Below are 50,182 nucleotides of genomic sequence, written 5' to 3' on the forward strand. Positions count from 1 at the left end.
CAACGGTTCCAGCTTCGGACCACGACGCGGTGCGGGCACACCCGCAGAAACACTCATACAGGAACTAACGACGGATCTCCGGCGCAGGACACTAGATGGGTCACAACACTGAAGCGCTCCCGCTTCGGTGCCGCGGAATCAGGAGCGGTCAGAGTTCGTCGACGCGTCACGTCGGGAACCGCGACGCAAGATGGGGCACGGTCGGCGTGCGTGATGTCGCAGCCGCCGTGCCTTCTGCCGGCCGGCCTCCGGGCCGGGGAACACGGCCCGGAGGCCGGCCGGAGTGAAGAAGACGCCGAAACAGCACGTCAGGAGAAGGGCGACGACGAGCGGGTTGAGAGGTCCTGCCTCACCGAGGCCTCGGCGCAGAGCCGAACGCTGAGGGGAACCGCCGGCGAGACGCTGGTGGTGAACAGCGCGCCCCGGCCAACGAGAAGTTCGTGCTGGATCACGTATGCCGGGCCGCACGCCCCACAGCCGACCAGCACAACCTGCCCCGATTGAGCTGCGGTGAGATGACCGGATCGAGCTGACCAGCCGCCTGTCGTGCGGCGGACTCGTCGAGGTCGGCCCCCGCGGTGATACGAGGGCCGTGGCCGGGTCTGTGCGCAGTCGCGGCGAGGGTGTGGCGCTTCCCGCACCCGATCGCGCCGATCCGCGGATCACCCACAGTTGCACACTCCCGTCGTCGCCATGGGCCTGCGGGCCAACACCTCCAGCGGATGAGTGGTCCGTGGATGAGGTCGACTCGTCGCGCGCAAATTGAAGCGCGAATCTGCACTGATCTCAATACTTTCCAACAGATTCGCCCATGGAGCGCGACTCCTTTCGGTCGCCGCAACGCTTCTTGACGCAATGAAGGCGTCTGTCCAACCTCAAGCGCCTGCCGCAGGATTGACGCTGTGACACTGCCGCGCTCGTGGGGGTGAGGCGGGCTTGTCGGCGTGCGAGGGCGTCGGGTGAGAACACGGGTGCGGAGAGCCTGGCCCGTGAGGCTCGGAAAGTCGTCGCCACTGGTCAGGCCCCTGCCCGCCTACGACCGGGAAGACCTCGGAGCACCCGGCCACAGGCCGAGACCTCGGCATGCCGACAGCTCAAGCCGACCAGACAGCGGCCGGAGCGACAGCAAACCACACCTCGCCGGCAGCAAGTGAACGCCGAGGCCAAGCACCCGATATGTAAGTCCAACGGTTCTCGCAGGCAGTCCATGGTTGGCCACCGTGCCGCTCTCTATAACAGGAGACCTGTCCTGCTGAACGGTTGGGTTCACGGAGTTGCACGGGGGACAAAGCCTCATGGAGGAGCCAATGGAAGAGTTAGACAGACCGACGCGCGTGGATTCGCTGAGCGCACCGACAGGGGTGCCGCGTCGTGCCGTGCTGCAAGGGGGTACGGCGGCGGCGGTTGCCGTCGTCGCGGCCGGGTTCGGAGCGGTGGCGGCGGTTCCGGCGTCGGCGGCCGCTGGCCGGACGGTGGCGCTGCGGTCACCGCGCCTGGAAGTGACACTCGACGCCGGTTTTCCGCGGGTGGCCGGATACCGCTGGACGGCGACGGGGGACACACTCGGTGGCTCGGTAGACACCGCGACAACGGTCAGGATCAACGGCCGGGACTACGTACCCAAGGTGGCCGTTCTCACCAAGCGCGAGTCGGCGCGGTACCGGCTCACGGTCGCCGAACTGTCCGTGACGGTGGATATCTGGTTCCGGCTGACCGAGGACGTCCTGCGGATCAAGGCCGACACCATCGTGGAGAACGGCGCGGTCAGGGTTTCCACGTTCGGGTTGCCCGGGCTCGGGCTCGTCTCCGTCTCGGCGGCGCAGGATGGCAGGTTGTCGCACTGTGCCCTGGAATACGAGCTGGGCAAGCCGGCGCCCGCCGATGTCTTCACGACCGTTGCCGACGCCCCCGGCGACGGCAACTGGCACCGTACTTCGTACGCCCTTCTTGACACCGGCCGGCTGGCTGCTGCCGTGGAGTCCTGGACCTGCGCCGACGACCGGCTGCTGCATCGCACCAGCACCGGCCAGGACGGTGTGAAACGCACCGAACTGGCGAGCGGCGAGTGGGTGTACCGGGGTGCCGACGGCAAGGTGTTCGCGTTGCCCGAGGCGGCAGTGGTGGTCACTGCCGATCGCAACGGTGACGGGGTGGCGGACTGGCAGGACGCGGCGATTGCCTTCCGCGGCATCATGCGCGCCCCGCATGCCCCCGACTGGGCCCGGACCAAGGTCGTCCAGGGCATCGCCATCAATCTGGCGAGCCACGGGCACCAGCCCTTCCTGACCGTGCTCGACGAGATCCGCCGGACCTCGCTGTACACCGACGGCCTGCCGCAGGCGATCCTGCTCAAGGGGTACCGGTCCGAAGGGCACGACAGCGGGCACATGGAATACGCGGCCCCGTACAACGCCCGGGCCGGCGGTCGCGCGGACCTCCGTACGCTCACCGAGCGGGCCAAGGAGTGGAATGCCGAGATCGGGGTCCACATCAACGCCTGGGAGGCCTACCCGGAGTCAGCGAGCTTCCGCTGGGACCGCAGCAACGGCCCGGGCGACCCGGGCTGGCGATGGATGGACCAGGCCTGGCACACCGATGTCGTGAAGGACCAGGCGACCGGGGCCTTCGCCGCGCGTTTCAAGAAACTGGTCAAGGACCTGCCCGAGCTGGGCTTCGTGTACTCCGACACGTACTGGACCGGGGGCTGGCACGCGGCGCGGCAAGCCGCCGTCATCACCGGACACGGACTGCCGCTGGGCGCCGAAGGGGACGCTGGGCTCGAGCGCGACAGTGTCTTCACCTACGCCGGCCAGAACGGCCATGGACTCGGCTCCCGGATCATCCGCTTCATCCGGCATACCCAGCGTGATGCCTGGGTGCGCCATCCGCTGTTGCACGGTGCCGACAACACCCACTACCTGGGCTGGCAGCAGCAGAAGAACCTCAAGGCGTGGCTGAAGTCGACGTTCGTCACGAACCTGCCGACCAAGTTCCTCCAACACTTCGAGATCCTGCGGTGGACCGACAAGGAACTCGACCTCACCGACGGCGTACACGTCAGCACCGCCACCGGTGTCACCCGCATCACCTGGCACGGCCGGCTCCTCGGCGACGGTGACACCCTCTTCATCCCATGGGACTTCTCGAAGGAGTCCGACCCGCGGAAGATCTACCACTGGAACCCGACCGGTGGCGCCACCACCTGGGAGCTGCCCGCGCACTGGGCCAAGGCAAGCAGCCTCCTGCTGTACCGGCTCACCGAGCAGGGCCGTGGCACTGCCAGCCGCGTCCCGGTCAAGGACGGCAAGGTCACGGTCGAAGCCGAGGCTCAGACCCCCTACGTCCTCTACCGATCCGAACCGGAGCCCCAGCCGGCTCCGCGCTACGGTTCGGGCGGCCTGCTCGCTCATCCCGCCTTCACGGGCCGGACCCTGGAAGGCTGGACGGCACGAGGCACCGCGCGCGTCACCGACGACGGCGACGGCCTGCCGTACCTGCGGATCGAAGCGCCGGAAGAAGCCTCGGTGAGCCAGCGAGTGGAGGCCCTGCCTGCGGGTACATACGCAGCCGCGGTCTGGGTACGGGTCTCCGGCTCCCGCAAGGCGGTGCTGTCCGTCACGGGCACGGGCGTCAAGGGCCGAGATGGTGACGAACGTTCGGGTCCGGTGGCCGCCAACTGGACGGATTCCTCGCCACTGCGCTGTGTTCTGGGTAACGGCCGCCGCAGGGGTACGCTGTTCCAGCGCATGCGCGTGCTGTTCACCGTCACCGGCACTGTGCCCGCTGCGGTGACACTCACCCTGCGCGCCGACCCGGCCGCCGCCGGCAACACGGTGGACTTCGCGGACGTGCGGCTCGTACCCCTGCCAGGTGCTGACCCCGAGTTCGGAGGGCACTGGTACACAGAGGACTTCGAGCATGTCGACGAGGGCCTTGGCCCCTTCGTGCCCGCCTCCGGCGACGGTGAACGCAGCCACCTCTCGGAGACGCACAAGGGCTACACACGCGACACGATCAGCGGTCGCCACTCGCTCAAGACACTCAGCGAGACCGCGGGCATCGTCTACCGGACCCTGCCGCAGACTCTCCGCTTCCTGCCGAACCGCAACTACCGCGTCACGTTCGACTACCAGGCTGACCCCGGCTCGGACTACCGTGTTGTGCTCGGCCGGGACGGGGGCGCTCAGATCGACGAGGAGAAGCTGCTGCCGACGACGGACCGCAAACTCGACACACCACCCCCGGCGGGGGATCCCACGCCTCCTGGATGGGACGACAGTCTGCCGCCCCAGAACCCCGCGCCGCACCGGACCTATGTACGCACCTTCCGCTCGGGCCCGGCTTCTGAGGGGGCCGTATGGCTAGGCGTCAAGAGGGTCGCCGGCGACGCATTTGTCCTGGACAACCTCATAGTCGACGATCTCGGTGCGAGCGGGGCCTGAAGTGCGGCGCGATCTCCGGCGGCTGGACGTAGCGGCTGGCCGCTTCGTGGATCCGGCTGTCCGACCAGTCCCGGTGGCCGGCGCGCAGTTCCGCGGCGTACTCCTCGAAATAGGCGCGCTGCAGGCTCGGGGGACGGTATCCCTCGACGATCAGCAGGCGAAGCCCTGTGGGCAGAAGGCTTTGGGCGTGCTGCAAGCGATCAAGGGCTCCTTGCCGCAGGTGAGCTTGGTGAAGGCCATGGTGCCGATGGCGTACGCGGCGTCGAAGGGTTCGGTGGTGCGGAGGTAGTCGACCACCCTGCACGAACTGGAGACCGGAAACGCCCGCATGCATGGCCAGGGCGCGTTGGTGCTGGGTGGGCGATGGTTCGTTCGCGGCAATGTGCGCGCCGTGGGCTTGGGCCAGGTGGACGGCGTGGTTGTCGGCCAAGGAGTCGTTGTCCACGATGCTTTGGGTGCCAGCAGCGGTGAATGGTTCAAATCTATTTCGTAGCCGGTGCTCAGTGAATCACATCTAGGGTCTTGACGTGAGAGGGTCTCGCACGCAGACTCGTGCCACCTCAAGGCGACCGGCACTTGCAGCTCGCAGCGGCGCGATCGTCGGTGATCGGTCGTGACGGGAGTCTGATCTGGTGCGCTGTGGTGCGCGCGTAGATGGCGCGGCTGCCTGGTAGCGAAGACCGAAGAATCAGATTTATCTGTCCTAGCCTCCCGTGAGCCTAGGAGAGGGGGTATGTACATGCTTACTCGGCCGGGGTGGAAGGAGGGGACCTGCGTGGAGCAGAGCCTCCTGGGGAGCCGCGCTTGCGGCCGCCGGACTGTTCCTCGGTATCGCTGCCTGCGGCGGGAACGGCTCGTGGCGGGGTCCCTCATGGCGTCTGCGCCGTTGATCGTCGCCTTCCTCTTCCTCCAGCGGCAGTTCATCCAGGGCATCGCCTTCACCGGCAGCAAGGGCTGACGGGCTCCTCATCTCATCGAGCGAACCAGACACCCGCTGTCGGCGGCCCGATGTACGGAAACACAACGTTCTAGTCACTCATCCGAGATGGGATGGACATGAGAAAGAGGAATCACGACATGTACGGGGAGAGGAGGCGAGGGACATTGGCACCCCGATGGCTGACGCGCGTCAGTGCCGCGCTGCTCGCGATCGCGGCGCTCACGACAACGACGTCCTGCAGTTCGGATGGCCCGGGCGGCGAGGACTCGGGCCGGGACAAGAAGGTGAGTCTGGAATTCTGGGGCTGGGCTCCGGGCTACGAGAAATCGGTTGCTCTGTGGAACCGGAGCCATCCGAACATCAAGGTCACGTTCCAGAAGGTGCAGGCCGGGGCGGGCGGCGGCTACGCGAAGATGCAGAACGCCGTGAAGGCCGGCAACGCGCCCTGCCTGGCGCAGGTCGGCAACGAGACGCTGCCCACCTTCATCGTGACCGGCGCGTTGCAGGACATCTCCAAGTACGCCGACGCGAGCAAGGGCCAGTTTGTCGACTGGACTTGGAGGCAGTCGAGTTTCGGCGACCAGGTTTTCGGTATCCCCGTGGACACCGGCCCGACGGCGCTGTTCTACCGCAAGGACTTGTTCGCCAAGTACGGCATCGCGGTGCCGAAGACCTGGGACGCATTCGCGGCCGCGGCGCAGAAGGTCCATGAGGCGGACCCGTCCGTCCACCTGATCAACTCGGTGACCGACTCCTACGACACAGCCGGGTACGTCTGGCAGGCCGGCGGGCGTTGGTTCGATACGTCGAAGGACAAGTGGCAGGTGACGATCGGCAGTCCGCAGACGCAGAAGGTCACGCAGTACTGGCAGCGCCTGCTCGACAAGAAGCTGCTCTACACTGCCGACGGTCCGCTCGGGCAGGCGTGGTTCAACGACGCGGGGAAGGGGAAGGTCCTGTCGCTGATTACGGCGGCATGGGCGGCTCCCTTGCTGCAGACCAACCTGCCGGACCTGGCGGGCAAGTGGGCGGTCGCGCCGATGCCGCAGTGGTCGGCCCGCGCGCAGGCGGCGGGGAACAACGGCGGCTCCACCACAGCCGTCCTCAAGGGCTGCGAGCACCCCGAGGAAGCCACCGAGTTCGCCCGCTGGTTCAGCACCGACCGAGACAGCGTGACGAACCTGATCAAGAACACGGGCATCTACCCCGCTGCCACGTCGGGACTCGATCTGCCCGCGTTCGACGAGCCGTCGTCGTACTACGGCGGCCAGAACATCTATGAGGTGTTCAAGGCGGCCGCACAGCACACCAGTCCCGACTGGGCGTGGGGCCCGACGATGAACCAGGTGGAGTCCGACTTCGTGGACGGGCTCAAGAAGGCGAAGGACGGCCGGAGCACGGTGCCGGACGTGGCCAGGACCGTGCAGGACAAGACCGTTTCGGCAATGAGGAACCAGGGGCTGTCCGTCTCAGATTGACCTGGCTGTTCCGGCTGCCCCTCGGCCCGCGACTCAACTCCTGTGCCGGGGGCGCCGACCCGTCATCGAGACGCTGAGGTGTGGAGGACGGCAATGATGACAACCGTGTCCAGGCGGCCCACCGGGTCACCGCGACATTCCCGGGCCAGGCCGAGCGAGCCGAACAGACCGGTCGGGCGCAGGCGGCGCACCCTCTCGGCGGCCTTGTTCCTGATGCCGTTCGGTGTGCTCTTCACCGCCATGATGCTCGCCCCGATCGCCTACGCGGTCTACGAGAGCCTCTTCAAGATCCACCGCAGCGGCCTGGGCCTGGGACCGTCGAAAACCGTATTCGCAGGACTGTCCAACTACACCAAGGCGCTGCAGGATCCGGACTTCCTGTCGTCCCTGCTCCGTGTATTTCTACTCGGCTTGGTTCAAGTTCCGGTCATGCTCGGCCTCGCGCTGTTTCTCGCCCTGCTGATCGATTCGCGCGCGGCTCGGTTCAAGCGTGCCTTCCAATTGATCTACTTCCTGCCGTTCGCGCTTCCCGGTGCCATCGCGGCGATCATGTGGTCCTACCTGTACATGTCCGGCATCAGCCCGTTCACGGCCGTACTGAAACAATTCGGGATCACCGTGGACTTCCTGTCGAACGGCCTGGCGCCGGTATCGATCGCGAACATGCTCACTTGGGCCTGGACCGGCTACAACATGCTCATCATCCACTCGGCGCTTCAAGCGATTCCGGCCGAACTCGCCGAGGCGGCAACGATCGACGGATGCTCCGGCTGGCGCATCGCCTGGCACATAAAGATCCCGCTGATCCGCCCCGCGCTCATGCTCACCACAGTGTTCTCGATCATCGGCACGGCACAGCTGTACACCGAACCAGAGGTCCTTCGGAGAGTGGCGAGCAGCATCACGGGAACGTACACACCCATTCTCGCCACCCAGTACTCGGCGAACCTCAACAACTACAATTTCGCCGCCGCGGAATCGGTCGTCCTCGCACTGCTCACCTTCGTCCTCTCCTTCAGCTTCCTCAAATTCGCCCAGCGCAAGGGATGGAGCGCATGACGGCCATCGAACGCCAAGCAGCGCGTGGTGCCGCACGCGGAGGACTGGGCACGGGACTCACGAGCCGCGCCGGCGTGAACGCCGTACTCGTTCTCTTCGCGCTCTACACACTGATACCGCCATGGTGGCTGCTGGTCACCGCCACCAAGAACAAGGGGTATCTGTTCACCACGAACGGCTTGTGGTTCTCGCATTTCGACCTGTGGGCGAACATACGTGACGTGTTCCGCCAGGACGGCGGCATCTTCCTTCGGTGGATCGGGAACAGCTTCCTCTACGCCGCCGCAGGCGCCACGGTCAGCACCGCGCTCTCGGCGATGGCCGGATACGCCCTGGCGAAATACGCGTTCCGCGGACGGGACCTCGTCTTCAACGTGATATTGGGTGCGGTGCTCGTCCCGGCGTCGATGTTCGCGCTGCCGCTGTACCTCATGTTCAGCGCGGTCGGCCTGGTCAACACCTATTGGGCGGTTCTGCTGCCGAGCGTCGTCAGCCCGTTCGGCGTCTATCTGTCCCGCATCTACGCCGCCGCGTCGGTGTCCGACGAACTCATCGAGGCCGGACGTGTCGACGGCGCCACCGAGGCCCGGATCTTCTGGCGGCTGGCGGCCCCCGTGATGTCGCCCGCGCTGGTCACGGTCTTCCTGTTCCAGTTCGTCAGCAGCTGGAACAACTACCTGCTGCCGGTGCTGATGCTCAGTGATGACAAGCTGCAGCCGGTGACGGTGGGATTGGCCAACTGGCGCGCCGAGTTCAACAACGGCGTCCCCTACAACGTCACGATCACGGGTGCCGCCCTGTCTCTCATCCCGCTCCTGGTGGCCTTTCTCTCCTTGCAACGCTTTTGGCGTTCCGGGCTGACCGCCGGGAGCGTGAAATGAGGGTGCGGTCGAGGAGGGTACGCACTGATGCCGCAGGTGGTAACAGCCCTGCTGGTGCGGCTCGTTGGAGGCAGACGTTCACGGTGACCGGTCTCCCACGGCGGTGGGATGTGTCCGCGGGCTCGGTGCGTGGCAGGCGGTTGGCATCGTTCACAACTGCCGAAGAGCTGCACGTGACGGGGAAGTCAGGGCGCGCGCTTCCTGGCTCCGCCGTCGAGACCGACCCTTTTACGCGAACGCCCCGCACGAGGACGCAGCGGACTTCGTCCACTTCATCCACCGCATCGGCGTGGACTGCATCTTGTGCTCGCCGTACCGGATCCCGGTGGCCCGACTCGAAGCGGGCCACGCTGCCCTGACCACCGCGCCCGAAAGCAGGTGATCACCGTGCTCTAGCCGATCGTCGTCGGCCTCGACGGCTCACGCGAGCGCGCCGTGGCGGCCGACTTGGACATGACGCACCTCTCCACCCACCCAGGAGTAGCCGTGAGCGCGACTCGCCCCGCCGTCCAGCTGACAGTCACCGACTCCGGCTTCTTGCGTGCCGGCCGCCCCCACCAGATCATCTCCGCCGCCATTCACTACTTCCGCGTTCACCCCGACTCGTGGGAAGACCGGCTGCGCAGATTACGCGCCATGGGCGTGAATACCGTAGAAACCTACATCGCGTGGAACCTCCACGAGCCGGTCCCGGGGCAGCACGACTTCACAGGCCCGGCCGATGTCGCCCGCTTCATCACCACTGCCGACGGCCTCGGGCTGGACGTGATCGTCCGGCCGGGCCCCTACATCTGCGCGGAATGGGAGTTCGGCGGCCTGCCCGCCTGGCTGCTCGCGGATCCCGACCTGCGGCTGCGCTGCACCGACGAGCGCTACCTCACCGCCGCGGACGCCTGGTTCGACGTGCTGCTGCCCGTCCTCGTCCCGCTGCTGTCCAGCAACGGCGGTCCCGTGGTGGCCATGCAGATCGAGAACGAATACGGAAGCTATGGCACCGACACCGCATATCTGCAACACCTTCGGGACGGCCTGATCCGCCGCGGCGCCGACTGCCTGCTGTTCACAGCCGACGGCGCCACCGACCCATGCCAGCGCGGCGGGCACATCCCCGGCATCCTGGCCACGGCAACCTTCGGCTCCTGCCCTGAGAATTCCCTGACCGTGCTGCGCCACCATCAGCCGACCGGCCCGCTGGTGAGCATGGAGTACTGGCACGGCTGGTTCGACCACTGGGGCGAGCACCACCACGTCCGTGACGCACAGGAAGCTGCGGACGACCTGGACCGGATGCTCGCCCAAGGAGCCTCGGTCAACATCTATATGGGACACGGCGGCACCAACTTCGGCTGGTGGAACGGCGCCAACCACGACGGAACCACCTACCAGCCCACCTGCACCAGCTACGACTACGACGCACCCGTCGGCGAAGCAGGAGAACTGACGGAGAAGTTCCACGCCTTCCGCAACGTGATCGCACGGCACTTCGGTCCGATCAGGCACGAGCCGCCAACCCTGCCCGCCAGGCTCACCCCCCGAGTGCTGAAGCCGAGTGGCACGGCCTCGCTGCGAGCATCCCTGGACTCCCTGTCCGAGCCGCTCCAGCGGGTGGCACCCGAGCCCATGGAGGCCCTGGGCCAGGCGTACGGACTGATCCACTACCGCACCCGGGTGCGTGGCTCCTTCCCGGACGCTACGCTGCGTATCTCCGGCCTTGCCGACCGCGCACAGGTCTTCCTGGACGGTGCACCGCTCGGAGTCCTTGAGCGCGACCGTCCGATGGACGGACTGCCGCTCAGTATCGGCGCCGGCGGCGCCGAACTGGAGGTGCTGGTGGAGAACATGGGGCGGATCAACTATGGCCCCTGGCTGGAGGACCGCAAGGGAATCAGGGGTGGAGTGCGCCTGGACACCCAGTACCAGTTCGGCTGGGAGATCCGTCCGCTGCCCCTCAGCGACCTGACGAAGCTTCAGTTCGAGCGGCTCGCGACCGATGGCCCCGCGTTCCACCTCGCGGAGGTGGAACTCGCAACCCCTGCCGACGGCTTCATCGCTCTGCCCGGCTGGACCAAGGGCCTGGTGTGGCTCAACGGGTTCGCGCTCGGCAGGTACTGGGACCGCGGTCCCCAGCGCACCCTCTACGCGCCAGCCCCCGTGTGGCGCACCGGGCGCAACGAGATCGTAGTCCTGGAACTGCACCAGGCCGGGGAGACCGTCGAGATCCGGGATCGCCCGGATCTGGGCCTCACGGGCTGAAGGGCCCGCGGACCCGACTCTGCAGCCGCGCCGGGCCGCTGACTGATCGACCGGCGGGGCAGCACCGACGGCCAGCTGCGTGGGCTGGCGGTCGACGGCAAGAGCCTGCACAGCAAGGAGGTTGCTCCGGCCAGGACCGTGCAGATCCCGGGAGCCCGTTCCCGTCACGTTCCCGGAACCCACCGAGCCGGCAGATCATCACGAACCGAGCGTGAAGCGACTGCGCCGAGGTCCAACATCACCACCCGCAACGGTGCGAGCGTTCCGGACGTGTTGATCACCTGCGAGCTGACGGTCACTCCTGTAATAGCGAAGCATCGGATAGTCACTGATGAAAGAAGGGTCCTCGACAGTGAGCAAACGATATAAAGAGATTATGTCTCTCCTAGGAGTGATGGTAGTCGCATCACTCCTGCTAGGTGTACCCGCAGCGAAGCAGGCATACGCGCAGCAGGTGGCGGGGAGCGCTCCGTTCATCAACTCGTGGTTGGTGTCGGGTCCGTTTGATTCTCCGGTCGTCGACAAGCAGTATGAATGCGAAGCCGGGCCGCTACCGGTCGATGGGAAGAAGGAGATCGCCCCGAAGACCGGTGAGTCGTTGAGCTTCGGCGACGAAGACAGAAAGTGGGAGTACTTCGACGACCGTATCTATAACCGGAACTACGACGACTACCAGGATCTCTACGGGTACTACGCCGTCAAGAAGGGTGTCGATACGAGGAACAAGTACGTGTACGCGCACACGTACGTCTACAGTCCGGTCGAGCAGCAGGCATATTTCAACGTCGGGGCGAGCGGTTCGTATCGACTGTATGTGAACGACAGGTGTCTGACGGGCCCAAGCACTCCGGTGGAGGTGCAGAAGGATCTGACGAAGCAAGCAGTCCAGTTGCAGGCGGGCTGGAACAAGCTGATGATTCAGATCAAGCACACCTACACGGAGGACGTGAATTCAAACGGCGTGCCGATTGCCAAGGACCAGAACGTAGCCTATCTCGGGTTCTACGGCCGGGTAGCGGATCAGGCCGGCAACGAGATCAACGGTCTGGTCAATTCCGTGACAGGGCCGTCGGGAAACCTGCAGATCGTGTCGCAAGGGCTCTCGACTGACGATGCGATCGGCACTCCGCTCCCGAAGAGCAACATGCCGATCGGCTACAAGGAATGGCCTTACGTCTGGAACAAGTCGGTGGCCGGCAACAAGTACGGCGTCGCCGCTTCGGCTTTCCAGTTCATGGCTGCCGGTGGCGCGCCGGGCTATACGTGGAAGATTGTCGAGGGGGAGTTGCCTGATGGTCTGGAGTTGAACCCTGACGGATCCATCGCGGATGGATTGGTCGACGGGAAAGTCGATCTGAACAGCACCAAGGGCATCATCAGCGTCAACACCGAACCAGGCGACTATCACTTCACTGTCCAGGTGGCTGACAGGGAAGGGAACGTTGCTTCAAAAGACTTCACCATCGCGGTGAAGGAACGTCCCAACAAGTGGTTCGAAGAAGGCAGGGTCGGCGCATTGACCCATGCCGCTCCGACTTACAACTACTACGTGGATCCAAACTACTCCGTTGATCGATGGGCGGCGAGAGCGAAGCGTCAAGGACACTCGCTGGTGTCGGTCGAAGCGCTACAGCAGAACTATAACTGGCCGTCCAAATTCGCAGATCCGAAGCATATCAGGGCGGAATACGTTCCAAAGGATGAAAACGGCAAAGTAGTAGACGGACTGAAGCCGTTCGAACAAGCAGTAAAACGTCACGGCATGAAGTTCGGCTTGTATTACGCAACCGAGGGTGGCGGTTTGCAGCATTACTCCACTGATGTGTTCATGCAGAATGTGGAGGATCTCATTCACCGTTACGATCCGGAATACCTGTACTTCGACGGTCCGCAGGCAATGCCCAATGCCAATTATGACGTGATGTACAGCGTGGTACGCGATTACAGCGATGGCATCATCGTGAACTCGAACGCGTGGGGGGCAGAGTACGGCGATCCGGATCTGAGAACCGGCGAGGCGTCTGGTATCTATGCCAATACGGGGGCGAATCATCTTCTGAAGCGGGCGCCCATGGAACCGTGGAAGATGATCCACACCAAGAACCAGATGTCGCCGTACTACGGTAAGCGCGACGACTTCAGGCAGGTCTCGAAAGAGATGCTGAGTAATGCCGGTCGGGGCTATATCGATGACAACGATCAATCGGTTATCGACAGCCGGGGACCGAACTGGGACTCTCCCCAAGAGATCGCCACGAGGTACCCGAAGGGTGTCCAGGAGTTCATCGATGTAAGAGAAAACCTCGCCAACTGGTTCGGGCCGGAGCATGGGCCGGAGAGGCACGAGTCCACGACGGGCACGACGCCGTACTTCCTGGCGGGCTACGGTTACGAAGACGATGGACGAGGAAATTATGAGAAGTTCGCTCTCCCCAACAGCACGACTGGTCCGCAATGGGGATACGCGACCGCCAGGGACAACAACATCTATCTTCACATCATGAAGGGGCCGGACGGCAAGAAGGGCTTCGACGCGATTACCGACAAGTCCTTGACCATCCGTCCGATCAACGATCGGGTGAAGACCGTGAGATGGTTGAACAGCGACATCCCGGTCACGTCGTTCAGTCAGGAGGGCGACAGCCTGACCATCAACCTGGCCGATGTGCAGGAAGATCCGATCGATACGATCATCAAGATCGTAACCGATAGTCCTGAGCGTAAGTACAAGCTGACCAACGTCGACGTGACTGGTGAGCAGCTGGCGCCGAGGGTACTGAAGGTCAAGGCCGAGGGCTACATGAGGTACCCCGCGCTGAAGGCCGAGCTTTCGGACGTGACCTACAGCAGCGCAAATCCTGAGGTAGCGGCGGTCAAGCCTAGTGGAATCGTTCATCCTGTGTCGGAGGGCACGACGAGCATCACGGTACGAGGCACTCATGAGGGCGTGACCAAACAAGGCGCGTTGAAGGTGACGGTCAAGGACGGCCTCGTCCATGTCTCCGACGTGATCAGCGCATCGTTGCTGGTGGAAGGGAAAGAGGCCTACGGTGAGTTCGGCCTGAACGACGGGCTCAAGTACAAGATAGAAGGCAGGTCGGCCACAGGCGGGCCCATCGGCTTGGATGCGGCACAGATCAGATGGCATGGCGGCATCGCCGATCTGGCCGGCGGTGACAAATACAAGCCTGTCGCCATCAAGGAAGTAGACACCTTCGCATTCATGAAGGACAAGATCGTCACCCCGCAGGTCGAGGCGCCCACGAGGGGAGTCGTCTGGGCAGACGTGACACTGGACGGTAAAACCTTCACGACAAACAGGGTCTTCCTGGACCTGCTGCAGTACCGGAACCTTGCGAAGGGCGCCGAAATCACTGCCAGTCAGCAGCAGGATGCGGTGTCGAACCTCACCGACGGCAAGCTCATCGACGCTGACCACTACGATCAGTCGAAGTGGTCAGTGTCAGGAAACGAGCAGGCTTGGATTCAATTCAAGCTTCCAGCGAAGTCCGAGACCTCGAACATCGACATCAACTTCAACACGCTGGATCAGCGGTACATCAACACGCCCAAGACAATGAGAATCCAAACCAGTGTCGACGGCGTGACCTGGAATGATGCCGGCACCGTCAACGGCCCCACGGGCAGCGCCTATTTCGGGTTCCACAACCAGTACCCCCTCAGCGCGCAGGCCCAGTACGTGAAGTTGGCGTTCGACGGCGGCTCGAACGGGCCCATGACCGACCTGCTCGAGGTAGCCATCAACGGAGGCCCCCCGCGGCCCAGGGCGATTGCAAAGTCGGGTTGATCTTGTAGGTGTCCTGGTCACGGCGCTGTGACGCTGTCCGCTCGGCGCGTGACGTGCGCAACGAAGCTCCGGTTGGGGGGGTGACCTCTCAAGTCGCCCTACCGCACCGGAGCTTCGATGTGCCGCCAGTCGGCCACCGTCTCTCTGGTCAAGTCGCCCACACGTCAGCATCGTTCGACGGGGCCGCTGGTGTTGAGGCTGTCCACGCTGGCCGATCCGCGGTGCCGGCGCGGGAAGCGGCACCCGTCGGTGGCCGTGCTGCTGATCGCTTGCGCGGCCGTGGTGGCCGGAGCGACGTCGCCGTGATCGGGCACTGGGCCAAGGAGGCACCGCAGGACACCCTCGCCCGGCTCGCAGTCCGTACCTCTACGGCATTCGCGGTCCGCATCGCGCCCGGTGCCGCGACGGTCCGGCGGGTCATCCAGCGCGCCTGCCCGGGCGGTCCGGCCGATCTGCGCGGCTGTGATCCGGCCGGGGCCGGGATCCTGGCCGTGGACGGCAAGAGGCGCCTGCGACCGCCTGACCGGGTGGTTCACCAGCGAGCGCGCTGGTAGGCCCCTTCGACAGCGCTGGCACCCTCGGCTCGACGTGCTGGGCTACCGCCGGCTACGGCCTGGTCCTTCTGGACCGCCTACCTCAAGGCGAATTTCCCCGCCGAATACGTGGCTGCCCTGATCGCCTCGGTCGGCGACGACAAGGACAAGGTCGGCCTCTACCTCGCCGACGCCCGCAAGGCCGGCGTGAACGTGCTCCAACCGGACGTGAACGAGTCCGTCGCGTCTTTCACTGCCGATGGTTCGGGGGTGGTCGGTCATACCGGGGCACGGTTGCTGGCCGATCTCGCCGATGCCACTGGGCTGAGTGCCGCGTACTCCGCCGCTCTCGTCCCGCTTTCGGCCGCGCGGGACCGGACATGATCCGGGCGGCCTCGGCAACGCACACCACTTCGCCCAGGTCATGACAGCCGTCGCTCAGGTGTACCGCCACCGGCCAGGCCGCTACCTCGTCGCCCGGCCGTGCCGGCTCCTGCATCAGGACCATGGCCCGGACGGACCGGCCATCCAGGTGTCCTCGACGCATCCCTTGCCCACAGGCCAGCCGCCGACGCGGCTCGGCACGTCATGCTCGACGGTCACCGGACTGTCGTGCCTCCCGATGGAAGAGGACCCCATGGTTGACTCGACCTCGACGGTGATGCGAGGCACCCCGCCCACCTCCCGTAATGCCGGACGGCTGCATCACGCAGAGACCATCAGCGCCGCATCGGCGCGGTTACGGCGACCCTCATCGCCCGATGTGTCCAGCGTCCCGCGCGGGGCCAGGCGGTACAACCGCCGGTCCCGGCCGGACGAAGCCGAGCTGACGCGGCTGACGGCCCAGCGGATCCGCCAGCTCGCCGAGATCGACCCGGACCGACCCCTCCCCTTGGACCAGGCCCCGAAGGCTGGACGCACCCGTCTCTTCGACTGGCGCGTGCTGGAGTCGTACTTCCGCAATCGGAAGTCACGGCAGGGCCGGCGGACGGAAAGAATGAGGCCGCCGCAGGAAGGCTGAGAGAAGACCCGACCCGTGCTCGTCGGCTGGCTGGGAGTGCGCCATCGATGGAGCATAAGGGGTATATGGGTGTGCGACGTTCGTGGGATCAGTTCCTGGAGCCGCCATCAGGTCGTGGTCTGGTGGCGATCCCGTTCGTGCTGATTTTGACGATCACCGTGCTGGATATCTACACCGGGCGCGATGTCCAGCTGGGCCCACTGCTGGTCATCGCGCCCGCTCTGACCGCCTCCCTCGCCGGGCCACGGCTCACCGCTCTCGCCGGGGTCCTGGCCGTGGCGGCCCAGGTGGTCATCGCCGTGTTCCTCGGCAGGCTGACCACGTCCAACCGCATGGCGCAGATCATCGCGCTGACCGCGCTCTCCGCTTTGGTGGTTTTCCTGCGGTTTGTGCAGGAGCGGCGCGACCGAGCGCTGAGCCTGGCACGCTCTGTGGCGGAGACGGCTCAGCGGGTTCTGCTGCGGCCTCCGCCACGCCGGATCGGGCCGTTGCAGGTGGCATGGCTGTACATGTCCGCGCAGGACGAGGCCGAGATCGGGGGGGATCTGTTCGCGGTCGCCCGCGCCGCGCATGCCGCGACCCGGGTGGTCATCGGCGATGTCCGGGGCAACGGGCTGGCCGCCATCGGTGAGGCCTCGCTGGTACTGGGGGCATTCCGTGAGGGCGCTCACCGGTATGCCACCCTTCCCGAGCTGGTAGCTGCCCTCGGAGACAGCGTCTCCCGGAACGTGGAGGACGTGGCGGACACCGAGCACGACGCCGGCGAGCACTTCATCACCTGCCTCGTCCTGGAGATGCCCGACGACGCCCTGTCGACCGAGATGATCAACTGCGGGCATCCCCCGCCTCTGCTGGTGCACGATCAGCAGGTCACGGTCCTGCACGCACGGCAGCCCCTGCCTCCGCTGGGCGTGTGCGAACCATTCGTCGAGGACGATCGCACCGACCCGTTCACCTTCGAATGGGGCGACATGCTCGTCCTCTACACCGACGGTGTCATCGAAGCCCGCTCGCCGTCCGGAGCGTTCTACCCGCTGGCCGAACGGGTCGCCTCCTTCCCCGCCAACAACCCCGATACTCTGCTGCACCACATCCACCGCGATCTGCTCGCCCACATCGGCGGCCACCCCGCCGACGACGCCGCCCTCCTGGTCATCGAACGCACCCCTTCCCATCGCCCGCACCTCACACCCCATCCCATTGGTCACCACCGGCACCACCTCGGTGGATCGCCCCTGCCCCCAGGTCGCTGAACCCAAGAACCGGGCGACCCGGCGTGAGGTGACCCCTCACTCACAGTCGGTCGGTCCACGTGCTTCCGCGAAGCCGGGTGGTCGTTTCGTCCCCGGGTGCTGCCACCAGCGGCGGATCGATTCCACCGCGAACTCGGCGGTGTCGTGCTCGGTTCCGACGTTGACCCAGCCGGTGTTGTGGGCGATGTCGTAGATCCCGTAGGGGATGATCACCGGCTGGGCGCTGGTGGTGAACGTGTGGCAGTCCACGTGGATGGGGTTCTTGCCCGGCCGCCAGGTGCGGCCGGGCCGGTAGCGGTTGCCGAGCCATTCCTTGACCCTGGTGTCGACGCTGATCACCGGCTGGTTGTCGTCGAGGAAGGCCGTGGCGGTTGCGTTTATGTGGGTGAACTGGGCGTCTCTCAGGTTGTGCATTTGCTCAAGTCGAACCACCTCACTTGTGGCGGATGAACTGGTGTCGTCGGGGGTGGGCCGAAGCATTCTGGGTGCGGGTCATTCGATCCCCTGTCCGGCAGGCACCTGAGGGCCGACCGGACCGGAAAAGTCCACCGATGTGGGTGCGAACGTGTCCGCAGCGGACTGAGCGAGCGGGAGAGCTACAGGTGAACACGCAGCATGATCATGGGGATGCGGATGTGCTCATCGTAGGTGCCGGCGCCTCCGGTGGGGTGGCGGCCCTGGAGTTGGCCGGCCGTGGGTTTCGTGTGGTCTGTCTGGAGCAGGGCGACTGGGCTCTTCCCGATGACTTCACGGGCGGCAAGCCCGAGTGGGAGCTGACCCGCCTCAAGCAGTGGCACCCCAGTCCGAATGTGCGCGGGCGGAAGAGCGACTACCCGGTCGACACGAAGGAGAGCCCGATCGAGCCGTTGATGTTCAACGGCGTGGGTGGCAGCACTATCCTGTTCTCCGGACATTGGGTCCGGGCACTGCCCTCCGACTTCCGGGTCCGGACCCTCGACGGGGTCGCGGATGACTGGCCGTTCACCTACGAGGACCTGCGGCCGTTCTACGACGAGGTCACCCACCACATCGGCGCGTCCGGACTCGACGGCGACCCGGCTTACCCGGACCCGCACACTTTCCCGCTGCCGCCTATGCCGATCGGCAAGTACGGCCTCGCCGCGGCGAAGGGCATGGACAAGCTCGGCTGGCACTGGTGGCCCGCCCCGAACGCCATCGCGTCGCGTAAGTTCAAGAACCGGCCCGCGTGCCTGCGGTACGGCGCCTGCGAGTCGGGATGCCCGACCGGAGCGAAGGCGAGCACCGACTTCACGCACTGGCGCGACGCGATCGCCGCCGGTGCTGTGTTGGTGACCGGGGCCCGGGTGCGACAGCTCACGGTCGACAACCGGGGTCTGGTGACCGGCGCCGAGTACGTCGACCGCATGGGAGTCGTGCGCCACCAAGCCGCAGGCGTGACCGTGCTGGCCGCCAACGGGATAGGCACGCCGCGACTGTTGCTCAACTCGGCCTCTGCGCAGTTCCCCGACGGTCTGGCGAACTCCTCGGGCCTGGTCGGCAAGCGGCTCATGGTGCATCCCTACGCCTCGGTGTACGGGACCTACGAGGACGAGCTCGAGACCTGGCTCGGCCCGACCGGGCAGGCACTGCAGTCGATGCAGTTCTACGAGACCGACACCAGCCGCGGGTTCGTGCGCGGGGCGAAATGGAACCTGATGCCCACCGGCGGTCCACTCACCCACACCTTGTGGGAGCCGGGCCAGGACTGGCGCGACGCCTTCGGGCCCGCCTTCCACACCCGGTTGCGCACAACCTTCGGCCGGTACACCGAGTGGGGGATCACCACCGAGGACCTGCCTGAGGACCACAACGAGGTCGTGCTCGACCCGGACGCGACAGACTCCGACGGCATCCCGGTGCCCAGGATTCGCTACACCATCAGCGAGAACACCGAACGCATGCTCAAGTTCCATGTCGACCGGGCGGCCGAGGCCCACCTGGCCGCGGGCGCGACTTCGGTGCTCCCCATCCCCGTCGTTCGGGAAAGCGGCTGGCACCTCCTGGGCACCACGCGCATGGGTACCGATCCCGCCACCTCCGTCGTCGACGAGTACGGCCGCGCGCACGATGTGCCGAACCTTTTCATCATCGACGGGAGCGTGTTCGTCACCTCGACCGGGGTCAACCCGACCGCGACCATCATGGCGGTCGCGCTGCGGTCGATGCGCCACCTCGCCGACAACCGCCACAACCAGCCCGCCACCGACTGAGGACCCCGTGATGCTCGATCCCGACCAGCGACGTACCTTCGCCGCACTCGCCGACGTACTGATTCCCGCGTCCGATCCGATGCCCTCGGCCACCGCCGCAGGTGTGCCGGCTGCCCTGCTCGACCAGGTGCTCGGCTACCGGCCGGACCTGGCCGAACCGTTCGCCGAGGCGGTTGCCTGGTGCAAGGGCAAGGACCCGGAAGCTGCTCTGGACGCGCTTTGTGTGCAGCAGCCCGAGCAGTTCCAGGCCCTCACTGCGCTGACCGCCGGCGCCTATTTCCTGAGCCCCCGGACGAAGGGCGCGCTCGCCTACGACCCTCCGCCGCGCACGGCCCTCGACGACGTCGATTCCTACATCGACATGTTGGCCACCGTCGTCGATCGCGGCTTCGCGATCCGTTGAGCTCGCGGACTGAGCATCTGCACAACCAGGTCGGCGTGCTTCTGAGCAGTTGGGCCGGTGCACCCGAGGTGGGCGCACCGGTCGTGAACCCAGGCAACACGAACGAAGGATTCCAAGATGATCGAGGCGCAAACGCAGATCGCCGTGGCTCACCTGGGAGGCGACCTGGCGGCGGTGGGTGCGGAGGCCGCGGTGTTGACGCACTTCGTCAACGGTGCCGGCTGGGAGGGCACCGGGACGCAGACGCAACTGGTGTTCAACCCCGCGACGGGACAGCCGATTGCACAGGCCCTGTGCGGCACGCCGGCCGATGTCGACAAGGCTGTGGCCGCCGCCAAGGCGGCGTTGCCCGGCTGGCGGCAGCGGACGCCGAAGGACCGCGCCGACGTGCTGCTCAGGGCCGCGGCGGTGCTGGAAGCCAACGCCGAGGAGCTGGCGCACCTGGAGTCCGTCAACACCGGCAAGCCGATGCCGCTGGCCCGCGACGATGTCGCCGGGACGATCGACACGCTGCAGTTCATGGCTGGTGCGGTCCGGACGCAGCTGAGTCTGAGCGCCGGAGAGTACGTCACCGGCCGCACGTCAATGATCGTGCGGGAGCCGGTCGGGGTAGTGGCCGCGATCACGCCGTGGAACTACCCCCTGCTCACGGCGGCATGGAAGATCGCGCCGATCCTGGCGGTCGGCAACACTTGCGTATTGAAGCCGTCGGATCAGACACCGCTGACCGCCCTGCGCATGGCCGAGCTTCTCGCCGAGGTGCTTCCCGCAGGGGTGCTCAACGTCGTCACTGGTGCCGGATCGGTGGTCGGCGAGGCGCTCGCGACTCACCCGGATGTTGCGCTGGTGTCGGTGACGGGCAGCGTGCGGAGCGGACAGGCGGTGGCCAGCGCGGCCGCAACCACGCTCAAGCGCGTGCACCTCGAGCTCGGCGGTAAGGCACCGGTCATTGTGTTCGCGGACGCCGACCTGGACGCGGTCGCCGAAGGCGTCCGGTTCGCCGGCTTCGGCAACTCGGGCCAGGACTGCGGCGCGGCCTGCCGGATCCTCGTGGAGCAGTCCGTCCACGAGGAGCTGCTGAAGCGTCTCGTGCCCCGGGTGGAGTCGCTGGTCGTAGGCGACCCGGCGGCCGGGGACCACATCGAGATGGGGCCGCTTGTCTCGAAGACCCACCGCGACAGCGTGCTCGGCTTCCTCAACCGGGCCTTCGCGGAAGGAGCGCGGGCGGCGACGGGCGGGAAGGCTCCGGAAGGCGACGGCTACTACGTGCTTCCGACGGTTCTGGTGGACCTCCCGGACGGTGCCGAGTCCACTCGTGAGGAGATCTTCGGGCCCGTGGTCACGGTGGAGACCTTCACCGATGAGGATGCCGCAGTCGAGGCGGCCAATCGCACCGCCTACGGGCTGTCCGCCTCGGTCTGGACCGAGGACGCCCGTCGCGCCGCGGATCTGCCCGGGCGGCTGGACTTCGGCACCGTGTGGGTCAACGACCACCTCGCATTCGCCACCGAAATGCCGTGGGGCGGGTTCAAGTCCTCCGGCTACGGGCGCGACCTGTCGGCGTATGCGCTCGATGACTACTCGCGTACCAAGCACGTCATGTTCAACCGGGCTCGATGCTCTGACGAGACGGAGCAGTCATGAGTGAGCAACCGGCTGGGCGGCGCGAGTCCGTCTCCAGCATCGAGTCGGCAACGATCCAGCCGGTCCCGCTCGACCAGCGGCACGGCACGAACCGGGACATGTTCACGATCTGGTTCGGCACGAACATCATGATCCTTTCCATTGTCACCGGAGGTCTTGCCACCACGCTGTTCGGCCAACCGGCCTGGTCGGCCGCGCTGGGGATCGTCGTCGGGAACCTCTTCGGTGCGATCTTCATGGCACTGCACTCCGCCCAGGGGCCGCGGCTCGGGGTCCCTCAGATGGTCCAAACCAAGGGGCAGTTCGGCTCCTGGGGTGCGCTGCTGATCGTCCTGATCGTGGTGGTCATGTACCTCGGATTCTTCATCTCGATCCTGGTCTTCGGAGGACAGTCGCTGGCGTCGGTGATTCCGCACCTGAGCAGCAAGGCCGGCATTGTGCTGCTCGCGGCGGCCAGCATCGCGGCCACGATCTGGGGCTACAAGCTGATCCACGCCTATGCGCGGATCATGACCTACGCCTCGGGTGCCGTCCTGCTACTGGCGTTCGTCTGGGCGTTCGTCGTCCACCCCGTGCCGCACACCTTCTTCGGCACCGGTGAGGCCACCCTGTCCGGGTTCGTGAGCACCGTGTCGGTGGCCGCGGTCTGGCAGATCGCCTACGCACCGTACGTCTCTGACTACTCCCGTTATATGCCGGCCAGGACCGGCTCCAGGCCGGCGTTCTGGATGAGCTACTGGGGCACCAGCATCGGCTCGATCCTGCCCATGTTCCTGGGCGCGGGCATCGGGCTGCTCCTGCCCGGCGCGGACCCCATCGCCGCCTTGACCAAGGCAACCGCCGGGATCAGCCTGCTGGTCGTGGCCGTGTTCAGCATCGGGGTCGCCGCGACGAACGCGATGAACCTGTACTGCGGAACCCTGTGCACGATCACGATCGCGCAGACCTTCCTGCCGCGCTTCACGGCTCGCAGCCGCGAGCGCGCGGTGGTCGCGACCGGACTGTGCACGATCGCGCTCGCCGTAGCCCTCACCTCCGGGAGCGGCTTCGTCGCCACCTACAACAACTTCCTCACCCTGCTGCTCGGCTCCCTGGTCCCGTGGACCGCGGTCAACCTGGTCGACTTCTACCTGGTGCGCCACGGTGACTACGCCGTCGAGGACTTCTTCAAGCGCGACGGCGGTCGCTACGGCCGAGTGAACTGGCCCGCGGTGCTCTGCTACCTGATCGGTGTCGCTGTGCAGATCCCGTTCATGATCATCGGGACCGCCTACACCGGCCCGATCGCCAAGGCGCTCGGCCACACCGACATCTCCTTCATCGCCGGCCTGCTCGTCGTCTCGCCGTTGTACTACTTCACGGTGAAGGCTGTGGCCCGGCTGCGTACGGCCGTGGCTGTCGAGGAGGTTCCCACGCTCGTCCAGGGCGGGACCGGAGCCTGAGCACACCGGTGCGCCGGGCACCTGGCCCGGCTCCCCATCGCAGCTTGCCCCCAATCTTGATCGGAGTCACCCCATGAGCGACCACCAGCCGATCGGTGCCCTCGAAGCCACCGTGGTCCCGCGCTTCGCCGGCCTCGGCACCTTCGCCCGGATCCCTTCCATCGACGCCGTGCCCGACTACGACATCGCGGTGCTCGGCGTCCCGTTCGACGGCGGTACGTCGTACCGGCCGGGCGCCCGGTTCGGGCCGATGGGCATCCGGCAAGCGTCCCGACACCTGCGGCCGCGGTTCCACGTCGAGCTCGATACGGCGCCGTTGGAGGCGGTCCAGGTCGTAGACGCAGGTGACGTGCCGTGCACTCCGTACTCCATCGACGAGGCGATGGGCCAGATCGAGGGGTTCGCCCGCGAGGTCGTCGGCCAGCGTGACCGGCGCCTGGTGACGCTCGGCGGTGACCACACCGTCGCGCTGCCGATGCTGCGCGCGGCACGGGACAAGCACGGCCCGATCGCTCTGATCCACTTCGACGCCCACCTCGACACGTGGGACACCTACTTCAAGGCTCCGATCACCCATGGCACCGTGTTCCGCCGCGCGTTCGAGGAGGGCCTGCTCGTCGAGGACAAGTCGATCCACGTCGGCATCCGCGGTCCCATCTACGACCAGCTCGACCTGGTCGACGACGCGTCGTTCGGCTTCAGGGTCATCCGGGCCGGGGACCTCGACGTTCTGGGCATCGACGGAGCCGTCGATGTCGTGCGGCGGCGGGTCGGTGACGCCCCGGTCTACCTCTCGATCGACATCGACGTGCTCGACCCTGCCTTCGCACCGGGGACGGGTACGCCGGAGATGGGCGGGTTCACCAGCCGTGAGCTGCTGCACCTGCTTCGTCGGCTCGACGGTCTCAACCTCATCGGGGCCGACGTCGTCGAGACCGCACCGGCGTACGACCATGCCGAGATCACCTGTGTTGCGGCCGCCACGGTGGCCTTCGACCTCATCACTTTGATGAGCAAGGCCGATATGCGCACTCCTGACCGCCCGGCTGCCGCCACGGCCTGACGTCGGCGGCGCAGTGCAGGAAGCGTTACGGCGAGCGACACCGGGCGCGGCACGCACGTGAAGTACCAGGAGACGGCCCGTGGCAGGCCGGTCAGCGAACGTGACCGAGCGCTGACCGCGCCTGCCACTTCTGCATGAATAGGTGATATCGACCGCTGCGTGGACTATTCACCTATGGTGATTGGATGATTTGTGTTGCGGAACTGCTGGAGATGCCGCACCTGCGACTTCGCCTTTTGTCTGGCCGAGACGGGCTGCAACGGGAGGTCAGCTGGACGCACACCTGCGACCTGCCTGAGCCGTGGCAGTGGCTGACCGGCGGAGAGCTGCTGATGACCAACGGCATGTCCTTTCCGAAGGCGGCTCGCGAGCAGGAGGAGCTTGTGAGACGGCTCGTGGACGCCGGTGCCAGCGCTCTCGCGATCGGCGAACAAATGTACTGCCCGCCGCTCACCGCGCGGTTCACCAGTGCCAGCGATTCGCTCGCCCTCCCGGTGCTCTCGGTGGAGTACCCGATGCCGTTCGTCGCGATTTCGCGCGAGGTGGCGGCGGCCAACCTGCCGCAGCAGTCGGACCGGCTGATTCGAACCGAGCGGATATATCACGCCCTGCAACGCTCGGTCACCGAAAAGCGCAAGCCGTCTCAGCTGACCACCGCATTGTCGCAGCAGCTGGGCTGTGAGCTGCACGTGTGCCATCGCGAGTCCGCCGAACCGTGGTTTCCCGGCAGCCCTGAACCCGACGCGAGACTTCGCAAGGCCCTGTCGCAGGCCGAACCCGGATCCCGACAGGTCAGCGCCGGCGCGTTCGTCACGCGTCTGAGTGACGGCCGGGAGCTGCGTCTGGCAGACATTCCCACCCAGACCGGTGCCGTGCTCGTCCTGGTGTCTGACGGGCGGAACGTGCTCGATGCCATCCTCATGCAGCACGCTGCGACCGTGATCGCCCTTGAGATGTCCCAAGCGCTGGTGGACCTGGAGCACTGCCGCCGCCAGGGTGCCGAGTTGCTGGCCCGGCTCATGGACGGCGGTGCCGAACCCAGGGGCGGACACAGCCAGCTCCTCGAGGCCGGGATCGACTCGACCTCCGCGATCCTGTACGCCGTATCCTCCGACGACAGCGCCCGGTTGCGTCAGTTGCATGTCGCCTTGTGGCGCAATGGGGTTCCGCATCTGGTCGTGCACCGCTCTGGTGCTCTCTACCTACTGGCGCCAGACGAGGAGCGGGTGCTGCGCGTCGTCCGTTCAAACGTCGGTCCCTCCGCATCGGTGGGTGTGAGCGCCGCGATCAAGACCGTGGATCGCATCCCCGAGGCGGCGCGGGAAGCACGCTGGGCGAGCCGGTCAGCCGAGCGTGTCGAGACGCGTACCTTCCGTTACGGGGAGGCGACGCCGTTCCTCGGCGTTGCCGGCATCGAAGACGCGATCGCACTCGTCGACCGAGTGCTCGGGCGGCTTCTGGAGTACGAGTCCAGCCACCGAGGCGAGCTCCTGCCCACCCTCGAGAGCTTCTTCGACAATCAGCGCTCCTGGCAGAAGACGGCGGACGCCTTGCACGTGCATCGGCAGACAGTGCTCTACCGCATCCGCAAGGTCGAAGACATCACCGGGCTCAACCTCGACCGCACGCGGGACATCGCCGAGCTATGGCTTGCCCTACAAGCGCGTTCGATGCTGCCGAGCGCCGATGAGCCGAAAGCGCTCATCGGGGATGTTTCCTGAGAAGTGGTGTACCGGCTCCCACCTGATCCGGGCGTCAAGGCGTACCACGTGCGCGCCGCCGCGGGACGACATCGGCGGTCGCAGGCGAGGTGGGTACGCCCCCGGTGCCAGAGGGGAGCGTCGGGGACAACTGGTGGCGATGCGCGCGAACCTCGATCGAGCGGACCGTGTAACCGGTTCAAGCGGCTGATCACCGCGCATGAGCTGCCTCTGTCCTTCTCGCCGACTCGCTGAGCGCTGTGGCGATCGACGATCGGCCGAAGTCGGTGCGCCAGACGTCGATCACATCACCGTGGACGTTGGTGATGAGGTACTCGGGCCACCGGTCAAATGCCGAGCACGGGTGCGAGATCCCGAACTCGACGACATCCGTCACCTCAAGATTCCATGCGTCGGAGAGCACGGTGTGGTGGTCGTACAGCGCGCGCACACGTCCGCGGACATCGGACTTGTCCTGTCCGGCCGCCGTGGTGGCGGACAGAAGGATCGGCGTCTCGGTGTCGTAGGGAAGGTCGCGCTTCCCGGCTCCGACCACGGCGGTGCCGTCCTCGGCGGCGGACACGACGACCGCGCGCACGGCCAGGGCTGGGACGAGGCCGGGAATCGGGCTCACGCGGGCATAGACGCCGTGATCGTGCGTGACATAGCAACCGGACCTGAGCAACCGGATTGTGCCCGGAACGTCGTCGTCCGTCGGGAGGCAGTCGACGACGCGGTCAGGGAAGGCCGATCCGCCCATCGAGTACACCGGGCGGTCGGTCTCGAAGAGTCCGGCGACATCGAGGTAGACGTCGCGGACCCGACGGCAGTGTTCGTCCACGGCCGCAAGCGTTTCGTCGGTCCTTGTGTTCGGGGCGACGCCTTCGTACCCGGCGACTCCCACGAGCCGGAGTCCGGGAGCCGCTCGGACGAGCTCCGCTGTGCGGCGGGCCTGCTCCGGGTCGCGGATACCGGTGCGGCCACCCGGGGTGCCGATGTCCAAAAGCACCTCGAGAGCGGGGCCGTGCGCGCCGAACACCTGATTCGCTGCGGCGATCCCGGCCGCGGAGTCGACGAAGCACCGGATCTTCCGTTCCGGCTCGGCGGCTAGCCAGGCCCGAAGTCGCGCCAGTCCGAATGGATCGACGATCTGGTTCGCGACGAGGACGGTGTTGTGTCCCCAGCCGAGCACGGTCGCGACCTGATCGACGGTGGCAACGGTGACGCCGACGGCGCCGGCCGCGATCTGTCGTTCGATGATGGGAGCGGACATCGTAGTCTTGACGTGGGGAGCAAGCGCGACGTCATGGGTCTTGCACCAGTCGGCCATGACGCGGATGTTGTGATCGAGGGCGGCGGCGTCGAGACGCAGTTGGGGGTATGCGGCGGGAATCACGGCTGTTCCTTCAGGTGGCTGCTCGGCAGGGCGTCAGCGCAAGTGGATGGACTCACGGCTCACAGCGCGCTCGGTGCCCGGGCCGGGACGTGCTCCTTGCGGGCGGCGTTTCGCGACGACATCCGATAGCCGCCGATGAGAACCGCTGCCCAGACCGGCAGGGCGTACAAGGCGATGCGCTGGCCCTCGTCGAACGCGAGGAGAATCGTCAGAGCTGCGAGGAAGGCGAGGGTGGCCCAGCACAGGGCCTTGGCATAAGGGAGCCGGAACGTACTCGCGGGTGCTTCACCGCGTTCGACGCGACGCCGGTAGACGAGGTGGCAGACGACGATGACACCCCAGCTCCAGATTCCTCCGAGGGTGGCGACCGACGAGATGTACGAGAACGCCTTCTCCGGGACGGTCGCGTTGACCGCGACACCGACGAGCATCAGCGTGCCGGAGGCGATGATGGCGGCCGCAGGCACGTGACCACGGCTGGTCTTCTCGAACACCTTGGGTGCGAGCCCGTCCTCGGCGAGCTTCTTGAGCAGGCGTCCGTTGCTGTACAGCCCGGCGCTGCACGCCGACAGAGCGGAGGCGAGGACGACGAAGTTCATGAAGCCGGCGGCCGCGGGAAGACCAATGTGCGAGAAGCTCTTGACGAAGGGGCTCTCGTCCGCGCTGAACTGATCCCAAGGGAACAATGACATCAGCACGATCAGGGTGCCGACGTAGAAGATCCCGATACGCCAGGGAACGGAGTTGATCGCCTTCGGTATCACGGACTCCCGGTCCTTGGTCTCGGCTGCGGTCATGCCGATGAGTTCGACGCCCTGGTAGGAGAAGACCACGATCTGGAAGGCCAGAAGGACCGCGAGCAGCCCGTGCGGGGCGATGCCTCCGTGATTCCAGAGGTTCTCGACCCCGCCTGCCCGGCCGGCTTTGCCGACGTTGAAGACCAGTGCGAAGATGCCGCCACCGATTAGGGCAAGGATGGTGACGACCTTGATCGATGCGAACCAGAATTCGGCCTCCCCGAAGAATCCGACCTTGGCCAGGTTCAATCCGACGAGTGCGAGCAGCGCGATCAGTGCCGTGAGGTATTGCGGCATCCACGGGAACCAGAACTTGACGAAGACCCCGGCTGCGGTGAGCTCGGCCATCCCGATGATGGTCCAGGTGATCCAGTAACCCCAGCCGGTGACGAAACCGTATGCAGGGCCCAAGAACTCGCGCGCATACTCGGCGAAGCTCCCCGCGACGGGCCGGTACATCAGCAGCTCGCCGAGGGCACGCATGATGATGAAGATGAACACGCCGGTGACCGCGTAGACGCCGATCACGGCCGGCCCGGCGTAGGAGATACCTTTCCCGGATCCGAGGAAGAGCCCGACTCCGATGGCGCCACCGATCGCGATCATGCGGATGTGTCGTTTGTTGAGTCCTTGCGCGAGGCCGTCCTGGTTCGCCCCTTCGGGGGAGCTGTCGACTGTCATGGTGTGTCCTTGTTGGAGGCCAGCGTTCGGATATAGGCGTTCGGGGTCGGCGAGGACAGTCGTGGCAGACCGTGCCGGGCGTCGCTCGGTCGGGTCCGGCCGGGTGTCGAGGGTCAGGCAACCTCGACGATGAGTTCGACTTCGACGGGGGCGTTCAGTGGCAGTTCGGCGACGCCGACAGCCGAGCGCGCGTGCGTACCGGCGTCGCCGAAAACGCTCGCGAGCAGATTCGAGGCGCCGTTGACGACGTCGGGCTGGCCGGCGAAGTCGTCGGCGGAAGCGACGAACCCGGTCACCTTCACGACCCGTACGACCGAGTCGAGGCCGACGAGGGCGTCGATCGCAGCAAGTCCATTCAGAGTGCAGATTTCCGCTGCCCTCGACGCGTCCGTCACCGAAACCTCGCGGCCGACCTTTCCCGGTCGTTCGATCGATCCCCGCACCAACGGCAACTGGCCAGAGGTGTAGACCAGATCACTGGTCCGCACCGCCGGAACATAGACGCCGATCGGCGTGGCCGTCGACGGCAGTTCGAACCCGAGCTCGGCGAGGCTTTCCGCCCATGACGACATGGACGACGCGGAGACAGCGCACCGCGCGTCGCCGGATGCACCGGTGGTGGATGGTGTTGCGAACATGTAAACACTGCCTGCTTTCGGGGGTGGGACGTCGATGTGCACCAGCGTGCTGCGCGTCACCACGACGTGCACCGTGCGGCCGCACCAATTGCGGCCGACGTGTGGTTCGGATTCACGAACGCCGTACCGTTGGGTGCAGCAGGAAGCGAACGAAGGGCGCCGATCATGACCAGCCCTGGAGCCAGGCTGGACAACGTCGTGAGCAACCTCGCCGGCACTCTGCTGGAGGTTCTTGCGGGGACCGTCGACGGAACGACGTTGATCACCGACGTCGTCGTCGACGATCCGCGGGAACAGGTACCGGTTCGCCCCGGGGCCATGCTTCTGTGTACCGCCGCCGACGTCCGAGATCTGCCGGCCTTGCTCGATCGTGCGGTCACACGCCAGGCGCCCGCCCTCGTGGTACGTGCGCCGCTGGATCTCGAGCCGGAGCTGCGTGCTCGCATCGAACGCAGCGGTGTGGTCCTGCTCGGCCTCGCCGGCGGAGCAACGTGGGCACAGTTGGTCGTCCTGCTCCGCTCGCTGCTCTCCAGCAGTGCGAGCGGCGAGGAACTGCTGGCCGGAATGCCCGCGGAAGACTCGTTCGCCCTGGCCAACGCGATCGGATCACTGCTCGACGCGCCGATCACCATCGAAGATCGCGACTCACAGATTCTGGCGTTCTCCGATCGCCAGAACGAGGCTGATCAAACACGGATCGAGACGATTCTCGGACGTGTCGTCCCGCAGCACGCCCGCCTTGCGCAGGAACGAGCGGGCGTCTTCAAACGGCTCTACGCCAGCGAGAAACCGATCTTCATCGACACACCGCAGATCGAAGGAGTGCCAGGTCTTCCGCGCGTGGCGATAGCCGTACGAGCAGGTGACCAAGTGCTCGGCTCGATCTGGGGGGCTGTCCCTGGGCCACTGAGCGAGGAGAAGGAGCAAGTACTCGTCGATGCCGCGAAAGTCGTTGCGCTGCAGTTGCTGCGGCATCGTATCGGTGTAGACATCGACCGGCAGGTTCGCGCGGACCTCATCGCAACCGCGTTGACGGGAGGCGCCCCGGCGTCGGGCGCGATCGAGCGTCTTGGACTGGCGCACCGGACCGTGACGGTGCTCGGCCTGTCCCTTCCGAATGGGAACTCGGCCGACACTGCCGTCTCCGGGCAAACGCGACGGCAGACCTTGGAACGGATCACCGACTCCTTCGCATTTCACCTGTCGGTCGCGGCACCCGGCGCGGTTGCCGCATTGGTCGGCGACGTGTGTTATGCGATCGTGCCGGCGCCGATCCGGAAAGGGAAAGAAAACGTCACGGCCATGGCCCAGCGGGTTTCTGACGATTTCCTCGACCGTGCACGGGGCAGACCTGGAGGAGTGGCGATCGGCATCGGTCGCGACGGCTCGTCATCCGATCCGGCCGACCTGGCTCGCTCGCGGCACGATGCGGACAGAACCCTACGTGTCCTGCGCCAGGAACCAGCCGGCCGAGTCGCGATGTTCGCCGACGTCCAACTAAACGCACTCTTGCTGGAGATCGGTGACCAACTGCACAATGAGGGCGGACTGCTGGACGGCCCCATCGCCCGGCTGCAGCACCACGATCGAGAACACGGAACCACGATGGCGGAAACCGTGGCCCAATGGCTCGACCACCTCGGCAACACCCTGAACGCATCTGCGGCCATGGATGTACACCCCAACACATTCCGATACCGCCTTCGCCGAGCGGCAGAAATCGCGCAACTGAACCTGAATGATCCCGACGAACGCTTTGCGGCGATGCTCGAGTTCCGGCTTACGGATCGTTTCTAAATGAAATGTTTCGTGAGGCTCGGTAGTTGAGTGTTGTGTCGGCAGGATCTGCAGGGTGTCTGCTGATCTTGTGCCTGATGACCTGTGGGAATGTTTGCACGATCACGCACAGTGCAGTGATCTGTCCTCCCGCCTGCTCCCGCAGGAATCGCGGATGATCAGGCGCGGTTGCAGCTGTGCCTGGTGTGCCGGAGTCGAGTCACCGCCTTCGATACGACGCAGCAGCAGCTCTGCGGCGAGTGTGCCGACCTCGTCCTTGGGTGGTGATATCGCCGTCAGCGGCACCTCGCCGAGGTCCGCGACCTCGGCGTCGTAGGCGACGATGGCAACGTCGTGAGGGACGTTCAGTCCCGCTCGACGCAGGTGCTGCAGCAGCCGTGCGGCGTCGCGATCACCGTGGCGGAAGACTGCTGTGATGCCATGCTCCTTGCAGGCCTTCGCGTATGCGGCGAGCCCCTCGGTGAGCCACCGCTCCCTTCGTACTTCGGCTGCCCGAATGTGCGGCAGCCCGAGATCGCTGAGAGCGCGGCGGAAGCCGGCGGCCACCAGCTCGGCCGTGGCCGTGCGAAGTCGCCCTACGTGCCCGATACGTTCATGGCCGAGCCCGGCGAGGTGACGGACTGCGGAGCACGCGCCGCCGGCATGGTGGGTGCAGACGTACGCGGTGGCATCGTCGGGAGCCGGCCGAGGGGGGCGACGCTCAACGAGCACACAAGGCACGGAGATCGCCCTCGGCAGGCGATTGATGTAGCCCTGCGGATCGCCCATCACGAAAGGTTGGTCACCAGTCGTGGACGGTGCCGTCGGCGAGGCGGTTGCAGGGCAGGTACGCCTGCCGGTACGGATGGGCCGCGGCGGCCTTCTCGTCCAGTTCGACGCCGAGTCCGGGGGCGTCGCCGGGGTGGAGCAGGCCGTCCTCGAACGTCAGTGACTGGCGGAAGACCGTGTTCGTGGCTTCGCTGTGGCCCATGTACTCCTGGATGCCGAAGTTGTGGATGGCCAGGCCCAGGTGGGCTTGGGCGGCCAGGCCGACGGGGGAGATGTCGGTGGGGCCGTGGAAGCCCGACTTGATCTGGTACTCGGCCGCCGTGTCCGTGATCTTGCGCAACGGAGTGATGCCGCCGAAGTGGGTTGCGGCGGCCCGTACGTAGTCGATGAGCCGTTCGGTGAGCAGGGTCTGGAAGTCGGCCGCGTGATTGAACACCTCGCCCACCGCCAGCGGTGTGGTGGTGTGGTGGCGGATCAGGCGGAAGGCTTCCTGGTGTTCCGCGGGCGTGCTGTCCTCCAGCCAGAACAGGTCGTAGGGCTCCAGAGCCTTGCCGAGCTTGGCCGCCTGGATCGGCGTCATCCGGTGGTGGCCGTCGTGCAGCAGCGGCAGGGCAGGTCCGAATTCGTTGCGTACGGCTTCGAAGACGGTGGGCAGGTGGCGCAGATAGGCGCGGGTGTCCCAGTCCTCCTCCGGGGGGCGGCTGCCCCGCCCGGCCGGTTCGTGGTCATAGCGCTCGCCACTGGCCTGGGGCTGTGCCGCCACTCCGTACAGAGCGTTGATGCCGGGGATGGCGCTTTGGATCCGCACGGCCTGGTGGCCTTCTTCGATGTGCCGGCGCACCGAGTCGAACAGCTCGGGCAGGTCGCGGCCGGAGGCGTGGCCGTAGGTCATCAGCCCGGTGCGGGATGCGCCACCGAGCAGCTGGTAGACGGGCAGGCCCGCGACCTTTCCCTTGATGTCCCACAGCGCCATGTCGACGGCTGCGATGGCCGCCATCGTCACCGGGCCGCGTCGCCAGTAGGCGCCGCGGTACAGGTACTGCCAGGTGTCCTCGATGCGGTGCGGGTCGCGGCCGATGAGCAACTGGGCGACGTGGTCGCGCAGGTAGCCGGCGACAGCGAGTTCGCGGCCGTTGAGGGTGGCGTCGCCGAGGCCGGTGATGCCTTCGTTGGTGGTGATCTTGAGGGTGACGAAGTTGCGGGTGGGGCTGGTGACGATGACGTCGGCTGAAGTTATGTGCATGTCCACCTTCTGAGTCGCGGGGAGCGGCGGAGCCGGTTCACTGCGGCCAAGATCGCCGCATCCTCTCCCCAGGCCGGGCTGATCACGGAGAGGAGTGCCGCCAGGCGGCGGTCGTCGCCCGCCAAGGCACAGGCGCGGGCCAGAGCGGGTGCGGCGGGGTCGGGCAGCGCGGCGGGGTCGGGTGCCGCGAGCACGTACTCCGCCCAGGCTGCCGCGCAGCGCAGAGCGGGTGTGGGGTCGTGGCCGGCGGCCTGTTCGGCGTGGACCACGGGCAGGATGCGGGCGCGCAGTTTGGTGCTGCCGTCCGTGGCGATCTGGGCCAGACGGTGGGCGATGCGCGGATTGCGGAAGCGGGCCAGCAGCTGCCGGCGGTAGGCGGGAATGTCGAGCCGGTCGTCGTTCAAGTGGCGGGCGGCGGCGTCCCACAGACCGTCCACCGCCGTCGCGCAACTGGGATCACGGATCGCCTCGGCCACCGTGTCGTGGCCCCGAGCGAGGCCGGTGTACGCGAGCAGCGAGTGTGCCCCGTTCAGCAGCCACAGTTTGCGCCGTTCATAGGGACCGACGTCGTCGACGAACAAGGCTCCCGCCTGCTCCCACGGCGGTCGTCCGGCCGGGAAGCGGCCGGCCAGAACCCAGCTGTGGAACGGTTCGGCGACCACCGTGTTGAGGTCGCGCAGACCCAGGTGCGCCGAGGCCAGGCTGATGTCGACGGCGGTGGTGGCCGGTGTGATGCGGTCGACCGACGTGCTGACGAAACCGACGTGGGCATCGAGCCAGTCGGCCAGCTCCTCGTCGACTGCGGCGGCCAGGCTACGGACCACGCGATGGGTCACCGCTCCATTGCCGGGCAGGTTGTCGCAGGAGATGACCGCGACGCCGCCGCCCCCCGTGCGGCGGCGCGTGGCCAAAGCGTCGAGCAGGCGCGCGGGGGCCGTGACCAGAACGCCGTCCGTACCTGTGCGCAGGGCCTGCAGATCGTGCAGTACGGGCGGCGCGGACAGGTCCAACTCGCCGTCGGCGCCCAGGTGGTAGCCCGCCTCGGTGATCGTCAGGGTCACCGCGGCGGTCCGCGGCGACGCCGCGAGTGTGCGCAGCCGCATTTGGTCGGCCCCGTCGTGGGCCTCGGTGATGGAGCCGACCAGCTCGACACGGTCCTGGGCGGCGGAGCGTTCGATGACCGAGTACAGGCCGTCCTGCGCCGCCAGTGCGTGCGCGGCGTCCGGGCGGCGGCCCGTGAAGGCCGCGATGCCCCACCGGCGCTCGCGGTCGGCCCGGTGGGTGTACCAGGCTTGGTGCGCGCGGTGGAAGGCGCCCAGCCCCAGATGGATGATCCGCACCGGGGCCCGCGAGGGGGCCCCGGCCGTGGCTTGGTTGAGCAATTGCATGCGGGTGCTTACTCCTGCGGGTAGGTGACCCCGCCGCCGCCCTGCACGGAGGGGAGGATGAGCAGGCTCTGGTAGTGGTGCATGGCGACGCCGGCGAAGTACTGCTCGTCCGCTGCGTAAGCGGCGTAGACCTTGTCGAGCTCGGCTTCCATGTAGGTGCGGCCTTCTTCCCAGAAGGTGACCGTTTCCGGGTCGCCGCCGCCGGTGAGGTCCTTGGTCTCGACGCCGATCACCACCGATTCCGGCTTGCCGATCTGGCGGGCGTAGGCGACCTCGTGGGCCGCGCGTGCGGTGATGCCGTTGGGGCCGTCGGCGCGGTCGACGTAGTCCATCAGCGAGACGTAGTCACTGAGGTCTTGCACGTGGTCGCTGAGCGGGGCGGTCTTGCCGTGCCAGGTGACGGCGGTGCAGCAGGGAGCGGAGGAGTCGAACCAGCTGGGGACGGCGGGCCCGAACAGCAGCGGCTGGCCGGAGGCATCCCGTAGGTGGACGAGCTCTTCCAGCAGGTCGAGCCAGACGACGGGGATGTTGCCCGAGCCCTCCTGCTTCCACTGGGGCAGGATGTAGGGCTCGATGTCGACGTTCACGCCGTCGAAGCGGGCGTCCTCGGGAGCGGCCAGGTTGTAGTCGAGGACCTTTTGGAACTCGCGGACGGCGTGGTCCTGGTACTGCGGCAGGACGCCCAGATAAGGCGGGGTGGTGCCGGCGGCGATGACCGCCTGGACGTGGTAGCCGCGGCCGCGTGCCCAGCGGATGAACGAGGCCACCTTCGGGCGTGCCTCGCGCAGCATGTCCTTGCCCTGATAGTCGTCCACGCCAAGGTAGAGAGTCCTGACCGGGTCGGAGCCGGGGAAGGTGGTGGTGTCGTCCATCATCTTCCCGAGCCGGTCGCGGGCGGCGGTGTCGAACACCGCCGGGTAGGAGTTCTGCTCCCACACCCACATGGCGCGGTCCTGGTCGTAGGTGTGCCGTGGGGCGGGCTTTGCGCCGCCGAGCGAGACGTAGGTGGATGTCGAGGTGCCGACATGGCCGCGCAGGTCGGTGGCCCGGGCCTCGAGGCCGACGAACCCGGGGGTCAGGGGGCGCACGTCGAGCAGCGCCGTATACCGGTTCGGCGAGCCGGGGATGCGCGACGCCGGCCGCCAGGAGCCGCCGTTGGCCCGCACCTGCACGCCGCGCACCCCGTTCTTGGAGGCCACCTCGACGGTGGAGCGCAGGGCGGTGCCGTGGAGCTTGTCGGACATGCGCGGGGAGACGATCTGCACGTCCGGCTTGGCGGCGGCGGGGTTGCGGACGTTGACCGAGAGGAACGGGGACCACTGCGTGTACAGCGTCTGGGCGTTCTTGCCGTAGGCGGCCAGGCCGAGGGCTCCGTCCTTGTCGCTGATGTCCACGGTGGCCGACCAGGTGCCGTTGCCGGCGTCGGTGGTGACGGGAATGGTCTGCTGTCCATCGACGACCAGCTTCAGGCCGCTGGTCTCGGCGTAGTGGCCGTGCACCGTCAGCATGCGGCCGTGGACGGCGGCCCCGTCGACGGGCGAGTCGATGGAGATCGTGGGTGTCGTGGCTGCTTGGCTGGTGCCGACCGGCACCAGCCAAGCAGCGGTCGAACACGCAAGGGCCAGTCCCAGGCCCCAGAGTTTTCTGCCTCTGCGCACGGTGATGCTCCGTTTCTGTCGGTGGGAAGAGCTGGTTCAGAGCTGCGGGTTGTGGTCCGCGCTGTAGACGGTTGTGCCGGCGACCACCGTCTGAAGGACGCGGAGGTCTTCGTCCAGAAGCACCAGATCGGCGGCTGCGCCGACCGTCAGGGTGCCCCGGTCCGCGAGGCCGGCGATCTCGGCGGGGTTGGACGCCGCCAGCGTCAGGAGGTCCTCGTCACGCAAGGGGGTGTGCGTGCGTGCCCAGCGCACGCAGTCCAGCAAGCAGGCCGCCGACCCGGCCAGGAGGTTGCTGCCGGCCAGGAACAGGCCGCCGTCGTCGGTGACGCTCACCCGCCCGCCGACCGCCGTGGTGTATGTGCCGGGCGGGGATCCCGCGAGGGCTGCCGCGTCGCTGACCAGGAAGGAGCGCCGTATCCCCTTGGCGCGGATCATCGCGGTCAGGGCGTCGGCGGGCAGATGGTGTCCGTCGGCTATGAACCCGGCGGACAGCCGGTCGTCGGCGAGTTGCGACCAGATCTGATTGGGGTGGCGCGGCAGCAGGGACTGGATGCCGTTGCCCAGATGAGTGGACAGCGATGCCCCGGACGCCGCCGCACGGTGGATCTCACCGGGCTCCGCCGCACAGTGCCCGATCGACACCATGACACCGGCGCGCGTTGCGGCCTCGATGTACGCCGCCGTGCCTGCCCGTTCGGGCGCCAGGGTCACGATGCGCAGCAGCCCGTCGGAGGCGGCGACCCAGCGGGCCAGCTCGGCGGTGTCGGGGTCGCGCAGGTACCGCGCGTCGTGGGCGCCGCGTGCCCCGTCCGCCGCGGACAGACAGGGCCCTTCGACGTGGATGCCTGCGATGGAGTGGGCCAGCAGGGGGTCGGTGCGTACCGCGGACGCGATGGTTTCCAGCGCGTTGACGATCTTGCCTTCGCCGGCGGTGATGACGGTGGGGAAGAACGTGGTGGTTCCTGCCGCCCACAGAGCCCTGGTGAGACGGCGGACGGTGTCGACGGTGATGTTGTCGGCGTTGATGTCGTGGCCGCTGTAGCCGTTGACCTGGAGATCGACCAGGCCGGGGATCAGGAAGGGGATCCGGCCGGGCTCGTGGTGCTCGTGGTGTTCGACCGAGCGGATGCGCCCGTGGCTGTGGGTGAGGACGCGGGCCGTGCGCCCGCCGAGGAGCCGCCCGTGCATCAGCCCTTGACCGCCCCCGCTACCAGGCCCGAGCTCATCCGGGAGTGGACCGTCATGAACAGGGCGATCACCGGTACGGCGATCAGGGTGGAGCCGGCCATGACGCCGCCCCAGTCGGTGGCGGAGGTCTCGCTGCTGAAGCCGCGCAGCCACAGTGGCACCGTCGCGTGGTCGGTCTTGGTCATGACAATGAGGGCCAGGTTGTATTCGTTCCAGGTGTGCAGGAACGCGAAGACCGACGAGGTGATCAGCCCCGGTCCCAGCAGCGGCAGGGTGATGCGGAAGAACGCACCGACCCGGCTGCAGCCGTCGACCATGGCCGCCTCTTCCAGCTCCGCGGGGATGTTGTCGATGAAGCCGCGCAGCAGCCACATCGTGAACGGCACGTTCCCGCCCAGGCACAGCAGCGACAGGCCGGTGACGGAACTGAGCAGGTTCCAGTCGTCCAGCATCCGGAACTGCGAGATGAACAGCGCTTCGGCCGGCAGCATCTGCACGACGATCACGAGCATGACCAGTGCGCCGCGGCCCTTGAAGCGGAACCGGCTGGCGGCCACCGCTGCCATGAACCCGAAGAGCACGGCGAGTACGACCACCACCGCGGTGACGGCGGCGCTCATCCGCAGCGCCGACCAGAACTTGTCGTCCTCAAGGACCCCGGAGAAGTGCTCGAAGGTGCCCGGGAAGGGCACGAACTTCGGGGTGAGGCCGAACAGTTCGGACGTCGGCACGAACGCGGTGTTGACCATCCAGTACACCGGAAAGACCCACACCAGGGCGGCCAGGACCGCGAGCGCGTTGAGCAGGGAGCGCAGACGGGCGCGTCGGCTTCGGGTGCTGGTTCGGGGCCCCCGCCCGCCGGCGGGCGGGGGAGGGGTCCGGGCTGGGCGGTCGCTGGTGCGGGCCACTGTGGATGTGCTCATCGGTCCGCCGCCTCCTTTTGCTGCTTGAGCAGCGTGGCGATGTACTTCCAGGTCAGCAGCAAGGTGAGGAGGAGGACGAGGGTCGCCAGGGCGGAGGCGACACCGTAGTCGCCCTGGCCGATGCCGAGCCGGTAGACGGCGGTGCCCAGCAGGTTGGTGTCCTCGGTGGAGCCGCCGCTTTGCTGCAGCACGTAGATCTGGGTGAACACCCGCAGGTCCCAGACGATCTGCAGGAGCCCGACGATCATGATGACGGGCAGGACCAGCGGCAGGGTCACGCTTCTGAAGCGGCGCCAGGCGGAGGCCCCGTCCAGGGAGGCTGCCTCCATGACCTCGGCCGGCACCTGGCTCAGTCCCGCGTAGCTCATGAACGCCACCAGTGGGACACTCATCCAGATCACGATCAGCGCGGCCACCGTGAACAGGCCCATTGGATCCGCTGTCCAGGCATGTCCCTCCATCCCGGACATGCCCAGATGGGACAGCAGCCAGTTGACGACACCGTAGCGGCTGTCGAACAGCCACTGCCACACGGTCATGGTGACCATGACGGGCATGGCCCACACCAGGAGCAGGCAGACCTGCAGCACCAGGCGGGCCCACCGGCTGATCGCGGTCATCAGCACGGCCAGGCCCACTCCGGCCACCATGGTCAGGCTCATGCAGACCAGGCAGAACAGGATGGACCGGGCGAGGACCTTGAGCATCGCCGGGTCGCTGAGCACGGTCTCGTAGTTGTCCAGGCCCACCCACGCCGGCGGCTGCCCGAACTGCTGGCGCAGCCCGAACTCCTGGAAGGACATGACGAGTTGACGGGTCAGCGGATAGCCCAGGGCCACGATGACGGCCACGAACACCGGCGCCGCCAGAAGATAAGGCGTCACAGGGGTGCTGCGCCGGCGTCGGCCGGGCGGCGCAGACGCGCCCTTCAGGTCGGTGGTCATTTCTTGTTCAGGATTTCCTCGATCTTGCCGTCCGTGGCCTTGGCCAGCTTCTCGGCGGATCCGCCGCGGGCCAGCTGCGCCCAGAAGTCGGCCGGGGTGTTGTTGCCCTGGACCACCGCCCAGTTCTCCGCTGCCGGGGTGAGCACGGAGGTGGCGGCGATCTGCTGCTGCAGCCGCCCGCTGGCCATCCCCTCAGGGACCGCATCGGCGTAGGCGGTGTTGCCCGGAATCCAACCCTGCGCGGCGACCTTGGTCTGGAACTCCTTGCTGTAGATCAGCTTCAGCGCGTCCTGGGACAGCGACTTGACCTGTGACTTCGCCGAGATGCCGACGCTGGAGCCGCCGGAGAACGAGTGGCCCATACCGCCCGGCTCGACCGGCGGGATCGCCATCACTGTGGTGTTCTTCTTCATTTTCGCCGAGATGTTCTGCTCGGCGAAGGTACGGCCGGACATGATCGCGACCTCGCCGTTGTTGTACGGCACCCAGGGCGCCGCACCCTGCTCGGAGGAGTCCTGAGCTCCCAGCGCGGCGGTCTTCCACAGCTGCTGCAGCATGGCGAACCCGGCCTTGGCCTGGGGAGTGTTCAGCGTGCCCGTCCAGCTGCCGTCGGAGTTCTGCTTGGCGTAGTTGACGCCTTGGGAGAAGATCCATGCCTCCATGAAGTGGTTGTCGGAGGCCGGCAGGTAGATGCCCTGGAAGTTCTTGCGCTTGTCGGGGTTGGCCGCCTTCACCTTCTGCGCGGCGGTGACCAGTTCGCCCAGCGTCTTGGGCTGAGCGACGTGCGCCTTTTCGAACAGGTCGTTGCGGTAGTAGATGACGCTCGCCCCGCCGTAGAGCGGCAGCGCATACTTCTTGCCGCCCGACGTGCCCGCCTTGACGAAGCTGGGGATCAGCTTCTTGCCACCCAGCTCCTGATACATGGGGCTCAGGTCGGCGAAGGCCCCGATACTGGCGAAGGTCGACGCCGTGGTGTTGCCGATCTCGACGACGTCCGGCGTTTCCTTGTCGCTGGCCATCGCGGACTGCAGTTTGGCGACGATGTCGTCCCACTGCTGGATCTCGATCTTGAGGGTGGAGCCCGGGTGCTGCTTCTCGAACTGGGACTTGAGGTAGTCCTGCGCGGGCTGCGGGATCGAGTCCTTCATGAACCACACCCGCACGGTGCCCTTCTTCGGGCCGCCGGACAGTGAATCGCTTCCGCTGTCAGAGCCGGCGGAACAGCCGCCCACCAGCAGGCCGGCGGCCGCAGCCACCGCCGTCGTCCTGACAATCTTTGCGTCCATAGCTGGTCTCCATCGGTGGAAAGTGGTGAGTGGACGTGCATGCCTACAAAGCGGCGCGGACCTGCTCCAGGACAGTGATCGGTGCCAGCAGCGTGTCGGCGGCCAGCGGCGGTGTGCCGGTCTGCAGCATGTGCAGGAAGACCTTCAGGCCCGGCTCCACGTAGTCGGCATTCAGCTCGATGTCGCGGCTGACCAGCCCGTGCCGGCCTACGATCTCGGCGTGGAACGGCACCCGCCCGGCTTCGGTGGGGGTGACCATCTGCAGCGTGACCAGCACGCCTGCTGTGCTGCGGTAGCGGGCCACGACGGTGCCTGCCGCCCGTTCCACCCTCACCGGTCCCGGCTTGCCCGGGGCCAGGCGCTGGGCGAGGTCGGCGGCATGAATGCCGTAGAAGAAGATCCCGCTGTGTTCGCTGTCCGGGTCGGCCGGGCCGGTCACGGTGACCGTCTGGATGTCACCGATGCCGGCGGCGGCCTCCGCGACCCGGTCGGCGTCGGGCACCCACCGCACTGCCGAGTACGACGTCATCGGCGCCGCACCGCGGTCGGCCGCTTCGATGATCGCTATCGCGTCCTGGGTGCTCGCGGCCAGCGGCTTGTCCACCCAGACCGGCTTGCCGGCCTCCAGGAACGGCACTGCCTCCGCCCGGTGCGCGGCACCGTCGCGGTTGGTGACGATCAGGGCGTCGACGGAGTCGATCAGCTCGGCCGAGGTCGCCATGACGGGCAGGTCGCCTCCCAGCGCGGCCAGTTCCCGGTTGCGTGCGTCGTCGGGGCCGACGAGGGCGACCACCCGTACCTGCTGGGAGATCCGCTTGACGTTGAGGTAGTGGAGGATCTCTTCGGCGTGGCTGTTCTCGGTGCCGACGATCGCGGTGCGCAGCGTCTCGCTCATGGTTTCAGACCTCCTGCAGGGCGACGGGACGGCCGGTGCGAGCGGATTCGTAGACGGCCAGGACGACCGCGAGCGAGCGGCGTGCCGCCGCGAGCGTGACGGCCGGTTCGCGGCCGGTGCGGATCGCGGCCACGAAGTCCTCGTACTGAGCCAGGTGCGCGTGGTCGACCAGGCTCCAGCCCTCGTGCAGTGGCACCTCGGACGGCGGCAGCGCGGGGGCGTCGTTGTCACAGGAGTGGAAGTACTCCAGCCGGTCTTCGGCCATCACCGCGGTACCCCGGTCGCCGTGGACCGACAGCCGAACCGGCAGGCCGGGATAGGCGGCGGTGCTGGCCAGCAGCAGTCCCACCGCACCGTTCTCGAACCGGATGGTGGCCGCTGCCAGGTCCTCCACCTCGATGTCCTGGTGGGCCACCCGGCCGGTCTGCGCGCTCACCTGCACCGGCTTGCCCAGCATCCACAGCAGCAGGTCGAGGGCGTGGATGCCCTGGTTCATCAGCGCACCGCCGCCGTCGACCGCGGCCGTGCCACGCCAGTCACCGGAGTCGTAGTACGCCTGCGGGCGGAAGAACGCCGACTCGGCGATCCCGGAGGTGGTGCGGCCCAGCCGTCCCGCGTCCACGGCGTCCTTGATGTACGCCGCCGGCGGCTGGAAGCGACGCTGGCTGATGACCGACACCGTGCGGCCGCTCCGACGCTGGACGGCAATGATCCGGTCGGCCGCGTCCAGGGTGATATCCACAGGCTTTTCGATGAGTACGTGCTTGCCCGCGTTCAACGCCTCGATCGCCGCGTCCGCGTGCAGGGCACTGGGCAGGCACACGGCTACTGCGTCGATCTCCTCGGCGGCGTACGCCTCGGCGGCGCCGGCATAGGCACGTGAGCCGTGCTCCTTGGCCAGGGCCGTGGCCTTGTCCAGGTCGCTGTCGATGACGGCAGCGAGCTCGGACTGGGGATCGCTCTCGCAGAGCGTGCTGATCAACCGGGCATGTACGGCGCCGATGACACCGGCGCCCACCAGGGCGAAACGCATGGCTGTTCCATCACTTTCGAGAGGCACTGGGGGTATGCGCGGTTCACGCACAGGGCGTCAGAGGGAGGGAGTCAGAGGGAGCGGGCCGGGTCCGCCGACCAGGCAATGCTCGTGCCGCCGGCGTCGGCGGACTGCTGGGCCAGCAGCGCCAGCCGGGTGGCCAGCAGACTGTGCCGGGTGGAGATGGCAGGAACCTCACCGTGCGTCAGGGCCCGCAGGGGCAGTTGGGCGGGCCGAAAGCCCTGGGGCAGCGCGACGTCGTGCGTGGCGTGCTCGTCGGTGGTCACCACCAGACGGCGGCGGGCCCACAGCAGTTCGGCGGTGCCGCGGGTACCGACCAGCCGCATTTGGTAGTCGCCGTGCACCGTAGAGGCCGCCGGGGTCATCCAGCTGACCTCGGCCGTGACCAGGACACCTGCGTCGGCGAGGGTCGCGACGCCGTAGGGGGCGAAGTCCGTCGTCCCCGGCACCGTGCCGGCGACGTTGCCGCGCACGGTGCCGGTGGTGAGGTCGGTGAAAAACAAGGCGGCATCGATGTCGTGGACGACCAGGTCGGCCAGGATGCCTCCGTAGCGGGCCCGGTCGAAGAACCACGCGGGCCGCTGGGGCCGGTTGAGCTTGTGCGGCGCGGAGGACAGCACGCCGGTGATCTTCCCGAGTGCGCCCGCCTGCACCAGATCGAGCGCGGCGAGCGTCTCCGGGTAGTACCGCTTCTCCAGCATCAGCACCACATGACGTCCGCTGCGCTGTGCCGCCGAGGCGATGGCATCGACCTCGTCGAGGGTGGTGCACAAGGGCTTGTCCGCCAGCACATGGCAGCCGGTGTCCAGTGCGTCGACGACGATCCGGCCGCGGTCGCCGTAGACGCCGGCCGTCACGACCACATCGGCCCGCACTTCATCGAGCATCCGGCGGTAATCGGTGAAGACTCGCGCCCCGTGCGGAGCAGCACACTTCTCGGCCAACTCGCGCCAGGCATCGGCGACGGCCACCAGTTGCAGTTCCGGGGACCGGCTCACTTCGTCGAGCACATAGTCGACATGAGGATGGGCTGCGCCTGCAACGGCGATGCGTGTCATGGCCGGAACTGAAACATGCAACCGTTTGCATCGTCAATGGGGGTGCGCGGAGGAAGTTCTGCCGTAACACATTCGTCACCGGGGCGCGGGTCCCGTGGTGGCGCGGATGACCAGGTGGGTGGCGATGGTCAGCCGTTCCGGTTCCGTGCGCCCTGCCTCCAGCATGCGCACCAGGAGGTCGGCGGCTGCGGTTCCCGCGGCGGCTGATGCGGCGGACACGCTGGTCATGGCCGGTGTGGTGAGCGCGGCCAGCGTGTCGTCGCAGCCCATGAGGCCGAAGTCGTCGGGCACGGTGATACCCCGCAGCTCCAGGCCCGCCAGCACCCCCTGGGACACTACGTCGTCGAAGGCGACCGCTGCCGTCGCCCCCGATTCCACCAGCGCGGACACCGCGTCCCGGCCCGCCGTATAGCTGGGACGTCCGACCTCGATGATCTCGACGTGCATGTCCGCGTCGTCGACGGCCTGCCGGATGGCCACCCGGCGCTGCTGGTCGGACCAGGAGTCGCGCGGCCCGGCCAGGTAGGAGATCTTGCGGTGTCCCAGCCGTTTGAGGTGCAAGACCCCCTCGATCATCCCGCCCGAGGAGTCGATGAGCACACGGGAAATTCCCTCGATGTCCCGGTTGACCAGGACGGTCGGGCGGCTGGCGGCCAACTCCCGCACCACCTCTGCCTCGAGCCGGGAGGAGGCCAGGATGAACCCGTCCACCTGCGGGCTGAACCGGGCGGCCAGCTTGGCCTCCCGGGCGGCGGACTCATCGGCGTCCCCGAGGAACACGGCCAGGTCGGCCTGCTCGGCCCGCGCCTGCACCGTGCGCACCATGGGCGGGAAGAACGGGTTCGCCACGTCGGGCACGACCATCGCGATGTTGCCGAATCGTCCGGTCGACAGCGCCCGTGCCGCATGGTTGCCGATGTAGCCAAGGCGCTCCGCGACGGCCCGCACGTGATCGACGGTCTCGCGGCTGAGCAGGTCGGGCCGCGTGAAAGCGCGCGACACCGTGGAGCGCGAGACCTCGGCGGCGAAGGCCACGTCGCCGATGGTGATTCCGGAGGAGGAGCGTGGGCGAGTCGGCATGCGCACACCTTACGGGGCGATGCCTCTTGACGTGCAAACGGTTGCACTCCAGACTCCAGGGCATGCCACCAAACGACCTTGATGCCGGGCTGAGAGTGTTCCCGGACAGGCAGGCGCTGGGCGAGACGGCTGCCGAGGAAATAGCGCACCGGCTCCGCCTGATCTTGGCCGAACAGCACCATGTCCGCATGATTTTCGCCGCGGCGCCCAGCCAGGCCGAGACGCTCGCCGCCCTGATCCGCCGGCCGGGCATCGACTGGAAGCGCGTCACGGCCTTCCACATGGACGAGTACCTCGAGCTGCCGCCTGAGGCGCCGGAACGCTTCGGCAACTGGTTGCGCGCGGCCCTCTTCGATCGGCTCCCCTTCGCCGCTGTTCACTACATCGACACGACCGGTGCTGAGACCCCCGAAGCCTCCGCCGGCCACTACGCAAAGCTCCTGCTGGAACACCCGATCGACATCGTCTGCCTGGGGATCGGCATGAACGGCCACCTGGCCTTCAACGACCCGCCCGTGGCAGATTTCACCGATCCCCAGGCAGTCAAACCGGTCTCCCTCGACCAGGCGTGCCGCGAGCAGCAAGTCGCTGACGGCTGCTTTCCCGCGCTGGCTGATGTGCCCTCGGCCGCCATCACGGTCACGATCCCGACGCTGATGAGTGCCGCCCATCTGTTCTGTATGGTTCCCGGCGCACTGAAGGCCAACGCGGTACAGGCGACGATGCAGGCGCCCCTGAGCACCCGGTGGCCCAGCACCATCCTGCGCACTCACCCGTCCTGCACCATCTACACGGACGTTCACGCGGCCGCACTGCTCGACCAGGGCGTCCGCGCCGCGCAGTAACGTCCCTCGCGTGCCCGGCCTTTGGGGCGGCCGGGCCTGCTGTACAGGTCCCTCGGATCCCTGCCTGTGCCCCTGCCGTGCACGGCAGGGGCACAGCCGGTGCAGACGCGCGGCCTCGTCGGTGTGCCGACCGCGCACGTCATCGCGTCCTGCTCTGCAACGGGCAGGGCCGTGCTGCCCCGTATACCGCCTCCCACGTTCAGGAGACTGGTTGTGCCTGTCATCCCCTTCCCCCGCCCGCGTTCGATGACTACGTGGTCGGGTGGTGCCGCGTTCGATGCACCTGTGGTCGTGTCCATGGACGATTCCCTGCCGGCCCAGGGCTACCGGCTGCACACCAGCCCGGCAGGCATCTCCCTTCACCACCGCGACACAGCCGACCTGCGCTATGGGCTGCAGACCCTCGACCAGCTGCGCGCCGCCCCGGACTTTCCCGAGACGGGCTACGAGATCGCCGACCACCCCGACTTCGCCGTCCGAGGCTTCCTGCTCGACATCAGCCGCGATCGGGTCCCGACCCGCCGCACCCTGGAGCGGTGGCTGTCCCTGCTGTCCCTGGCCCGCTTCAACCAGCTCGAGCTCTACTGCGAACACACCTACGCCTACCGGGACCACCAGGAAGTCTGGCAGGACGCCTCCCCGCTCGCCGCCGAGGATCTGCGATGGCTCGACGCCCGCTGCGCGGCGCACGGCATCGACCTGGTGGCGAACCAGAACACCTTCGGCCACATGGAGCGCTTCCTGGCCCACGCCGCCTACGCGCACCGGGCCGAGAACCCGGACGGGTTCGAGCGCGGCGGCGTCCACCGTCCGCCCAGCACCCTGGCGCCCACAGCGGACAACGCCGCGTTCGGCACAGGTCTGTTGGAGGAGATGACCGGCAACATCCGCACCAAGCGCATCAACATCGGAGCCGACGAGCCGTTTGAACTCGGCACCGGCCACTCCCGCGAACAGACCGCCCGCGACGGCCTCGGTGAGGTCTACCTCACCCACCTCGAGCGCATCATGCATCCCTGGCTGGATGCCGGGTACACCGTGCAGTTCCGGGCCGACGTCTTCACCGCCCACCCCGAGCTGATGGACCGCGTGCCGCAAGGAGCCGTGCCCGTCATCTGGCAGTACGACTCACCGCGGCAAGCCGCCGACGTCATCGCTGCCGACACCGAAGAGCTCAGCTCCTGGCAGCGCACGGGCGCGGACGTCGACCAGTTGCGCGACGGCTTCCGGGGCCGGGCCAAAATGCTGCGCGAGGCCGGAATCGCGTTCTGGGTCGCTCCTGGCGCCGGCAACTGGAACTCGCTGATCGGCAGGCTCGACAACGCCGTGGAGAACATGGTCGACGCGGCGGAGGCGGGACTCGAACACGGAGCCGAGGGCTACCTGCTCACCTCCTGGGGTGACCAGGGCATGTGGGACCCGCCGTCGATCACCTTCGGCCCGGCCGTCTTCGGCGGCGCCGTAAGCTGGTGTCTTCAGGCCAATCGAGACGTTGACATCGCCGCCGTTCTCAACGACCACGTGCTGCGGAACCGTACTGGACCGCCTCGGCCGTATCGCCCGCACCCTCAACCCCCCGCTTCTCAACGCCTCCCCGCTCACCCGCGCCCTGCTGCCGGACCGTACCTGTCCCATGCGAACCTACCCGTTGCTGCAGGACCTCGACGTCGCCGCCGCAACGCTCGCCGCCTGCAGCCGCGATCTCACCGCTGCCGAGCCCGCCGCCGGCGACGGCGATGTGCTGCTCCGTGAACTCGACCACGCCATCGCCCTCGCGCAATTCGCTGTGCGCCTGCTCCGGGCCCGCGCGGGGGCACGTGCCGAGGCTGCCGGGATCGACCCCACCACAGCCCACCTTCTGCTCCGAGAACTCGAACCACTCCTGGCAGAGCAACGTTCCTGCTGGCTCCTGCGCTCCCGTCCGGGAGGTCTCGATGACAGCATTGCCCGCTTCGACCAGCTCCGGAACCAGCTGCAACTGGCTGCCCAGCAATGACGACCACACCTACGACACGTATTACCTCCGGCACAGGGACGAGGCGTTTCAGCGGAGCTTTTCGAGGTGGATGGCACTGCTTTTCGAGGACTGTGCGGCGTCCGCTTCTCCTTCGTCCACGTCGGCAACATGTCCAAACGTCAGTCGGCGACCGGCTTCCACTTCTTCCGCTGCGGCGGCACCTGCCCGCTGTGGAACGCTACGAAGCATTCGCCGCACCCGGTCGCATCCACTTGCCGCCGGCATGGGCTTCCGCGTCCGCGATCGCCTCGACTGGCCGCAACGCCCAGCGCCGCCGCTCGGTCCCCCTGCGCATCGACCCGAACGCCGGCACGCTCGTGCCGTACCCCGTGGCTGACAAAGCCTGAGGAGATGGATGTGGTCCTGTCCTTGCCGATAGCCCCGTCTGCGCAGGTCATGCGGCATGCTCGTACTCGCGGAGAATGCTGCCGAGGCGATCGGATCGTCGTATGTCGAGGTTCGTGAGCTGCGCCGGAGTGCTCATCCATGCCCCCATTCCACCTCCCGCGTCCCAGAAATCTGGACCACCGCGCCGACCCCGCGTACCAGGCCGACACCACGGCACTGATCGGCGAGGAGATGCTGCGCCGGCTGAACCGGCTGTTCGACAACACCTCGGGCGCGCCGAGAAGCTCAAGGTCGGTCAGCGCGCGCGGCCTGCCGACGGGCTGCCCGCCGTCGGTTTCGTCACCGATACCGCCCGGGTCTATCCGGTGGCCACCCACAGCGGGATCACGCTGGCACCGCTACTGGGCAAGCTCGTCAGCGGTGAACTACTGAAGGGCACCCGCTCCCCATTGCTCGAGAGCGAGGGTTGTCGGCATGTTGGCGCAGGTCGCTGAAGCCTGCAGCACCGGCTCTCGGAGAGGCGGATCGGCTATTCGCCCTGCCCCGGCTTGTCGTCTCCCGGCTTGTCGTGTTCACCCTCGCCGGTGGGCTGCCGGCGCCGCCGCACGTGCCACGCGATCAGTGCTGCGATCACGACGGCGGCGAGGAATACCGCGATGACCCGGCCGACCTGGTGTTCGACCTTGGTGTAGGCGCTGCCCGCGAAGTAGCCCAGCAGCGTGAAGCCGATGCCCCAGGCCAGGCCGCCGAGGGCGTTGAAGGGCAGGAATCGGCGGTAGGGCATGTGGGAGATGCCGGCCAGGGCGGGCATCATCGCGCGGAAGAAGGCGATGAAGCGACCGAAGAACACGGCGGCGGCCCCGCGGCGGCGGATCATGTCCTGGGCCTTTTCGACGCGGTCGCGGTGACGGCGAAGCGGGCGGGTTTCCAGAATCCTCGGGCCGAAGTGGTGGCCGATCTCGTAGCCGACGCTGTCTCCGGTGATGGCGGCTAGGACGACGGCCAGGGCGAGCCAGTAGACAGAGACCTTGCCCTGACTCGCCAGGACGCCGCCGACGACCACTGCGGTCTCGCCGGGCAGGACGAAGCCGACGAACAGGGCGTCCTCGCAGAAGACCAGGGCCGCCACGACGGCGTAGACCACGGGACCGGAAAGGCTGCCGAGCCAGTCGGTGATCGTGTGCATCCGCCATCCACCCTTCGACATGCGGAGCCCCTCGCTGACTGCCCGCCAAGGGAGAACCGAGGTCAAACGCTACAGGGGTTGACCGGTCACGGCGGAGCCAGCGGCGCGCGCCTTGCCGTGCTGCCAGCCCACCGGGTGAGCATCGCAGGGGACGAGGTGTGGTGGATGTGCGCCATCGACGCGCTAGGTGCATTGCCCGGCGATGCTGGACGCGGACGACGTGATCCGTTCGCCCGACCCGGTTCGCGAGGCGCGGATCACCGTCACCGCCACCCGTGGCCGGCTGTGGTGGGAACCGGCGACCGCGGTGGCCTTCGTCGTCCACCGCTCCCGCCAGGGACCAGCGGCATCGGCGTCCTGCGACGCACTGAACTTCATCACCGACGCCGCCGAACGCCCGGACGTGGGCCGACCGGCACCCGGATGCCCCTTCGGGAGGCTGTCCTGGCGGCGCTGCGGGCGGCGGTGGTGCGCGAGAAGCCGTGCGGGCCGCAGGGCGGCCTGCCGGAGAAGGTGAGGGTGGACCGGGGCAAGGACTTCCTGTCAGCGACGGTGACCGCCGCGTTCAATGCCCTCGACGTCATGGTCGAGGACCTGCCCATGTACACCCCGCACCTCAAGGGCACGGTGGAGGGCCTGAACCGGGCGGTGGAGCGAGGTCTGACCTGCACTACCTTCGGCCGAGGGGGCGAACGGACGGGCCCCCGTCCCACTCAACCGCAGATAGCTGCCCCTAGAGTCAATACCGGTGTTTTAGTGCTGCGTCCGTGGGGTTGGGGCTGTTTTGGTGGGCTTGGCAAGGACGACGACGGGGGTGTCCGGGCGAGGCGGATTGTTGTGT

Annotated in this window: 36 protein-coding genes, 4 pseudogenes and 1 riboswitch; of the genes and pseudogenes, 21 read left to right on the forward strand and 19 right to left on the reverse strand. The window is 67.2% G+C overall.

Going from position 1 to position 50,182, the window contains the following annotated elements; genetic code table 11:
* The first annotated feature begins 1,334 nt into the window (after nt 1-1,334).
* A complete protein-coding gene (locus ACZ7L9_RS35065; protein WP_471421580.1) occupies nt 1,335-4,442 on the forward strand; it encodes an endo-alpha-N-acetylgalactosaminidase family protein in 3,108 nt (1,035 codons plus the stop codon).
* A gap of 1 nt (nt 4,443) precedes the next feature.
* On the opposite strand, the pseudogene ACZ7L9_RS35070 reads toward ACZ7L9_RS35065, so the two are convergent.
* Nucleotides 4,444-4,668: pseudogene (locus ACZ7L9_RS35070) on the reverse strand (M15 family metallopeptidase domain-containing protein); the annotation flags it as partial.
* 878 nt (nt 4,669-5,546) lie between these two features.
* Between ACZ7L9_RS35070 and ACZ7L9_RS35075 the strand changes: the two are divergent.
* On the forward strand, nt 5,547-6,860 hold the full coding sequence (locus ACZ7L9_RS35075) for an ABC transporter substrate-binding protein (protein WP_471421581.1): 1,314 nt from the start codon (nt 5,547-5,549) through the stop codon (nt 6,858-6,860).
* A 62-nt stretch (nt 6,861-6,922) separates the two neighbouring features.
* On the opposite strand, the gene ACZ7L9_RS35080 is transcribed toward ACZ7L9_RS35075, so the two are convergent.
* Entirely contained in the window at nt 6,923-7,096 is a 174-nt protein-coding gene (locus tag ACZ7L9_RS35080) for a hypothetical protein (protein WP_471421582.1), read from the reverse strand.
* On the opposite strand from ACZ7L9_RS35080, the gene ACZ7L9_RS35085 reads away from it, so the two are divergent.
* The 7 genes from ACZ7L9_RS35085 to ACZ7L9_RS35115 all read left to right on the forward strand — a co-directional run bounded on the left by ACZ7L9_RS35085 (nt 7,086) and on the right by ACZ7L9_RS35115 (nt 17,668).
* A complete protein-coding gene (locus tag ACZ7L9_RS35085; protein ID WP_471421583.1) occupies nt 7,086-7,919 on the forward strand; it encodes a carbohydrate ABC transporter permease in 834 nt (277 codons plus the stop codon). The two genes, ACZ7L9_RS35080 and ACZ7L9_RS35085, sit on opposite strands and share 11 nt — an antisense overlap.
* Nucleotides 7,916-8,800 (forward strand): carbohydrate ABC transporter permease, encoded by an 885-nt coding sequence (locus ACZ7L9_RS35090; RefSeq protein ID WP_471421584.1) that lies wholly within the window; start codon nt 7,916-7,918, stop codon nt 8,798-8,800. The genes ACZ7L9_RS35085 and ACZ7L9_RS35090 overlap by 4 nt, the downstream gene beginning before the upstream one ends.
* A 486-nt stretch (nt 8,801-9,286) precedes the next feature.
* Nucleotides 9,287-11,053, forward strand: a complete 1,767-nt coding sequence (locus ACZ7L9_RS35095; RefSeq protein WP_471421585.1) for a glycoside hydrolase family 35 protein — start codon at nt 9,287-9,289, stop codon at nt 11,051-11,053.
* A gap of 394 nt (nt 11,054-11,447) precedes the next feature.
* Nucleotides 11,448-14,861 (forward strand): discoidin domain-containing protein, encoded by a 3,414-nt coding sequence (locus tag ACZ7L9_RS35100; RefSeq protein ID WP_471421586.1) that lies wholly within the window; start codon nt 11,448-11,450, stop codon nt 14,859-14,861.
* 302 nt (nt 14,862-15,163) lie between these two features.
* A complete protein-coding gene (locus tag ACZ7L9_RS35105; RefSeq protein WP_471421587.1) occupies nt 15,164-15,415 on the forward strand; it encodes a hypothetical protein in 252 nt (83 codons plus the stop codon).
* Between the two features lie 108 nt (nt 15,416-15,523).
* A complete protein-coding gene (locus tag ACZ7L9_RS35110) occupies nt 15,524-15,778 on the forward strand; it encodes a hypothetical protein (RefSeq protein ID WP_471421615.1) in 255 nt (84 codons plus the stop codon).
* A 319-nt stretch (nt 15,779-16,097) separates the two neighbouring features.
* Nucleotides 16,098-16,162, reverse strand: a riboswitch (Fluoride riboswitch).
* 318 nt (nt 16,163-16,480) lie between these two features.
* Nucleotides 16,481-17,668: a PP2C family protein-serine/threonine phosphatase gene (locus ACZ7L9_RS35115; protein ID WP_471421588.1), complete on the forward strand. Its 1,188-nt coding sequence runs from the start codon at nt 16,481-16,483 to the stop codon at nt 17,666-17,668.
* A 74-nt stretch (nt 17,669-17,742) separates the two neighbouring features.
* Here ACZ7L9_RS35115 and ACZ7L9_RS35120 read toward each other — a convergent pair.
* Nucleotides 17,743-18,079: pseudogene (locus tag ACZ7L9_RS35120) on the reverse strand (ISAzo13-like element transposase-related protein); the annotation flags it as partial.
* A gap of 224 nt (nt 18,080-18,303) precedes the next feature.
* Here ACZ7L9_RS35120 and ACZ7L9_RS35125 point away from each other — a divergent pair.
* From ACZ7L9_RS35125 to ACZ7L9_RS35150, 6 genes are all read left to right on the forward strand, one after another.
* Entirely contained in the window at nt 18,304-19,899 is a 1,596-nt protein-coding gene (locus tag ACZ7L9_RS35125) for a GMC family oxidoreductase (protein ID WP_471421589.1), read from the forward strand.
* A gap of 10 nt (nt 19,900-19,909) precedes the next feature.
* Nucleotides 19,910-20,302 (forward strand): gluconate 2-dehydrogenase subunit 3 family protein, encoded by a 393-nt coding sequence (locus ACZ7L9_RS35130; protein ID WP_471421590.1) that lies wholly within the window; start codon nt 19,910-19,912, stop codon nt 20,300-20,302.
* 117 nt (nt 20,303-20,419) lie between these two features.
* Nucleotides 20,420-21,946, forward strand: coding sequence for an aminobutyraldehyde dehydrogenase (locus tag ACZ7L9_RS35135; protein WP_471421591.1), 1,527 nt, complete (start codon nt 20,420-20,422; stop codon nt 21,944-21,946).
* Entirely contained in the window at nt 21,943-23,388 is a 1,446-nt protein-coding gene (locus ACZ7L9_RS35140) for a purine-cytosine permease family protein (protein WP_471421592.1), read from the forward strand. Before ACZ7L9_RS35135 ends, ACZ7L9_RS35140 begins: the two co-directional genes overlap by 4 nt.
* Before the next feature lie 73 nt (nt 23,389-23,461).
* Nucleotides 23,462-24,451, forward strand: a complete 990-nt coding sequence (speB, locus tag ACZ7L9_RS35145; protein ID WP_471421593.1) for an agmatinase — start codon at nt 23,462-23,464, stop codon at nt 24,449-24,451.
* A gap of 185 nt (nt 24,452-24,636) precedes the next feature.
* The gene (locus ACZ7L9_RS35150) at nt 24,637-26,172 is read left to right on the forward strand and encodes a PucR family transcriptional regulator (RefSeq protein WP_471421594.1); all 1,536 of its coding nucleotides are present in this window, start codon (nt 24,637-24,639) and stop codon (nt 26,170-26,172) included.
* Nucleotides 26,173-26,362: 190 nt separating this feature from the next.
* Here ACZ7L9_RS35150 and ACZ7L9_RS35155 read toward each other — a convergent pair whose 3' ends face one another.
* The 3 genes from ACZ7L9_RS35155 to ACZ7L9_RS35165 form a co-directional block, all read right to left on the reverse strand.
* Nucleotides 26,363-27,547 (reverse strand): alanine racemase, encoded by a 1,185-nt coding sequence (locus tag ACZ7L9_RS35155; protein WP_471421595.1) that lies wholly within the window; start codon nt 27,545-27,547, stop codon nt 26,363-26,365.
* A 59-nt stretch (nt 27,548-27,606) separates the two neighbouring features.
* On the reverse strand, nt 27,607-29,025 hold the full coding sequence (locus ACZ7L9_RS35160; RefSeq protein WP_471421596.1) for an amino acid permease: 1,419 nt from the start codon (nt 29,023-29,025) through the stop codon (nt 27,607-27,609).
* Nucleotides 29,026-29,138: 113 nt separating this feature from the next.
* Complete coding sequence (locus ACZ7L9_RS35165; RefSeq protein ID WP_471421614.1) at nt 29,139-29,597, reverse strand: RidA family protein; 459 nt, start codon at nt 29,595-29,597, stop codon at nt 29,139-29,141.
* 231 nt (nt 29,598-29,828) lie between these two features.
* On the opposite strand from ACZ7L9_RS35165, the gene ACZ7L9_RS35170 reads away from it, so the two are divergent.
* Nucleotides 29,829-31,460, forward strand: coding sequence for a PucR family transcriptional regulator (locus ACZ7L9_RS35170; RefSeq protein ID WP_471421597.1), 1,632 nt, complete (start codon nt 29,829-29,831; stop codon nt 31,458-31,460).
* Nucleotides 31,461-31,562: 102 nt separating this feature from the next.
* On the opposite strand, the gene ACZ7L9_RS35175 is transcribed toward ACZ7L9_RS35170, so the two are convergent.
* From ACZ7L9_RS35175 to ACZ7L9_RS35230, 12 genes are all read right to left on the reverse strand, one after another.
* Nucleotides 31,563-32,228 (reverse strand): substrate-binding domain-containing protein, encoded by a 666-nt coding sequence (locus ACZ7L9_RS35175; protein ID WP_471421598.1) that lies wholly within the window; start codon nt 32,226-32,228, stop codon nt 31,563-31,565.
* Nucleotides 32,229-32,241: 13 nt separating this feature from the next.
* Nucleotides 32,242-33,471 carry a D-mannonate dehydratase ManD gene (gene manD, locus ACZ7L9_RS35180; protein ID WP_471421599.1) on the reverse strand — a complete coding sequence of 410 codons (1,230 nt, stop codon included), beginning with the start codon at nt 33,469-33,471 and terminating at the stop codon, nt 32,242-32,244.
* Complete coding sequence (locus tag ACZ7L9_RS35185; protein ID WP_471421600.1) at nt 33,462-34,859, reverse strand: mannitol dehydrogenase family protein; 1,398 nt, start codon at nt 34,857-34,859, stop codon at nt 33,462-33,464. The genes manD and ACZ7L9_RS35185 overlap by 10 nt, the downstream gene beginning before the upstream one ends.
* Before the next feature lie 8 nt (nt 34,860-34,867).
* Nucleotides 34,868-36,517 carry a hypothetical protein gene (locus ACZ7L9_RS35190; RefSeq protein ID WP_471421601.1) on the reverse strand — a complete coding sequence of 550 codons (1,650 nt, stop codon included), beginning with the start codon at nt 36,515-36,517 and terminating at the stop codon, nt 34,868-34,870.
* A 36-nt stretch (nt 36,518-36,553) separates the two neighbouring features.
* Nucleotides 36,554-37,705 (reverse strand): N-acetylglucosamine-6-phosphate deacetylase, encoded by a 1,152-nt coding sequence (locus tag ACZ7L9_RS35195; protein WP_471421602.1) that lies wholly within the window; start codon nt 37,703-37,705, stop codon nt 36,554-36,556.
* On the reverse strand, nt 37,705-38,628 hold the full coding sequence (locus ACZ7L9_RS35200; RefSeq protein WP_471421603.1) for a carbohydrate ABC transporter permease: 924 nt from the start codon (nt 38,626-38,628) through the stop codon (nt 37,705-37,707). Before ACZ7L9_RS35200 ends, ACZ7L9_RS35195 begins: the two co-directional genes overlap by 1 nt.
* Nucleotides 38,625-39,572 carry a carbohydrate ABC transporter permease gene (locus tag ACZ7L9_RS35205; RefSeq protein WP_471421604.1) on the reverse strand — a complete coding sequence of 316 codons (948 nt, stop codon included), beginning with the start codon at nt 39,570-39,572 and terminating at the stop codon, nt 38,625-38,627. The genes ACZ7L9_RS35200 and ACZ7L9_RS35205 overlap by 4 nt, the downstream gene beginning before the upstream one ends.
* Nucleotides 39,569-40,858: an extracellular solute-binding protein gene (locus ACZ7L9_RS35210; protein ID WP_471421605.1), complete on the reverse strand. Its 1,290-nt coding sequence runs from the start codon at nt 40,856-40,858 to the stop codon at nt 39,569-39,571. Before ACZ7L9_RS35210 ends, ACZ7L9_RS35205 begins: the two co-directional genes overlap by 4 nt.
* Before the next feature lie 43 nt (nt 40,859-40,901).
* Entirely contained in the window at nt 40,902-41,753 is an 852-nt protein-coding gene (locus ACZ7L9_RS35215; protein WP_471421606.1) for a Gfo/Idh/MocA family protein, read from the reverse strand.
* A gap of 4 nt (nt 41,754-41,757) precedes the next feature.
* The gene (locus ACZ7L9_RS35220) at nt 41,758-42,786 is read right to left on the reverse strand and encodes a Gfo/Idh/MocA family protein (RefSeq protein WP_471421607.1); all 1,029 of its coding nucleotides are present in this window, start codon (nt 42,784-42,786) and stop codon (nt 41,758-41,760) included.
* Nucleotides 42,787-42,857: 71 nt separating this feature from the next.
* A complete protein-coding gene (locus ACZ7L9_RS35225; RefSeq protein ID WP_471421608.1) occupies nt 42,858-43,865 on the reverse strand; it encodes a Gfo/Idh/MocA family protein in 1,008 nt (335 codons plus the stop codon).
* Between the two features lie 75 nt (nt 43,866-43,940).
* A complete protein-coding gene (locus ACZ7L9_RS35230) occupies nt 43,941-44,945 on the reverse strand; it encodes a LacI family DNA-binding transcriptional regulator (protein ID WP_471421609.1) in 1,005 nt (334 codons plus the stop codon).
* Between the two features lie 41 nt (nt 44,946-44,986).
* Between ACZ7L9_RS35230 and ACZ7L9_RS35235 the strand changes: the two genes are divergently transcribed.
* From ACZ7L9_RS35235 to ACZ7L9_RS35245, 3 genes and pseudogenes are all read left to right on the forward strand, one after another.
* Nucleotides 44,987-45,790 (forward strand): glucosamine-6-phosphate deaminase, encoded by an 804-nt coding sequence (locus ACZ7L9_RS35235; protein ID WP_471421610.1) that lies wholly within the window; start codon nt 44,987-44,989, stop codon nt 45,788-45,790.
* Between the two features lie 297 nt (nt 45,791-46,087).
* Complete coding sequence (locus ACZ7L9_RS35240; protein ID WP_471421611.1) at nt 46,088-47,542, forward strand: glycoside hydrolase; 1,455 nt, start codon at nt 46,088-46,090, stop codon at nt 47,540-47,542.
* Nucleotides 47,543-47,876: 334 nt separating this feature from the next.
* Nucleotides 47,877-48,154: pseudogene (locus ACZ7L9_RS35245) on the forward strand (short-chain fatty acyl-CoA regulator family protein); the annotation flags it as partial.
* A gap of 530 nt (nt 48,155-48,684) precedes the next feature.
* On the opposite strand, the gene ACZ7L9_RS35250 reads toward ACZ7L9_RS35245, so the two are convergent.
* Nucleotides 48,685-49,362 (reverse strand): DedA family protein, encoded by a 678-nt coding sequence (locus ACZ7L9_RS35250; RefSeq protein ID WP_471421612.1) that lies wholly within the window; start codon nt 49,360-49,362, stop codon nt 48,685-48,687.
* Nucleotides 49,363-49,543: 181 nt separating this feature from the next.
* On the opposite strand from ACZ7L9_RS35250, the gene merB reads away from it, so the two are divergent.
* Entirely contained in the window at nt 49,544-49,858 is a 315-nt protein-coding gene (gene merB / locus ACZ7L9_RS35255; RefSeq protein WP_471421613.1) for an organomercurial lyase, read from the forward strand.
* Nucleotides 49,768-49,995 (forward strand): annotated as a pseudogene (locus tag ACZ7L9_RS35260) (Mu transposase C-terminal domain-containing protein); the annotation flags it as partial. The gene merB and the pseudogene ACZ7L9_RS35260, both read left to right, overlap by 91 nt.
* Nucleotides 49,996-50,182: the final 187 nt, after the last annotated feature.

Source organism: Streptomyces sp. NPDC111516 (genome assembly GCF_055635345.1).

Excerpts from the sequence above, each read along its gene's own strand:
- ACZ7L9_RS35240 (WP_471421611.1), top strand. The coding sequence starts at position 46,088 with ATGGACGATTCCCTGCCGGCCCAGGGCTACCGGCTGCACACCAGCCCG.
- ACZ7L9_RS35170 (WP_471421597.1), top strand. The coding sequence starts at position 29,829 with ATGACCAGCCCTGGAGCCAGGCTGGACAACGTCGTGAGCAACCTCGCC.
- ACZ7L9_RS35115 (WP_471421588.1), top strand. The coding sequence starts at position 16,481 with ATGGGTGTGCGACGTTCGTGGGATCAGTTCCTGGAGCCGCCATCAGGT.
- ACZ7L9_RS35215 (WP_471421606.1), bottom strand. The coding sequence starts at position 41,753 with ATGAGCGAGACGCTGCGCACCGCGATCGTCGGCACCGAGAACAGCCAC.
- ACZ7L9_RS35090 (WP_471421584.1), top strand. The coding sequence starts at position 7,916 with ATGACGGCCATCGAACGCCAAGCAGCGCGTGGTGCCGCACGCGGAGGA.
- ACZ7L9_RS35130 (WP_471421590.1), top strand. The coding sequence starts at position 19,910 with ATGCTCGATCCCGACCAGCGACGTACCTTCGCCGCACTCGCCGACGTA.
- ACZ7L9_RS35210 (WP_471421605.1), bottom strand. The coding sequence starts at position 40,858 with ATGGACGCAAAGATTGTCAGGACGACGGCGGTGGCTGCGGCCGCCGGC.
- ACZ7L9_RS35225 (WP_471421608.1), bottom strand. The coding sequence starts at position 43,865 with ATGACACGCATCGCCGTTGCAGGCGCAGCCCATCCTCATGTCGACTAT.
- speB (WP_471421593.1), top strand. The coding sequence starts at position 23,462 with ATGAGCGACCACCAGCCGATCGGTGCCCTCGAAGCCACCGTGGTCCCG.
- ACZ7L9_RS35230 (WP_471421609.1), bottom strand. The coding sequence starts at position 44,945 with ATGCCGACTCGCCCACGCTCCTCCTCCGGAATCACCATCGGCGACGTG.
- ACZ7L9_RS35195 (WP_471421602.1), bottom strand. The coding sequence starts at position 37,705 with ATGCACGGGCGGCTCCTCGGCGGGCGCACGGCCCGCGTCCTCACCCAC.
- ACZ7L9_RS35165 (WP_471421614.1), bottom strand. The coding sequence starts at position 29,597 with ATGTCGTCATGGGCGGAAAGCCTCGCCGAGCTCGGGTTCGAACTGCCG.
- ACZ7L9_RS35185 (WP_471421600.1), bottom strand. The coding sequence starts at position 34,859 with ATGCAATTGCTCAACCAAGCCACGGCCGGGGCCCCCTCGCGGGCCCCG.
- ACZ7L9_RS35160 (WP_471421596.1), bottom strand. The coding sequence starts at position 29,025 with ATGACAGTCGACAGCTCCCCCGAAGGGGCGAACCAGGACGGCCTCGCG.
- ACZ7L9_RS35200 (WP_471421603.1), bottom strand. The coding sequence starts at position 38,628 with ATGAGCACATCCACAGTGGCCCGCACCAGCGACCGCCCAGCCCGGACC.
- ACZ7L9_RS35175 (WP_471421598.1), bottom strand. The coding sequence starts at position 32,228 with ATGGGCGATCCGCAGGGCTACATCAATCGCCTGCCGAGGGCGATCTCC.
- ACZ7L9_RS35220 (WP_471421607.1), bottom strand. The coding sequence starts at position 42,786 with ATGCGTTTCGCCCTGGTGGGCGCCGGTGTCATCGGCGCCGTACATGCC.
- ACZ7L9_RS35140 (WP_471421592.1), top strand. The coding sequence starts at position 21,943 with ATGAGTGAGCAACCGGCTGGGCGGCGCGAGTCCGTCTCCAGCATCGAG.
- ACZ7L9_RS35150 (WP_471421594.1), top strand. The coding sequence starts at position 24,637 with ATGATTTGTGTTGCGGAACTGCTGGAGATGCCGCACCTGCGACTTCGC.
- ACZ7L9_RS35100 (WP_471421586.1), top strand. The coding sequence starts at position 11,448 with ATGGTAGTCGCATCACTCCTGCTAGGTGTACCCGCAGCGAAGCAGGCA.
- ACZ7L9_RS35250 (WP_471421612.1), bottom strand. The coding sequence starts at position 49,362 with ATGTCGAAGGGTGGATGGCGGATGCACACGATCACCGACTGGCTCGGC.
- ACZ7L9_RS35135 (WP_471421591.1), top strand. The coding sequence starts at position 20,420 with ATGATCGAGGCGCAAACGCAGATCGCCGTGGCTCACCTGGGAGGCGAC.
- ACZ7L9_RS35205 (WP_471421604.1), bottom strand. The coding sequence starts at position 39,572 with ATGACCACCGACCTGAAGGGCGCGTCTGCGCCGCCCGGCCGACGCCGG.
- merB (WP_471421613.1), top strand. The coding sequence starts at position 49,544 with ATGCTGGACGCGGACGACGTGATCCGTTCGCCCGACCCGGTTCGCGAG.
- manD (WP_471421599.1), bottom strand. The coding sequence starts at position 33,471 with ATGCACATAACTTCAGCCGACGTCATCGTCACCAGCCCCACCCGCAAC.